Below are 45,578 nucleotides of genomic sequence, written 5' to 3' on the forward strand. Positions count from 1 at the left end.
AGGAAAACAACCTTTGGTGGTGAGTGTGCGTACTGAGGACGGCAAAGAATATAGGGTAGAAAAGGAGGTTTTACTGCTGGCTGCCACAAGCCCAAAGCTTTACCACTACAATATCTTAAACGTATATGACCACGACCCGATGGCTTATACTCAAGGATTGGAATTTGTGGGGGATACTTTGATAGAAAGTACGGGGCAATACAAAGAATCGTCTATACGAAAATGGAATCCTTTTACAGGGGAAATTTACAAGAATATTCCTTTAGAACCTACTTATTTTGGAGAAGGGGCTACAGTGTTTAGGGGCAAGGTGCTACAACTTACGTGGCGTGAGAATATTGGACTCATATATGACTTACAATTGAACCTACAGCGTACTTTTAAATACAACAATAGTAAAGAGGGTTGGGGATTGTGCCACAATGGTGGGGATAAACTATACAAGAGTGATGATACCGAAAAAATATGGTTATTACACCCTGAAACTTTTGAAGAAAAGGATTTTATACAGCTTTGTACTGATAAATCGCTTTTTACTAATGCTAATGAATTGGAATTTGCTAATGGAAAGATTTATGCGAATACTTTCTTGAAAGATGGGATTATGATTATCAATCCTGAAAGTGGTGCTATAGAGGGAGTAGTGGATGTTCGTGGGCTGAAGGAAAAAGTAGCTCAAAGTGCAAACCTTGATGTGCTAAACGGCATTGCCTACCACCCTACTCGTAATACATTCTTCATTACAGGGAAAAACTGGAATAAGATTTTTGAGGTGGTGTTTGTAGCTAATGAATAGAAAGTGATAGGCTATATACCCACCTTCGACAACCACAATGACGGCATAGATTCTTAACATATTTACTGATTAGCAAATTATTTAATATTTTTAATCCAGATAATTATGTCAGCAACAATTACAAAAACCAGTAAAAAAATTACTGAAAAAGTTACTACAAAAAAAGAGGCTTCAAAGCTTTCTTATTATCAAAAGAAAAAAGCTATTGATGAAATTGCACAATCAATCAATAGAAATGTAACACGAAGAAATCTAATGAAAATGATTTTAGAAGAATGATTTTAGAAGAATGATTTTAGAATTGATAAAAACACAATATTATGTCTTATATAATAACAATTACTAATGACTCTCCTCAAGCCCTAAGCTTTGTGAAGTATGCAAGAACACTTGATTTTGTAAAAGTTACAAAATCAAGAAAAGCTCTTGAAGTTCCTGATAATTTAGAGGAAGACGAGAATGGTATTCCTATTAAATAGAGATGAAAAGATTAATAATTTTAAACAACTTATAGTTCAGTGCCAAAAAATAGGTTCTGAACTCTATAGCAAAGGATTATTAAAACCTTATAACCCTATAAGATAATAAATAAAAAACCTGAAATTATAAAAAAAATTAAAAAAATGCTTATGCAAGGACTTAAAGAAATGAGAGACATAAGAGCTGGGAGAATGAAAGCTGGTAACTTAGACAATCTACTAAATGAACTATAACTGATAAAAATATATCTACAAAAATTATTAGTCTATTACGAGCCACTTAATTTTTCTTCCTCAAAAAGTAACTACAAGGCTGCCCTAAAAAGTTTAAACTAAACTTTTCGGACAGCCTTTGTAGTAAAAGTGAGCGAAATAGATGATGCTTTAAAGCCCCCCTAAATTTCCCAACGCCCAAAACGCTCTCACTTGTTTTCGGTACAAAGATACAAAAAAATAGAAATTAGCAATTTTTTATAAATCAAAAATTAATTAAAAATGCTAATTATTCTCCACTTCCATAGTAAAGAATTCAACTATAGGTATGATGCAACAAAAAGCAAGACAAAACGTTCGTTTTGGCAGGACATCACCGCTTTGAGGCACTCAAACGCCTCAAACATAAAACCGTACCCGTAAAGTACGCTAATGAAGATTATCCCACCGAAGCCGATGCCATACGCTACGCCAAAGAGATAAGCAACGCCAACCGAACCCTCGAAGAGCCCTACGAGCATGCCGCTATCTATCGTAAGTATCGAGAAGAAGGCTATTCTGAAAAAGATATCAACAAAAAATCAGCCCTTGAAGGCAAAAACCGCTTTTATATACTCAATTTATCGTGGCTAAATTCCAAAAGCGCAACGATGAGCAGCCTCGTACAATTTAGCCAAACACAAAGCAAAGACGATAAAGCGGTATCAAGGAAATACCTATGAAATCATTTATTAGAAATATGAATAACTTTCAAGAAGAAAAACAAAAAAGGAAGTCGCTCTAAATAACAAGCGACTTCCTTATAACAGATGTCTAAGATGACTAATAATGTCCCCTCTTGACCTAACGTCCGAAACGTTCTGCTAAACAAAAGCAAGGAAACCAATAGAACGTATATCGGTATCAGTTTTACAAGTAAGCCACTGCCTTACTCAACCTGCAAAGGCAAAACCTTCCTTTTGCAACGCAAAGATACAACATTTTTTATCAATACAAATAATTTACGAGAAAAATATGAGCACAATAGTAGTAACTAATATTGTCTCTTATCTAGTAGGATAAAAAATCATTACTTTTTCAAATAATGATTTTTTAATTTTCTCACTCTACTCTTGAAGGGAAATATCCTTCAGAAAATGTACTCTTTTCAAATTGTTGGGAAAATGTTGGGAAAAATCACACTTTCTAAAACCTAACCAATTAAATACTAAGCACTTAAAAAGCAAACTTGTACTCGGAGCGGGACTTGAATAAAAATCAAAACTCCAACAAAGTATAACTAACTGATTATAAAGGCTTATTCTTACAAGAAAAAAGAACTTTTATACTATATTTTGTCCCGAAACAGACCCGTTGCAAGGTTGCTTTTAATGATACTATTTACTTCAGATAACGCAATCACCACCCAGCAGACCCCGCACCCCTTTCCTGTCGGCTCTAAACTTTTTAAAATTGTTACAACTTTTACAACCAAACGAAAAATCAGGCGAGTTATTATATAGTTATTTTTCTTTTATATTCTTATATATCAATATATTATAAAATAAAAAAGAATAAAAAATAAAGAAAAAACAACCAAAAAAGCGGTTGTAAGTATGGTTGTAAGTTTTTGGGCAGTTGTAAGAATTCTTACAACCTTCACCTTACTAATTCTTCATTTTTTCCTCCATTAGCTGTATAATTTTATCTTTCAGGCTTGAATTTTCTTGCACCAGCCGTTTATTCTCTTCTTTCAGCTGCTGGCAGTCCTCTGTATTGTTTATGGTTTGTGTACAATCTTCAATAGGCTTATCCTTTAATATCTCTTTGAGCTCTGAAAAAGCTAAAATATTAGTGTCTAAATTTATAATATCAATTATAATTTTCTTTTGCTCTTGTGAAAAACTTTTTAAAACCTCTATATATTCTTCATTGTTTATATCCTTTAAAAGCTTCTTATTCCAATAATTTATATATCTTCTTATAGTTTCATCATCTTTTATAGATATTTTATTAGCATAATAAAGCGCAAATAAAATACTTCTTAACTTAAAAAATTCATCTTTAGTTAAGAAGGTATTATCCCTATAAAATTCAAAGCTAAGAGCAAAAAACATATCATGAATTTTTGTTATTTCAGATTTCATTTTAAGTTCTTCTTCTCTAAATTTGTCATTGACAATATTAGTTATTTCATCTTTAATTTTAATAATATTATAAATTTGCCAACCTAATAATATTGTAACTAAAATGGCTAAGACAGAAACAAGAAAGCTATTAGTATCTATTTGTGGAATAATAAAATTAGTTTTTATAATACAAAATGTGAGTACTGCAAATATGAATGCTGCTACTGAAAGTATTATTGATATATTCTTAACCATTATTTATTTAATATTTCCAAGTTATTATCGCCAAAAATAAGCTTCATCACCTGCTCCTTTTTATCTTTTTTAAGTTCAATCTGCAATACAGCTTTTACCTCATCATCGCTATTGTTCTGTTCACTATTAGGATAAGTAATAATGTCTTTTACATCTACCCCAAGAAAAATAGCAATTTGCAATAAACGTTCAATGGATAATTCTCTTCTACCCTTTTCTATAAGGCTATAACTACCCTGTTCTATCCCTAAATATTCCGCTACGTTTTGTTGTGTAAACCCTTTATTTGTACGGATTTTTAGAATATTCTTTAATATTTGTTCTTGTGTTATCATAATGTGCAAATTTAAATAATTAATAATCAACAACATATATTCTTTATGAAATAAATTATTGCAAAACAACATATTTTTTATTGCATATTGAAATATTATTTATATCTTTGCCCCCGTAAATGAGTACCAAAAGAGGCTTCCGTTTTAAGTTCCTCTTTTAGATAACAAATATACGAACTATTTACGACATTTAAAACAGAAACCTAAAAAAAAGAACGTTATGTACACAGAGAACACCCAAGAAAAAAACACAAATGACCTCAAACTTATTGCAAGGTTATCAATTAACTTGTACGACATTGATGACGAAAATGAAAGATTAACCATAGAATGCAATGATAGTATGTATAGTATAACCAGACTTACAAAAGCCCTAATCAATAATGCCGACAAAATGCAAGTGCGCACCACAGTTGCAATAATGGGTACTATAGTAAAAGTCTTTAAACAATACGTAAAACAATAGTACAAACCACAAAATTAATAAATAAGCAATGATACAATCACACACCATAACAGTAACCATAAAACCAGAGATAATAGCACAAATTGATGACACCGCTATCGCACACCTGCATATTAAAACCTCCGAAAATACCAGCACACTTAAAAAGTGGATACGCTATGGCAGCGACAAGCTCACCCATTATTCCTTCCTGATCGCCCTATCCGAAGTCTTTAGCCTACCCATTGAAGAGCTAGTACAAGTACACCGAAGCTAAAGCGAACACGTACCGAACACGCACCAATTGACATTAAAAGTTAAACATATACTGGATGTTAGTCAATGAAAGCCGTGCAACTGCGCAACCTTCACGCACGGCTTTCTTTTTATGCTAACACAACCTTTAAAAGACTACTCCAATGAACGACAATTTAGAACTCATAAAACAGCAACTTTGGGAAGCTACCAACTATGGTAGAGACTTCTTCCTCGATGAATTTGCCTCACAAATTGCAAACAATCGAGGGCGTATCAAAGGCTTTCGCGTGCGCCCCAATGACGACAATGGCTCCTGCCACCTATACCAACGCAACAGCACCTCACCCTATACTTTTACCGATTTTGGCGTATCAAACGAAGGATTAAACGCTATAGACTACCTAATGCAGCGCGACCATTGCACCGTATGGGAAGCCATAAAAAAACTATGCGCCTCCTACGGCGTATCACTCCCTGAAGGCAAAAAAATAGCCCCAAAAACCGAGTTTAGCAGCACACCCACCGAAGAAGTAGGCACTTGGAGCGTACAATTTGCCGATGATCTTAAAAATACCAAAGTAATACGCCGCCTATTCCCCTTCTACACCAAAGAACTCCTCGAACAATACAATTTTAAAGAAGTAATAAGCTATACAACCATAGGAATAAGCGACAAAGGAAAATACAAAAAAACAGTACAAGCCACCCCAGAATTCCCCATATTTGGCTACGACAAAGGCAACTATGTAAAACTATATCAGCCCTTTGCCGACAGAAAAGACATACACAACCCCAAACACCACTTCGTAGGAAATAAAACAGGAAAACGCATCATATATGGCTGGGACAGACTACAAAATTTAGTAGATATCGAAGAAATAAACGCCCTAAATGAAGAACTAAAAAACGCAAAAACCAAAGAAACACGCAACCAACTCACCTCACAAATCAACACCCTAAAGCTCGACAGCGTAATCATCGCTACAGGAGGAACCGACGGCATCAATATAGCCTCACTCGGCTACAACGTAATATGGTTCAACTCCGAAACAGAAGTAATCAATGCCGAAGAATACAACACCCTATCAATGATAGCCAAACGAATATATTACGTGCCCGATTTAGATACTACAGGCGTGCGCCAAGCCACCTATATAGCCGATACTTTCATCGACATACGACTCGTATGGCTGCCACAAGAACTCAAAAAAAATCGCAAAAAAGACTTTGCCGATTGGATACGCTCACTCCATACCGCAGGCGAAAATACAGTAAAAAACCTATTCAAACAAATGTTACAACAAGCCCTGAACTTCCGCTTTTGGAGCCTATCCGACAAAGGAACCGTACAATTTAGCCCCACCAAGGTAATACATTTTCTAAACCTGCAAGGCTATTACACCTACACCTCATCATACACCGAACTCAAAGAAGACGAATGCGATTTCGTAAGCCTCCAAAACGGCTGCATAAGCAAAGTAATATCCACCAATATAAAAAACTTCGTACTCCAATGGTTAGACAACAAAGTCTTTGTCGAAACCGTGCGAAACCGCGTATTCTCATCAGTAGCCTTTCAGCCCTCACACCTCAAAATGCTACCCCCATACACCAACGGAACGCCCCACTGCGGGCGCAATTTCCAATGGTATTTCTTCGCCAATAAAGCCGTAAAAATAGAAGCAAACACAATTGCCGAATACAACTATACCAACGCCCTACCAGTGCGCTATTGGCAAGAACAAATCATAAACCACCCCCTAAACATACAACCACCAGCCTTCCAAACCTATACAGACGAACAAGGACGCCTGCGCCTGCGCAATATCAACACCACAAGCGGATATTTTAAAGTACTTATCAATTCCAGCCGCATATATTGGGAACAAGACGCCTGCCCCAATACCGAAGAAGATTTACACCCATTCCAAATCACAAGCCCCAACCTCACCGATGAAGAAAATTACCTCCAAGAACTACACCTGCTCAACAAAATATATTGCGTAGGATACCTATTACACCAGCACAAACGCTCCTCCGAAGCCTATATCGTAATGGGTACAGACTACAAAGGAGGTGCAACCGCACGCGGTTCATACGGAGGTACTGGTAAATCATTCCTCGTCAATGGCGTACGCACAATGATAAAAAGCAAATACATTGACGGAAAAACCATAGGAAACGACAAATTCCCATTCGACAAAGTAGATGAACGCACCCGATTAGTATTCTTAGACGATATGAACTTCAACCAAGACTTCCGCGAATTTTACAACAAAGTAACTGGCGATTTTGAAGCTAATCACAAAGGAGGAAAAATACTATACATACCCTTTGAAAAAAGCCCAAAAATGGCAGCCACAACCAACTACGTACCCGATTTTGAAGAAAGCTCACTCGTACGCCGATTGCTATTTTATCAAAATTCCGACTATTACCACGCCAAAACACCCAAAAATAACTACCAATTTACACGAAAAATATCCGATAGCTTTGGCGGACGCGATATAATGGATAGCGATTGCTCTGAAGAAGAATGGAACGCCGATTATAACTTTATGCTCAATTGCCTACAATTCTTCCTCGCCTGCCCCAATAAAGTAGAAGCCCCATTACAAGCCCTCGAAAACCGAAGAGCCTTTATCAATATTGGCGACAACTTTATGGCATTTTTCAACGATTATTTTTCTAATACCGAAAACCTAAACAACTATATTAGCAGGCCCGAATTTAACCGTACCGCCTTAGAAGAAGTCGGAGGAAAATACCCTGCCAATCAAATATATAATAAGCTAAGCGAGTACTGCACAATGAAAGGCTGGGTACTCACCAAGGCACCCCGTAAAATCAACGGACAAAGCACCGTATGCTTTTATGTAGAAGCCGCCCCACAAGCCACCCCCATAGGCGCAAGCACCACACCGCACGCCCCAACACCCACAGCACCCACCTTCGACAACCTCGATGACGGCATAGATTTTTAACATTAAAAATTATAGAACAATGAATAAAACAATCCAAGAACTCGTCCCACTCATTCATCAGTGGGCAAAAGAAAGAGGAATTTTTGATAACCTCACCCCCTTTGACCAGCTCCTTAAGACCCACGAGGAGGTTGGCGAAGTTATCAAAGCGTGTTATGACGATGACCCCATCGCCATTCAGGACGCTATAGGCGATGTAATGGTAACACTCATCAACTACTGCTATTTTAAGAAAATAGACTTTGTAAAAGTCTATAAGCAAATTCAGTATGATGATAGTGAGGCTATAAACATATATTGCGCCTTAACCATAAATGATATAATTGCATTCTTTCTAAGAGATATAGCTTATAGTTCGTACAAACCACTAAAAGTAACAATATTCAGTACTGTAAGTAATATATTGAGAAACCTACAAAACATAACTATCAATAATAACACCTCCCTCGAGGTGTGCCTGAATATTGCTTACAACGAAATCAAAAACAGAACAGGAAAAATTATAAACGGCAAATTTGTAAAAGATGAAAAATAACGATTACCCCACTTGGCTTGTGTCCCCCGACATTGCCCAAGAGCTCAAAGCAATAGGCTTTCACAAATCTACAATGTTTTACCTAATAGACGCAAGCGGACAAATTCTATTAGACCTCAAAAATGGAGGTGAAAATTTATTTTGTGTTTATTCGTTAGATATTAAAGAATTTCTTATAGGTAATTACAATGAAGAAACTTTCAATGTATCAGGCTCTATATCTGCCCCCACTTGGGAACAAGTATTTGAGTGGTTTAGAGAAAAAGGTTTTAATGGTTGGATAGAATACCAAACATTGTATGAAAAATATATCCCCAAACTTGCAGTAAGAGAAGAATTTATATATATAAAAAAGAATAGAGGATATAAAACCTACGAAAAAGCCCGTGAAGCCCTCGTAAAAGCCCTCATACAAACCTATAAAAGTAAGCAATTATAAGCGAACACGCACCCCCAATTCAAAATTCAAAATTCATAATTCAAAATTCATATGATACACCCCGAAGAATTTGCCCGTGCTTTCTCCTATTGCGACAAGCACGGCATTGTAGTAGTAGGTTATGCCCTACCCAACAAAATAGACACCGTAGGTATCAAAATCACCATTAACGGACGCACACGCACCAGCGCACACACCTACACCAATAAAACCGTAGGCCCCAAGATACAAGAATTATACATCGAATTGTACCAGCGAGCCCTCAAACAAAATTCATAATTAAATATTACACTATGAAAGTCCTTAATTACGTAAAAACAAAAAAGCAACTCTATGAGCTATACCTTCATCAGTATAGCGAGAAGAAAATCCGCACCTACATCAATGATATTATTGCACAATATCGCCCCAATGAAGACAAAAGCAAGATCATAAGCCTACAAGAGTTCCTTACCTTTGTAGAGCTCTATGGCAAGCCCAAAGGCTATGCCCTATCTGACGAGCTCGAAGAAGAACTAAAAAACCAAAAATTAAAAGTATAAACCAACTATTTGCTAATTCGCAAATTATTTAGTACCTTTGCCATATACTAACAAAAAATACGGATATATTATGTCTTATACAATAACAATTACCAGTGACACCCCACAAGCCCTAAACTTTGTGAAATATGCAAAAACACTTGATTTTGTAAAAGTTACAAAATCAAAAAAAGCCCTTGCTGCACCCGATGATTTAGAGGAAGACGAAAATGGTATTCCCATTAAATATAGAGATGAAATAATGGCAATGTCCAAGCAAGCAAACCGAAATATGACAAAACGTTGGGAAGCTGCCATTGCTGCTAAAGAAACACAAAAAAAACAAAAAAAATGACCGTAATCTCCGATAGTAATATTATTTTTAGCTGTTTCTACAAACCAGAAGGAGCTATTGCTTCTATTTTGAAAGGTAAAAAGAAAAGAATACAATTTATAGCTCCTACTTATCTTTTAGAAGAAGTAAAAGAACATTTACCACAAATTATGGAAAGAAATAAGCTCACTAAAAAACAAGCTCTTTCTTTACTAAAAGAATTTACTAAAAACATTACCTTTTATGACTTAGACGATATAAAAAAGAAAAACAGAATAAAAGCAGCCAAAATAGCTAAAAACATAGATATAGATGACTATCTTTTTATCGCTTTGCACCTTGAAAAAGGGCATAAAATTTGGACTTGCGACAACGCCCTTGCCAAAGGTCTAAAAAAAGAAGGTTACGATATTTGTATTACTACCGAAGAGCTTAGAGCTCACCTCTACAAAAAGAAAAAATAACCCCCTAATCCTCAACCATTTATAAAAAACTTTTGCCCACAAGCGAAAGTTTTTTTTGCTTTTCGCTTACAACTTTCAAAAATTGTCGTACATTTGCAGCGTTCAAATCACTGCTGGACTTGTATCCAGCAAACACATATCAATAATATATATCCGTGAAGGTGTCGTATGCCCGTAATGGCATACATCTATGCGTACAGCAGTGATTTGAACAGCACCCACTCACGGATATTTTTATTTTTATATACAATGAAAACCGATAACGCAACAACCACAGCCCCAACCACCCAATTCTGCTACCCCGCCGAAGCAGTCAATCAGTACTTCCTAAGCCCTGCCTGCGTAGAAGATTTTGCCCGTACAATGCGGCTCTACAACCAAATCGTAGCCGAGTACTTTTTAGAAGAAGGTAACATACCATACGGCATAGCACGCGGGGTAAATTACCTCAATGCCTTCATCGAAGTGCTAAACCCCTATTTTACTAACCCTGAAAACAAGTAAGCCCTATGAAAGCACCAATGAAAACACTCACGATACAATATTACTTACCGAAAAATCGCACCGTAAAACACTACTTTCTTTTCGGTTGGTGTATCTACAAGCGCACCCTTAAAAAGTAATCACGAGCCCGCTAATAGCGGGCTTTTTTATGCAGTTTCCTACCCTATCTTTCCCGATACTACCCTATCCTGCCCGATCGTCCCCCTTGCCGCACCATAAGCACTATATTTGCCGAAATTTTAATTATATGACTGCTGCCGATATCAATAGTGCTTTACATCGCCAAGTGCGCACAGGTACCATTTACGATGCCTTTATGCCCCCGTCCGACTGCTCTTCAAAAAAGCTCGGCAACGGCGATACCGCTTTTGCCCTAAAACATATGGCAAAAACAGCACTCAAGTATCAGCACCAAACACGCACACTCACTACCAAGTTCTTTAGTGGCATTTCTCTACTTTCTTTGTGCAACGAGTTGCACCAATTCCTATTTTGGCATTTCCAATATGCCATAGACGGCGATAAACAGCTGCTACGCTCCCCAGCGTGCAGCTGGGTATCCCGTTTTGAAGGTATCGATTGCAAGTCGTACACCATATTTGCCAGCACCGTCCTACTCAATGCGGGCGTGCGCCATTATATGCGCCGCATAGTGCAAGCCTCCAATCCCAACGCCTTCACACACGTATATATAGTGGTGCCCAAAAACCAAACTACAGGCAGTTTAAGCAGCGGATATTACGTAATAGACGGCACTATCAACACAATGCAAGAACTACCATTTTTGCGCAAAGACGATTTGCAAGTAGGCGCAAGCTCCACCCCCAGTGCCAGCCCCATAAGCACACTGGGCGCACTCGCCGCTGCCGATACATCGCAAACAACAAGCAACGACACTGAAGTTAATGATTTAAACGATCAGCTTACTGAATTAATGAACCAAAGCTACAACTTAAGTAAAGAAGTAGCTCAAGAAACCGCTAATTATCACAACCAAGCTAATGTTGATAAAGTCAAAGCAATTGGTACAGCTACATCTACAGTTGCTTCAGCAGTTGTAGCTATCGGTACTAAAACGGCTCTTATATCCAACGCAGTGCCTGGCATTGGTACTGCAATAGGTTTATGTTTGGCTGCTGTTACATCGGTAGTAGCCCTTGCAATTATGATGTGGGGCAACCCGTGTGCAGGTGCATTCTATACTTCCAATTTTATTAATGAAAATCTGAAGCGTTTTTTCTATGACAAATTCCGAAATACAGTCAAGGAAATAGAAAACAAATTAGCACAAGGTGTAGAAGCTGCTGCTATAACATCAATAAACCACATTATTCGTGAAGTAGATTTAGGCGTGGCACACTATAGGCACGAATGCAAAATTCATAATCAAAAATGCAGTTCCGATACTCTTTTAAGTTACAAGGATTTTGTTGATAGTATAAAGTCAGCTGTAGATGAGTTGTTGCAAGTTTTGGTTTTAAAGTTAAAAGAAAATTATAATGTTCAGATAATAGAGAAACAAGCTGACACATCAGCTCGTAGCTGGTACTTTATCGTGCCCGCAAGCCGTAATGCAATACGAGCTTCATTCAGATACTTACAAGTAGAGCCTAATAAGCAACAAATAGGAGCTTATCCTTATCAATATGAAGAAACGTTTATACGCTGGTTAGATGACCAAGCAACTACGATTGCTATAAAATATGGTAGCGAAAAAGCAAATGCTTATAAATCTGAAATGCTACCTTTCAACGAAAAAATAAGTACCATAAGGGATAACGTTTGGCTGCCCGTAATTACACGATATAACCTCGAACGCCCGTTGCAATTGCAGCAACAAAAAATATATCTTAAGTACGAGCAAGAATATGCTCAACAATTAAAAGATGAAGAGCAAGAAGCGTTAAGGGCGTATCGTGAGAGTAATAAGAATTTTTGGAAAGACTTACAAAAGCTGCGAGCTCAACGCCTCAACGATGAGAGAAAATCTTTTGATAATATAAAAAAAATAGCACAAATAACCGCCGATGATAAAGCTAAGTTGCAGGATAAAAAAACAATACAACTTGCACTTGTTGGGGTTCTCGGTATAGGAGTTATCTACGCTATGAGTAACAATAATAAAAAATAAATCTTATGTTTGACAAATACGAACAACGAAGAGGAGGATATGTATTTAATACCTCTCTCAACTCACCCTGCTTAGGTTTAGGAGGGTGTGATAACCACAGAGCCCGTGCTGAACAACAGGAAGCTATAGAACGCTCGTTCCCTGCCAAAATTAGTGAGATAGAGCGACAAATAAAAGAAATAAAAACGGGGGCTCAACAAAAGGAATTTGCATTGCTTGTACAAAAACAGGAAGCGTTGCAACAAACACTTATAAAACTAACTTCACAAGCTGAAAAACTCAAACTTACAGCCGATGCTTGGGAGAATACTCCTAAAGAACAAGCTAATGCCGAAGGACTCAGCGGTTTGGGATGGTTTGGAAAGAGACTGTGGAATAAAGCCTTTTCGTGTGAGCATTATGAGGAAAGATTAAATGAAAGTATTGAGCGTACCCGCCCGTTAGAGCAAAAACTCTCTTCAGTTAGCACCACATTAGATAATTTAAAAGCACAATTTTCAGTAGAAAATCTTCAGAAACAAAAAAACGCTATACAAGTATTAGAAAAGAGTATTTCAGAGAAAAAAGAATTAATTAAAAGTTATGAAAAACGAATTTCCGATGCCCGTATCTCCTTCCAAGCTAACAAAGACGCTGAAAGGTTAGCCCTCGACCGTGAAGCACAAGAAGCAGCTGCAAAAAAGGCTGCTGAAAATGCAGCGGCAAGCAATTCTAAAACCTCTAAAACGATAATTTTAGTAGGTATTGCTTTAGTAGGAGGGTATTTCCTGCTGAAAAAAAATAAATCTTAATAACAAACATTATGGCTGCCATTGATTATGTAAATGCAGGGCTTGATATATTAGAGCAAGGAGCTAATGTATATAACTCATTCAGAGGCGAAAGTAATAGTAGCAATGAAGGAAACGTTATTCACAACGAAAATCATTACCATATTACCAAGTCTCCTGAAGAGATTGCTATTGAAAAAGAAAAGCTGGAACTACAACGACAGCGAAATAGTTTTGATTATGCAACAAAAAGAAGTCAGCACGCTGAAGACATCAGGACGCAACGAAAACTCACCGACAAAATTACTGATAAAAAAGAGGATAACACTCACTTGTATATGCTCGGAGGTATTATATTAATAGGAATGCTATTTACAATAATAAAAAAATAATTAAAAAATATGGAAAGTAAATTACCTATATACCAATTAGCAGCCCCCAGCCTCAATGGCTGCAGTACTTGCAATGCAGGTATGGGGCTAAGTTTAATAAAACGGGACACTGCACGCCAGCAAGCTCGCCAACAGCAGCGGGAGATAGTTAGGCAGGAACGCACCACACGTAGAGAGCAACGAAAAGCTGAACGTGCGGCTCGCCGTGAAAAATACGGGAGCTGGTTAGAACGTAACAATGTCAATGTAGATAGTGTAATAGGTCGAGTTAATGACTTGTTAGATGTCGCAGGGGGTGTTGCTAACGTTATTAATATGTACAAGGGAGGGCGTCCTATCTCAGTAGATGGTCGCCAGATAAGTCAGGAAGAGGCTCGACAACTCTACGAAGCTGCACAAGCTAAACAAGAAGGACGGTTGGAAGACTACGTAGAAGATAAGGTTTATTATACTGATAATAACAGTAATAACTTTATGCAACAATATTTACAAAAAAAATTACTTTCAGACGCCGATGCTCCTAAGGACAACACCGCACTTTATATCGGTTTAGGTCTCGGAGGCGTGGCAGTACTCGCCCTATTATTTATGGTAATGAATAAAAAGTCATAGTTTTCTGCCCAATACTACCCTATCCTTCCCGATAGTGCCCGATCGTCCCCCTCCTCATTTGCCCTATATGTATCTTTGCCACAGAATTACAACAATCTATAAACCTTTTAAAAATCTTAATAACAATGAAGATAGACCAAAAATCAATAACCGATAGCGGCGTATTTGCCGCAAGTGCCCTCGCAGGAGGTATGGCAGGGCGTGTAGTAGCCGACAAGCTCAAAGAGACCATAAAAAAGACTGCCATTCGTCACGGCTTGTTAGGGCTTGTTGGCGTAGCCGTTGCTGCCCTTGCTACTCCTAAAGATATGGCTGGTAAAGCAATGCAAGGCGCAGGCGTAGGCTTAGCAGCCGCACAATTTACTGACGCACTAAAAGCTATACTTACCGATGATGGTAAGAAACCTTTTAAAGACGACAGCATAATGAAGCCAGCCTTAGGAGCTCCCGAAAGCGAAACCGTGTATGTTACCGTGCCACAACACGAGTACTACCCTTATGAAGATGTACCCAGCAACACCAGTACCCAAGCCGTAGGCTTCCTATCTGCTGCCGACTATTTCGCTGAAAGCTAATCTTCAGTATTCACTAATTTGTATAACTAATAAAAATCATAAAACAATGAACGAATTTTACAACAACGAAGAACAATATACCCGTGTAGCCACCTTTTTGGCGCGCCAAGCCGCTAAATTCGGACTTACCCCCGAAGCTATGGGGCGTATGAAACCTACAGGCAGCGAATTGTACATTCGCTCTCAATTCAATGCAGGGGGCAACGTGCCTTTGCTCAATGGTAATAGTACCCAAGAAGTAGGGGTAACCAACTTTGACGGCAACCGTTTGGACAACGGACGCTTTTTCGTGGCACAAGCCGTTACTATCAAGTATGGCGAAGCAGCAGCCGGCAAAAAAGTATGGGAAGTAAATTACAACAAAGCACTTCCACCCGAGCTATTAGCTTCACACTTTGTGGCACGCCAAAACGGCGAGGTAATCATCAAGTTGCCAATTGTAAGTATTGACAATGCGAAGAATTCTGACGAATATTATCGCAAGTTAGGTTACTTGGCTATATTCGAGCCTACACAAACCATTGATGTAACCATTGAAACTCCTCAAGGTAGTGTTATCACACCAGCAGTGAGTGGCGACAAATCATTCGTTGAAGTATTGATACAAGGTTTTGAAACCTATGTAAAACGATAGTGTTTTTTTCAATGTTAGTATTTTGGCTATATGCTACCAGTTCGCTGGTAGCATTATAGCAATTATAACTCAATAATAATTTAATAATGACAAGTAGTATAATCACCAATAGGGTAAAAGTACATATCCCAGCAGGGCAAAGGGCTCAAACCGAATATGTAACGCTCGAGAAGGGTAAATGTGTAGGGGTACATTATATCCCTTTTAGCGATGAACGCCCCGCTTTTCCTGTTGAAATGAGTGTGCGTGACCCACAGAGTAATACCATTATAGAGCCTGCCGACTACCGCGATTTTCAGCACAAAGGAGGCGGTTATATTCAGGGTATGAAACAAGTAGGCTTTGAGACTAACAACAACAAGTTTCAAGTATCCTTGCTTGCCGATAATGCCCTTACACAAGATTTTACAGGTGAATTACTATTCACCATACAGCGCAATGTAACTTGTAACCAAGAATAACAATGAAAGGACTATTAAACGGCATTCGTATTACGGGCGACATCGTCTTTGATTTTTTCAACGACACCCATCAGCGTGGTGTGATTAGTTTTAGTCTGAAAAATACAGGGCAAACAACTTTGATAATTGATGATGATGTAAGGGAAGAAATAGCTCCTGGTCAATTCTTCTTTATTGAAAGCAATGTTGCGTTAGTAAATACCGCTTTTCGGATAGCCTTTAAAAATGAAGCTGGTAAAACTAACGAAGCCATTATCAGGTATATAGTGCCCTTAGAATAATACTTAAAAATATGGAATTGGTAGAAAGAATAGAGAAATTTCTAAATGAAAGCACAGAGCACGCTATAGCAGTGAGCAAAGGGGACGCTCGCCTTAGCAAGAGTACAGGGCGTAAGTTTCTGTTTAGCTTGAGCGACATTAATAGCCTATATGGTTCAGTAAATAGCTTTATTAATCAGCTACCCGTTAGTGGCTTTACTGGCGAGGTTACTATAGACCTACATAAGTTGCGCCCCGATCGTAAGTCTTACAAAATAGATACGCTAATGATAAACTTTAAACCTAAAGATTTAAGTGCTGCTGAGGGGCTGCCGCAAACCTCACAAATTGTGCCCGCCCCTACTGCTGCACTACCTGCTAATATGGCGGCTCCCGTGTCCTATCCTGCTGGTTTAGGATATACGCCCGTGCTGCATACCGATTGGATACAAAGCAAGGTTATTGAAGAGCGTTATCGTGATTTGCAGCGTGATAATGACGATTTGCGTGAGCAAAACAAAGATTTGCGTAGCCAAGTACGCACCCTGAATGAAGAAAAAGCAAGCCTACGGCTACAACTCGACACAGCTGATAAAAAACACGAATTGCAGCTAAAAGAGGAGCTTTTAAACAAAAAAGGCTTCTACGAAAGCCCCGCATTTGAAAAAATTACGGACGCTATGGGTGCTATATTGCCTATGGTAGCCGAGCGTTATATGGGAGGCTCTGCTGCCGCTGCTGCAACGCCAGCCCTTGCCGCTGCCGATTTGTCGCCCGTAAAACGAGAATTTCTCAATATTATTAGCCAGCCCAGTGTTACCGATGAACAAATTAACGCATTATATACCTATCTAAATGCCTTACAAAATGAAACAGCAATACCTCAATAAATTAGCTCAATTAGATGAGAAAGTATTAGAACGCTTATCCTCACTTGTCGATAACAAAACTGCTATCAGTTATTTCAGTAGTGATATACTTTGGATAGGTGTAAAAAAATTTCTTAAAATAAAATGAAACAACAACAATTAGGTTCGGTAGGTGAAGTCATCGCTCAATCTGCCGTCAAAAACAATCAAAAGGCTATCACTACATCAATCAACATCGGGTTTGTATTAGTAGGGGTAGCCATTGTTGGTTTAGGAATGGGCGCATTTTACAAGCTCTATTGGGAAAATCGTTTCCGAAAGCTAAAACACGATCCCAACAAAAAACCAAGCAACGTATCGCCTTCCGCTGCCAAAGCCAAAGCACAAGCCCTATACACCGCTATGAAAGGTATGGGTACTAACCTACAAGTAGTAAAAAACAATCTTACAGGCGTGAATTACAATGGCTGGGTAGATGTTTATAATGCTTTTGGCAAACGCTCTGGCAGCCTGAACTTCTCGCTGGGTAATAGCGGCGACGAAGATTTGATTGAGTTCCTGCAAGGAGATTTATCCGAAAATGAATTGAAAGACTTGCGCCGCCTTATGGGTGCTGACGCACAAAACGCTTTTTAATTGATAAAAAATGAAAGTAACTAAAAAAACAGCATACATTATAGCGGGCGTATCGCTCGTGGGGCTCGGTGCTTTAGCTTACTTCTTGTTTAAGCCCGAAAAAGGTAGCTATATACAAGAAGAAGCCGAAAAAACACCCGATAACAGCCCTTCGTTCAGGCAGGAACTAAAACAGTACCGCAATAGCAAGGAGGTCAAAGAATTGTGCCGCTCGTTGTTGCTGGTGATGAATAAAACGGGTATGATAAACAAAGAACAGGTAAAAGAGCTTATCAACCAAGTGCCGTCCGACTATCATATGAAAGAATTTAAGGAGTATTTTGCTTGCCACCTCTATCAGGGTAGTATGTTTTCAAAAAACAGACGCCTCGATTTAGCTGGCTGGTTAGAAGAAAGTCTTTCTTCCGATGACTTTAATTCTATCCTGAAAAAGTACCCTACCCTCAATTATCGTATAATTTGTAAATAACACGCTATGAATACAATCACACAAAATCCTCAAACAGGCGCAACCGTTCAGGTTGGTATGATAGACGTGTATAACCCGCAATGTCCAATGAACACGCAAAGAATACAAATATTAGACGCTAAAACGCAACAGCCCTTAGCAGGTGCGCATATCGTTAATAGAAGCATTACCCCTATAGCGGGTACTACTTCCGACAATAACGGCTATTTTTTGATGAAAAACCTAACCGTTAAAGATATTAGCAATCAAATTGAAGTAAGCTATATAGGCTACACCACACAACGCCTTACTGTTAAGGTACTGCAAGGGGTAAGCACTATAGGGCTACAACCCAACACTACCCAATTGGAAGAAGTAACCGTAACTGGCAGCCTCAATGAAAAAGTAAAAACCAGCAGTAAGTGGTTATGGGGAGGCTTATTAGTGCTGGCAGGGGGCTTAATCTATGCTTTTAGCCGCAAAGAAAAACCAAAAAAAGTAAATGTTTAACCTAAAAAACTACGCAAAATGGTAGGAAAATTTGTACAAATAATCAATAACAACAATAACAATAGCAGCGGTGGCAATAGCTCTAATGCTACATTAGGTATCCGAAACCCTATTGCTCTTAGTACTATCAACAACGAACTAAAGCCTCGTCCTGATGATTTAGAAAATGACCCACGCGGGCGCATTGTAGTAAGCGATGACCCTAGCCCCTTCGTCATAAAAATTGCTGACGATGACGCTGAATATAAAGTCTTAATCAATAAAGGACAAGCTACATTAAATACACAAGGAAAGCCTACGATAGGAAAAGCCGTGCTTCCTTATTCTGGCGATAAGTTCTTTCTTCTGCATATTATTGTTTTTGATAAAGTCGTTAATATATTCCAAGAAGAATATTCTAATTCTGTTGTTTCATTATCTCAATAATCAATAAATAAAAAACTCAATCAATGAATAAAATAACTGTTGCTATCTGTATCCTTTTCGTTTTTTATATCTTAGTGTTTCTGTTAATCTTAGCCGATTTTTGGAGTGGTACGCGTAAGGCTCGTGCCTACGGCGTTAAGCCCACCTCCTACGGCTACAGACGAACGATTAATAAAATTGCTGAATATTACAACGTACTTATTGCCCTTACTATTATAGACGGTATGCAAATGATTGCCGTATGGTACGCCGAGAAATACTATAACTATACCTTGTTTTTCTTTCCCTTTTTCACTTTTGTAATCACCATTATCATCAGTATTACCGAATTTAAATCTATCTACGAAAGAGCCAAAGATAAAGTACGGTTAGATAAAGCTGGAGTGGTTCTCGGTCAGATTATAGACCACAGAGACGATTTACAAAAAGCCTTAGACGATATTGGTGTATATATGCAAACCCCCGAAGAAAAAACTGAAGAAAAGCCCGTGAAAAAGAAAAAACATAAACCACGCAAGGCTGTAGTAGCCCTTATTTTATTACTGCCCTTGTTTTTTGTAGGCTGCAAGCTACCCAAGCAAGCCACCCAAGAGCAGCACACCATAACCATAGTGCAACACGACACCCTTGTCGTAGAGCGCACCCTCCCACTCACCGACACCCTCTATATCAACGTGCCCCAAATTCGCACCATACAGCCCCAATGCGACAGCATTTGCAACCACGAAATAAAACTACTACTACAACGCCTAAACACCACTAAAAAAGCAGGAAATAACCAATACGGCATCTATTACGATGCCTACCGCAATCAGCTTGTTTTATACCAGCACTTAGCCCAGCAACTCAACACCTATCGCAATCGTATAGCCCAGCTAAAAGAAGAAAAATCACAAGTAAAAGTTATCCAAAAAACCTATTACCCACGTTGGCTACTCATCACTGCCATAGCAGGCATTGCAACCACAATCATAGTCCTATTTTTCAAACGATAAAACAATAAACCTATGAAAGCAAAATATCTAATCATCGGAGGCATCACCATAGCTGCCATAGCTCTAATGAGTTTTACCAAAGCCAAAGTAAATCAGGCAAAAGAACTGTTTTCAAAGATACTCATTCGTACAAGTATCCCACATATACACACCCTTACGTTTAATTATTTACTTGTATATTTAGACCTTACCTTAGAAAATCCCACTGCACAAGATTTTACAGCCTCCAGCGGTGGGGCTATTCAGGCTAAAGTATTACGGGTATTTATTGGTAACAAACTATTAGCACACGCTTCGCTGCAAAGCCTTTCAAAGATAGAGATAGCAGCAGGAGGTTTGTTTGAAATCAAAGATATAGAAATTAAGCTCCCAACAATGAACCTTCTCACCACGCTCAACGACACCGCAGGAGGCGTTCAAGGGCTCACCAATTTGTTTAATAAAGACAATCGCCAGCAGCAGCTGCAAGCCCTAAAAACCAACAGCGAGCAAATATTAAAACAACTACGCTATGAAGTAGATGTAGAACTCTTAGGCTCATTATTCACAATCAGTAAAAAAGTATTCTAATGAAAGATTTTCGCAACACCCAATACGCTGCAGGCATACGCCGCAACAATCCCGGCAACATTCGCAGCACCCCCACCCAGTGGCAAGGCAAAGACACCGCCCACACAAGCCCCTTCGAGCAGTTTATCACTATCGAGCACGGTTTGCGAGCCCTAATGATCAATGCCCACACCCTTGCCACCCGCGATGGTTATAACACCATTGCCAAGCTCATCACCAAGTGGGCACCCCCACACGAAAACAACACACAAGCCTATATCAACCACGTGTGTAAGGCATTACAAACATCACCCAACGAGCCCATAGCCTTTACAATGAGTTTCTATATAGCCCTTGCCAAAGCCATAGCACAAATGGAGTGCGGCAAAGACTATTTGTTAATTCCTGAAAGCAGCTATACCGAAGCCTACGCAATGCTACCAATCAGCAAAAAAACAGACGCTATAAAAAAAAACTAATCATCAGTAGCGGCGTTTTAATACTCTTAGGTAGTGCCTATTTATTATATCGTTTTAGTCGTAAAAAGCATCTAAAAACCAAATAAAAATGCAAATCACACCACATTTCCACATCAAAGAGTTCAATTGTAAAGACGGCACACACGTCCCCAATCAGTATATGCCCAACGTAAAAGCCCTTGCACAACAGTTAGAAGTACTTAGGGCAGCATTAGGCAATAAACCAATTATCATTACCAGCGGATACCGTACCCCAGCACACAACAAAAAAGTAGGAGGCGCAGACAATTCACAACACCTCACTGCCAGTGCTGCCGACATCGTAGTCAAAGGCGTACCCCCCGAGCAAATCGCAGCCACCCTACAACAGCTTATTACAGCAGGCAAAATAAAAGAAGGAGGCGTAGGCTTGTATGACAACTTCGTACATTACGACATTCGTGGTACAGCCGCACGCTGGGACAACCGAAAAAAAAAAGTAAATACCCTACCAGCCAATACCCCGAATAGCGAAGGCAACGAAGATTTACAAAGCGAGCAACTCACCCCCGTAGATAACGGCAAAAGCCAATATTTTCCCTACCTAATAGCCGCAGGGGTAATTGTACTACTTGCAGGAGGCTATTATCTATATAAACACAAAGGTAAAAAATGAAAAAGAAAACTACCAACAAGCCCGCACCACAAGCCAAAGACGCACATTATTGGCAAATTTCTATAGCATTATCCGCTATCAACGTACTAATAATGCTCTATCAGATAAATCGAAAATAATCATTAGCAGATGAAAGGAATAATAACAGGCTATAAGAATGCAATTTTGCGCTCCGACCTCCAAGTAGAAGCCGAAGCAGCACGCCGTTTAGCCATATGCCGTCGCTGCCCGCTGCACAAAGTAACATTAGGCGTAGAACGCTGCGGGCAATGCGGCTGCCCCCTCTCCGGCCTTACACGCCAAAACAGCAAAACCTGCCCCCAGTGGCAATAATACAAAGCGAACCTTGAGCGAAGGATAAGCGAATAAACAGACACCACACAATGAAAGAATTTTTAGCATTACATAACCGCACCGTAACACGCACCGAAATAGAAGCCGTGATACAAGCAGCCAAAGAGCAGCAAAATACAGCCGTGATATACCGATTATCACGCATACTCAACGCGCACCCCAGCACCAACTCATTTGTCATCAACATACGCCAATACCCCGAAACACAAGGACTTTCAGGCGCACAACACACCGGCGATTATAAAGAAGCCCTTGACAACTGCGGACGCCTCAAAAAAGGCTGGAAATTCTCTAATGGGCAAGTCGTAAAAGTAACTCCAAAAGCAAAAAAAACTCCTGATACCCCCACAGCTACTATGGCTGTAGAGGGTAAACAACTTATACCTTACACTGCCGAAAAATTTGCGAAAGATTTAGATATCAACAAGCTCGAACGTTCTTTACACTGGTTATCATTTGACCCAAAAGGGCGTGCTAAACGCGAACAAGAAAGTTATGCCAATATCATTGCTGAACTCTATAATAGCCACTTGGAACAAGCAAAACAAACAGGCGCACTCGAATCCTATAACGCTACATTTGACAAAGGCTATAGTTATATTTTAAAAAACTACCTCGAAATGGTAGGTATTCGTGCTCGAACATTTAGCACTGCTATTACAGGAGGAGGTAATATAAGCGAACGAAAAATAGCAAACAACGAAAAACTAATGCGTAGTGAACACGAAAGATTAGAAAAACACATAGAACTACAAAAAAAATTAGAAGAAAGATTAGCTAAAGTAGCTAAAAACACCCCCGTAGACCAATATGAAGAGGGGGATGTTATCAAGAGTACAGATAACAACGCGACAACAAAGCTACAGCAGAAGCTAAAAATGTTACAAGACAGAAAAACAATGTTAAAAAACGGCGTTGTAGCAGCTAAAGAGTATCAAAAAAACAAAGATATTTCAGTATTTAAACAGTACAATATTGACAGCGAAACAACAGAACAAATAATAAACCATATAGACAAAGGTGGGAAACCAACTGAAAAAGATATGTACAGCTGGTTTACAATGCCATACCTAAATAGAGATATAAAAGAAGTAGAAAACCGTATTGCAACCCTCGAAAAAAATCAAGCCAAAGGCACAGATGAAACACTTATTGAGGGTGGAAAAATAGTATATAACGGCGAGGCACAACGCTTACAAATATTCTTTGACGGCATTCCAAGTAAAGAAGTACGCGAAGCCCTCAAAGCCCACGCTTTTAAATGGGCTCCTACAGCCAAAGCGTGGCAACGTACCCTTACCGAAAATGCCAAATATGCAGTAAATCAATACCTCATAAAAACAGGTATACTAAAATTGCGTACAGCATTATCTGTACCCTCTCAAGATGACGAAATAACCTTTCTCGCCGCTGCAGGTATCGACTACCTACCCGAAGCCCCCGATGATGAACCACAAGGGCTTGGCAAACCCGTGCCCGCTGCCGACATCTACAAAATGGTAACCGACAAAGTTATCAGTATGTTCAAAAACGCCAAAATTTCCGACTATAAACGAGCTTGGAAAGACGATCAGTTTTTTATACCCCTCAATTACGACAGCAAAAAACCATATCGAGGCGTAAACCGTCTATTATTAGAAGAAAATATAGGTATAATAGGCAGCAACCCCTACTTCCTAACATTCAAACAAATCAAAAAACACGGAGGTAAACTCAAAAAAGGCTCAAAAGGCTACGAAGTAATCTATTACACATTTATCTACAGCGTACCCGCTGCACCCAACCGCAAAGCTTTTAAAACCACTGAAGTAGCCGATGTAATAGCCCATCTACAAAAATACAACTTACCCGATAGCGTAGTAAAACGAGTACCCTTATTGCGCTATTATCGAGTGTTCAACGGAAAAGATGTAGAAGGTATCGATTTCAAACTACAAGAAGTAAAAATAGGGCGTGCCGTACCCGATAGCGCTTCTGAAAACGAAGCCGCACAACTCATAGTAGAAAACTACCCCAACCCTCCCGCTATTAAGCACGGAGGCAATAAAGCGTATTATGAGAGAATTCAAGATTTGGTAAGAATGCCAAAAGTCGAGCAATTCGATAGCGTTAATGACTATTATCGTACCCTTTTCCACGAGCTTACACACTCTACACGCCACGAAAACCGCCTAAATCGCGAAAAGATTTCGTTTAGATTTGGTGATACTGGTTATGCCAAAGAAGAGTTAGTAGCCGAATTTGGAGCCGTATTCCTTAGTGCGTGGGCAGGTATTTTATGGTACAACAATAAAAACCACGCTGCCTACCTAAAAAGTTGGAACAACGCCATAAAAGAAGCCGAAAATGATAGCAAATTTATAATGCGAGCCGCAGCAGCAGCGCAAAAAGCCACCGACCATATCCTAAATTTAGACGCCAACGGTCAGCCCGCTTTCCTATCTCAATACGAAAAACCAAAAAAGAAAGAAGAGCCCAAGAGCCCCACTCCTCCCACAGCTCCCCAGCCTACCAAAAAAGCCCCTCGTGCCGCTCAATACACGGGCGTTAAAACCATACCCCTAAGCGACCTATACACCGATGAAAAACGCTTTCAAAACCGCAAAAAGCTAAACGAAGAAATCGTTAATAACATCGTACAGAACTTCAAACCAACCGACCTCGACCCCTTAGTAGTATGGTACGACAAAAAGCAAGACAAAACCTTCGTTTTGGCAGGACATCACCGCTTTGAGGCACTCAAACGCCTCAAACATAAAACCGTACCCGTAAAGTACGCTAATGAAGACTATCCCTCCGAAGCCGATGCCATACGCTACGCCAAAGAGATAAGCAACGCCAACCGTACCCTTGAAGAGCCCTACGAGCGTGCCGCTATCTATCGCAAGTACCGAGAAGAAGGCTATTCTGAAAAAGATATCAACGAAAAAGCAGCCCTTGAAGGCAAAAACCGCTCTTATATACTCAATTTATCGTGGCTCAATTCCAAAGGTGCAACGATGAGCACCCTCGTACAATTCAGCCAAACACAAAGCAAAGCCGACAAAAACGAAGCCGAGCGCATAGCCGATTGGATAGGACAAGCACGCCGCAATGCCCCTGAACTAACAGACGCACACGAAAAAGAAATGTTCGACTTCCTTACCAATAAGGAAGCCAGCAAGCGCACTACCAATAAAGCCAAATTCCTTGAATACGTACGCGCTTGCTACAACCCCTTTGAGCCTACCGAGCCGCTAAATTTGGCACGTATCAAATACCAGTCAGAGGGAGAAAAACAATACGATGAAGAAGTAGAAGAACTAAAAAGCAACATCAATAAACTACAAGGCAATATAACCGACATCAAAGACAGATTTATAAACCCTAATAATCCACAGTATATAAAACCCACTGCCCCCGATTATTTAGCAATAAAGCAAATCGCCGACAATAAAATTGCCGAGTACAACACCCAAATACAATACTATCAGAAAAAACTATTTGAAGTATATCAAAATAAAAAGAACTACATAAAGCCCACAGGGCAAATGGCATTATTCGGCAAATACCCCGAAACCGATACACAAAGATTTAAAAAAATGAAAGTAAGCGAATTGCGTACTTTTACAATGAAATATTACAATTTATATCTAAAAGGCAAAAGTGAGACTATTGAAAAGTATTTAAAAGAAGTTGTTTTTATCAATACAGCAGGACGCAAAATAGCCTACGGAGAAGCTATGTATAGTGCCAAAGCAGCTGTAATAGCACACCTTAAAACACTCATCAAAAACTCAACCTATAACAATTGGGGTAATAGAAAACAATCAGACGGTAAAGATGTTTTAGGGTATCTTAATTTCAAAAGCAAAATAACCATAGACAATAAAAAACGTCACGTACGTATTTCGTTGGTAGTATATAAAGACAGAAGAACTGAACTCAAAAATGTAGAAGTAGGCAAAAATAAAAAAGTGTCTCATTTTGCACAAGACCCAGTAGGCACCTTGCAAGACGGGCAAAATGAAACACTTTCTGCTAATACCACTGCAAAAACCGTGCCTAATTCTTTAAATCTACCCAATACACCAAATTTGGCAGCCAAAATGGCAGCCTTGCAAACGCGCAACTGGGAAACCTTTGTTATCGCCAACCCACAAATGCAACGCTTTTTAGGCGATGTAGAACTAAAAGAAAGTGAAAGTACCGTAATAACCATAGGAGGAGGCGCAGGCAGCGGAAAAACACGCTTTGCCTTTCAGTTTATCAACGCCCTGGCACAAAACTACAAAGTAGGGCATGCCAGCCTTGAAGAGCACCCCGATAGCAAACTCTATTACGACAAAGTAAAGCAGTATTTAGACCCTACCGCCATGGCAAATGTAGAAGCCCCCGAAATCAAAAACCTACAACAGCTTGACGAACTCATACAGCGCAACGAAGTAATTGTAATCGACAGCTTTGCCAAGCTACGAGAGTTAGACTCACGCTTTATGTTAGACCGAGATTTGCGCAAAAAGTACAACAGCAAATTATTTTTGCTTATATACCAGCTTACTGGCGAGGGCAAAATGCGCGGAGGCAGCGAGTCAGAATTTGACGGCGATATAATACTCCTTACCCACGTATCACCCGATTACAGAGAGAATTATATCTACCCCAAGAAAAACCGCTACAATGCCCTGCCAGCCACCCAGCTGCGTTATAGCACCTATTATCAGCAAATGCTCCCTACCGAAGACACCCTTAGCGGTATCAAGGAAGCAAGTAACAATACCTATGAAATCGTTTATTAGAAATATGAGTACAACAGTAGTAACCAATGTAGTTTCTTATCAGGTAGGTGTAGATATATTAGGCTTCCCAGTGTATCACGAGCACCTATTTACCGAAGAGCACATCACCGAATATAGCACCAAAAAACAAGGTAAAAACATAAGCAAAAACAAAAACACGCATAAAGTAATACCTTATATTTTTAGCTATATAGTAAAACAATTTTAGTAACTTAATAATTATTCAATTTATGGCAACCAAGAAAAAAAGCAGTGCTTCACGCACTACCCGCAAAGTAACCGTACCGGTAACCATTACTGTACGACTTGCTCAAAAACCAAAATCGGTAAAGAAAAGTCGCCGCAAGTAATGCAAGCTCCAGCCCCGTAAGGTTGGAGCTTTTTTTATAAGGTTGCAAACTTTTTCATCTGAAAGTTGCAACCTTTTTTCGTAGGTTGCAAACATTCTCTCTTTATGAAAGAAACACAACATACTGAAAATCAGAATGCTAAAAATAAAAAGTTGTAAGGTTGTAAAGGTTGTACGTTTTTTCAACAACTCGGAGTGCTCTAATCAGTACTAAAAAGCAAATGAAGCATTTTTAACCATATCATCGGCAAACTTATTACGGGCGGTATAGCTCTCGGTTATCTTCAAATCGTGGTGTCTTGCTTGGTCTCTTACCTTTATAGCAGGAATACCTGTATTTAGCAGGTCAGTAATACCTGTATCTTTCAATGAATAAAATTGGAACTTACTATCCAACTTATTAGCATTACGAAATTTAGCCCACTCATCAGATATTTTTTTAGGAGGAATAGGCTTACTCCCAGCTTTATAGTTATTTTGGCTAAAGAGGTAATCGCTATTGTTAGCTTTACTTAGGTGCAGTGCAAGGTCGGGCAAAAAAGCGTCTGGGATAGTTACACTTTCGGTTTTTCGGTTCTTAGAATTTTCACCGTCAATAAGAATATATCCCTGGCGTAGATGTACATCACTTACCTTTAGTTTAGTAATCTCGGTACGCCTAATAAAGCAGTAGTAAGTCAGCATACATAATACGTAATAGTGGAAATTAGTTTCCCGAAGCAATTTAACCTTCTCTTTAGCTGTAGGAGTGAGTACTTCTCGTTTTTTTTGTGTTTTAGCTTTAGCTCTTATACTTTCTGCAGGATTTGTATTTATAAAGTTTTTAGTTTTACACCAAATAAAGAAAGTATTTAGAAAACGCAAATAATTGTTGTATGTACGTGGAGTATTGTTTTTCTCAATATAGATATAGTCTAAAAAGTTCTGTATAGTATATGTATCTAATTCTATAAGGAACTTAATTGGTAGTTTTTTATCAGTAATATATTTTTTGAAGCCAGCCAAGAAAGACTTGTAAGAGCGTACCGTGTCAGGGCGTTTAACTCCGTCAGCAATTTCTTTTTCCTGCATTTTTATAAACAAGTCAGCGCAATAGTCCAACGATTTGTATTTTACATTTGTATCTTCATAGAAAGGCGACCACCCACTATCTAACTTTTGGTTTATAGTAGCAATCATCTTCTTAGCATACTTTTCTCTTTCTCTTGTAGATGATATTGGAGGAACACGCTTGCGGAAACGTTTGAACTCATTTTTTGCAGGCACTTTAGCATAAAATACCACGCGCCACTCGTTATTTTTTCCTTTTTGTAATTCAGCGGGTTTGTAATCAACGTATATGATACGTTTAGAAGTAGATTTTTCGTTATTAGGCATTTTTTTATTTAGGGCATACTCTTTTTTTTCATTATAAGAGTATGCCCTAAATTTGCCCCACACTTTTCAGTAAATTAGGCGTAGATTATTAATTTACAATCAGTTACATTGTACTCGGAGCGGGACTTGAAACACGTATTTTCAAGGCTTCCGTAAGTATCTAATTTTTAGTGTTTAACTATATGAAAAACAAACATTTAAACAGTTGTTTAGTAGTGCGTAATGATTGTATGATATTGTATGAAATTGCATATTTTCGGCTAATTTTCGGCTAAATGTCGGCTAACTTTTTGGAGGTATATTTTTTTATTTTTATCTTTGCAGTGTTTTTAAAAATAGTGGTTGTAATATGGTTATAAAATTCATCCTTCAAAGTAAAAATGATAATGCTCCTATATACGTGCGTTTAATCATTAGTAGAGAAAAAGACTACAAATGTAAAACGGGGCTATTTATAGACCCTAAAGCGTGGAGCGTGGCAAAGCAACTGCCAAAGACTACTGCAATAGAGCATAAAAATATAGCAACAGACCTGAACGACTTGCGACAATTCATTGAAAAATGTGTAAACCTATCTGACCAACGGGGCGAGGTGATTAATACACAATGGTTAAAAGACAAAGTGGATATACACTTCAAACGAATAACAGATACCGCAACGAAGCAAAGCGACCTAATCATTGAACTAATAGACTATATAATAACAAATGCTGCTACTCGTAAAAACGGACGGGGTACTTTGGGGTTATCTGTTAGCCGTGTAAAAGCATATCACACGCTTAAAAATATCTTTATAGATTACCAAAAACATACCCGCAAATACTATAGGGCGAGGGATATTAATATGCCTTTTGAAAAGCAATTTGTAAACTGGCTAATGAATAAAAGAGGGTATAAAGATAGTTATGCCTTAAAAATCATTGATAACCTGAAAGCAGTATGTAATGAGGCGCAAACGTTGGGCATTGATACAAGCCCGCAACTGCCTAAAATAGGCAAAGGAATGGCTAACAAAGAAATGCCTATTTATCTTAATACATTGGACTTAGAACGTGTGCAGGCGTGTATAATTGAAAATGAAAGTTTGAATAACGCTCGTAAGTGGTTGCTTTTGGGGTGCTTAACAGGGCAAAGAGGAGGAGACTTATTGGATATTACAGAAAGTAATTTTGTACGGCGCATTGACGGGGTGGAATGCTTACAACTGAAACAGCAAAAGACGGGCAAGGTGGTATATATTCCAATTATTGGGGTACTTCAGGATATAAATACGATAAGGGACAGCGGGCTGCCTTACAAAATATCCGTTCAAAAATTAGATAAGTATATAAAGCAGGTATGTAAATTAGCGGGTATAAAGGAACTTATTGAGCATTCAAAAGTGTGTATGGTAGATAGTGGGGGTAATATCATAGAGCAGGACGAAAGGGGTAAATATTTGAGTAATGGGGTGAAAAGAACGATTAAGGGGGTGTTTGAGAAGTGGCAGTTGGTAAGTTCGCACACGTGTAGGCGTTCGTTTGCCACGAATTTATATGGCAAATTGGAAACGGCTTATATTATGCAAATGACGGGGCATACAAAGGAAAGTACTTTTTTGGCATACATAGGTAAAACCGCAACGGACTATATAACGCAAACGGCTAAGAGGTTGCAGGACTTGGCAGCAGTACCTACTTTACAGCCTCTACGGGTACAAGGTATTAAGTAATAATGTAAAAATACAACGATATGAAAGCAAATGATATACGGAAGGAGTGGTTGTTTAAAGAACTGAAAAAAAGCCCTTTAAGAGGTTATAATGATTTGTTAGTGGCTTATTCTGACAAATTTAAACGCTCTGAAAGGACTTTTGTACGTGATTGGAAACAGGTGCAAAAGAGGTTACAGGAGTGGCAAAGGACTATTAATGAGGCTTTGCAAAATGAGGAGGTAGAACGGGGCGTTCAGGAGGCTAAAAGTGATATTATTAGCCGTGTGGAAACGTTGCGGTTACTTGCTGATATTGCAAGGGGCAAGCCGTACGATACGGACGGGGGCAGGGTATATCCTACCTTTAGCGACCAGTTGCGGGCGATTGATACCCTTGCGAGGTTGGAGGGGTGGAATGCCCCCACAAAGCAGGAGGTTAAGGGTGATTTTAGTGTTTCAGAAGTTAAGATTGTATGGGAAGAAAGCACTGAATGATATTGAATAATGTTTTTAAAAATTGTGTAGTATGAATGAAAAAGATTTTTATCGTGATTTAGAAAAAGCAAGAGGAAAATATGAATATTTAAGAGTGATAAAGACATATTCCGATGGATATGAAAAAGATTTACTAATCGCTTTAAGAGATTCTTTGTGTAGATACTTAGAATATTATATAATAAAATTTCACTACGAAATCATTGATTATTTAACAAATAATACAGAAGTAGTTAAAAAAGAATTTGATATTCTTTTTTGGGTATCAACAAATGAGACAATTAACAACTATCTTGAGGAAAAAGATTTTTATATATTATTGTCTACACACAAGGAACTAAAAGACAGAGAACACTATTTTGATTTGAAATTATTGTTAGATAATATGTTAAGTTACTTTATAAAGCCAGAAGATGAATTTATTGCTATATCACAAATAAAAGACAAATTGGGAACAATGAACTTTGAAGCGGCTGAAACGTTTATTTCAATGATAGATAAAAAAATAAGCGAACTATATGGAAAAACAGAAATGCCAACACTGGAAACTAAAATCATAATACCTACAAGTATAAGCACAAGCACTAAGATTGAAAAGGTTACTTGGAAAGGCAACGAAAGTGATTTGTTAGAGTTATTCAGGACATTAAAAGTACTTGGTAAGGTAGAGTATAATGTAGATAATGATACAGAACTATTACCTATTTTAAAGGCTACTTTTGAGGGAATTAATAGCGGTGTTACTTGGGAAGGCTCGGAGAATGAGTTTTTTGAATTATTTAAGGCTTTGAGGGAGGGTGGTTACACTGAGACACCCAAAAAAACGGATAAGCATTTATTTGAGAGTTTGGGTAATGCTATGAAACTGCATATAAAAACACTAGGAGCAATGAAGCAAAGAAACTTAACGAAACAAAATTTATTTATTGATAAAATACTAAAAATAATAACCTCAGGAACATTGAAACAGATACTACAGGAAAGTAAAAAAGAATATAAAACCTATCTATTAAAATAGTTTGTAATTAAATAACACTTACTTTTTGAGGTGTTTAGTATACGGATACATACGTGGATATGTGTCCGTATTTTTTTTGCCGTTACTCAGACCTTTGCAGCGCAAACAAATAAAAACAATCGTTAGAAAAATGGAAGCAGTACAATTTATTCAAACTACCCCAGCGCAATTGCAGGCAATGATATTGGAGGGGGTGAAGGAGGAACTCAAAGAACTAAAAAAGGAGTTTCAGCCAAAAGAGCCTATCGAGTACCTAACACGTAAGGAGGTGCAAAAAATGCTTAATATCAATATGAGTACTTTACATCATTGGACAAAGCAAGGTAAGTTGAAGGCTTATGGTATAGGAGCACGTATATACTACAAACGGCACGAGGTGGATAGTGCTTTAATACGGCTAAAATAGTGGCTAAAAACACACAAAGGGGCACGTAGCCCCCTTGTATGTGTTTTTAAAAATTGTGGTGTGTAAATTCACACGTGGCAAAGGTAAGAATATTTTTTTGAATAGCAAAAAAAACACCCTACCCGTATTTGGGTAGGGGTGTTAATAGGTTGGCAAAAAATATTGCCGATGTGGTAGTGATACATATCCCTGGCAGCCTACTCCTGAAGGCTTTCAGGCGAGGTGCATTGAGGTTGTAAGTACAACGCCCCGCACTCCACGAAATCGCCTACTTCATTTTTGATATATAAAGGCGTTGCGGTGGTAGTTTTTTCTTTTGTAGGGGTGATTAATTCCCTTACATCTACATCAAGAACGTTTGCCAACTCAATAAGCACCTTTAATGAAGGATTACCAGTAATACGAGCGTTTAATGCTTGATATGTTATGCCAAGCATATTAGCCAAATCATTTAAAGCAATACCTTTTTCTTTTGCAATCTCTTTTATTCGTAACATAGCCTTTAAATATTAGTTATTAGGGTGCAAAGATAGTAAAATAAAATTATACTTTTATATTAATCAAAAAAAATAAAAAAATAATTTGCAAAAAACTTGCGTATATAAAAATATAGTTTTATCTTTGCACCGTAAAAATAAAACAATAATTTTAAAACTATGAAATCAGTATCATTAATAAACGGTATCAGAAGTAACATATTCAGAAGGGCACACGAACTATATAAAGACTTTCGTTGGTTGTATCCTACATTCAGCGAGTGTTTAAAGACAGCGTGGCACGAGTTAAAGATACGCAGAGATAACGGGCTAAAACACAAAGGCAAAAAGGTAAAAGCATCACAAGAACGCATTGAAAAGGTAGCACGTAACATTAATGCTTTTAATACTTGTTACGACTATATAGACGGGGGCAGTACTGCTGGCTATACTTGGGGCTTTTGGAATGACTTACGAAAAAAACTATTTAAAATACTTGAGACTTTAAACAAGGTAAGTATAAAGAAAATCGTAGCACTTTGCGAGCCTTCACAAGCAAAATACTTTGGACTAATAAACTAATACAATAACCTTTAAACATAAATAAACGATGAGAATTTTCAACAAGTACAAACACAAAGACTTTGCACAAAGAGAACTAAACGAAGACCCCCTATCAGTTGTGGTATCTGATACCAGCGACTTTTACGACCTTACAGGGCATCATATTACAGTGCCCTTGTACATCATTGACGGGCTAACAAAAGCGGGCAAATTGAATAATTTTTTGCACGATATAGGGCACGAGTTATTAGATACCACGCCTTATTATACCGTGCTAAAATCACTAATGCAAGGCATTGAACTATCATACACAGACAAAGTGCTATTTTTATCAATGGTGACTAAAATTTGGGATTGGAACGAGCGTTTTTCAAAAGTTTTTGAAGAGCCCAATTTATTCCCTAATTATTCACTGATTGGGCACGTTATGGGGCTGCAAGTGATATTATGTAAGTACGATAAAACAGAGACAGACGAATTTTTTAATTTGGTATATCACTTTCTTTGTGGTGATATAGATACCCCTACTTTTTTCACTGAATGCGATAATCTTAAAAACCAATAAGCAATGGCACACGAAATTATAATACATTCGTTTAACAAGTTGGATACCTCTGACAAATTTAAAGAGGTGAAGCATTTTGAGCGTTTTTGGATAAGTGGTAACGAGGCAAAGACACGTATTAAAGAGTGTGCTAATATATCACTACAAAGGCACTTTAACAAGTCGCAAGGTGTTTATTTTTGGTATAAAGGGGCTTCAATAAATAATGGCAAACGTGGCAAATGGAGCGACCCGATTACGGGGCTATACCCTACCAATAATAGCCTAATTTATTATGGTGATATATCAGAAAAGCAGGCAAACGGATACACCCGCAAAGTGTCGTTTTTGTTTTTCGTGTTTAAGTATGATAACAGTAGAATGGTAATTTTTGAGTACCCTAACTATTACCCACCCACTAACGAGGTAAGCGACTTTATTAGCAGGCAAATAGGGTACATAAAAAAGAAGTTAGGGCTATGATTGATTATTTTAAGGCATTTATCAATTACCGCAACGATACCCGCTTTAAAGAACTGAAAGAGGCGGGTACGTTTGCGGTTGCGGTTGAGACTACCGACACGGGCACGGGCGAGGTAAAAGAGGCGTATTTGTACAAAAATATGACTATCACCCCAACGGGCACGGGCTTTGTGCTTGCTGGTAGTTTGCACAAGTACAGAAGCATTATCAAAGGTATTGCTACCCAAAAGCAAATAGATAAGCACAAGGGCTACAATGGTGATTTATTCACCTTGCAGGATATTACGGACACGATTACATACCTTTGCGGGGTGCTTGATATTAGCCCGCATATTTGCACCTTGCAAAATATTGAAATAGGTGTTAATAACGTGGTTACCTTTGCACCCTTTGATTTTCTCAAAGGGGTACTATATCACCGCAACGATTACAGCCCTACCATAAAGCATGGGGGTAATTACATTCAGTTTGAGCACGCTCAATATTACATTAAACTTTATAACAAGGGTAGGCAGTACGAACTACCTAACGAGGTGATAAGGGTAGAAATTAAGGTAATGAAAATGCAAAAACTAATTGAGGCTGGTATAAACATTAGCACCCTTGCTGATATTAACGAAACCACCCTGAAGCAGGCATTTGATTTGCTTTATAACGAGTTTAACGAGGTGATTTATTATGACGGTAGTATAAACACAGAGGGGCTAACAGAGGCAAAGCAGCGCAAAGTGTTAGAGTACCAAAATAAAACCTTTTGGGAGGGACTAACATATAAGCAACGATATAAAGAAAGAGACCGTTTAAGCAGCCTAATTGAAAAGCGTTCGGATAACTATAAGGGGCAAATACAACGGCAAATGATAGCGGGCTACAATGCCACGATTGAGGGCAAAGCGGGTGATTATACACTACCAGCAGCACCGCAACCAACGGGGACAAATCAGGAGGCAAAAAGTACCCCTAAAAACCAAAAAGAGGGTATAAACTTACCGACCTATCAGGATACCCTTGAAAACCAAAAAGAGGGTATAAACTTACCGACCTATCACGATACCTCTGAAAACCAAAAAGAGGGTATAAACTTACCCTTTAAGTATAGTGTAAGAACGTACCCAAAAGGGGTAAAAAAAGAGGGTGAAAATTCAGACTTAAAAGTTACTGAAAAAACACCTCAAAAAGAGGGTAAAAACGAGGTAGCAAATTTGGATAAAAAATTGCCTCAAAAAACAGACCTTAAACCGTTATCAAAAGACTACCCCCGCAAGTGTGTTATAACGGGTATAAGTTTAGAGTTAGAGAAGTCAGGGGCACGTTACATACAGACAAAGACGATTAGGCGAGTAAAAGAGACGGACGGGCATTTATATTCATTGCTTTGTAGTTTGTTATTACCACGTACGGGTGTAGTCCCAGTTTTTGAAAGCAATATAATAAACCAATTAGCAAAGCAGGTACGCAACAGATATTATAACAAGTCCTACCTTACAAGGGCTATAATGCAGGGTAGTGATTTACACAATCAGTTATTTTTAGATTTATAAACATTCAAAAAACGATTAAATTTGCACCTACACAGTCAAAAGTTAGAACTTAAAAAGCACGTAACAACCCTCAAAAACAAACGGAAATGGCTCAATTTTTAACTTTCACCTGTTTGGTGATACACTTACACCTTAAAGAATAAAATAGCGAAAATTCACCTACTTATTTTCATTGTATATTTTATGTTTTATGTTTTTACCCTTGTTCAGATTTGAGCAGGGGTATTTTTTTAGCCGTATTTTGGACTTTTTCAAGGCTTCATTTATAACTTAAATAAAATGCTTGTTATTGATTGTTTTACAATTGGTTGCGGTTGCATTTACAAGGGGGTAAATAGGCAAAATCAGCAGCCTATAAACGATATTTTGGGAATTATATTAGACACAAATTAGCCTTTTGGTTGTAGTGTGCGCATATAACATCAGACAAAGTGGTGTTAAGCAAGTTACCAGCAAATTAAAATATTACTTATAATCAATCAGTTAGAAACCAAAAAGGCGTGATTTGCGATAAACCACGCAAATAAGCAAGGCGCAAACTTGCTTAACCGTGCTTAAAGCAAATGGTTTTTTTGATTTTATGCGCCTTTATAAAAAGAGGCTTCCAAAAAATTTTGGAAACCTCCTAAATGATAAACACACCTCAAAAGGTTGCAACCTATCAGGGCAAAAGGTTGTAAGTTGTAACCTAACAGCAGCCAAAAGCAAGGAACTAACATCAGGGCCACACAAAAGGTGCTTTTTATAACTTTTGATATAGTTGGATGTGATTAGCATTCAATGTTTTTCAATATACCCCGCTGGTAGGCATTTTAGCCTTTTGTCAGTAGATATGCAGCAGGTGTTAGTAATTTTCATAAAAGCGGTATTATCCGCTTTTATAAAAAGAGTGTGGTAATGATGTGGTAAAATGGGGTGAAATAATTCAGTAGATATTCAGTAAATGACAGTATTTAGAATTAAGTAAAACAATAAAAACAATATAACACAAGGCGACCACGAACCACGAAGGGCAAAATATCATTTTCGTATCACCACGAAAAAGGTAAGGGCTAACAGCAGCAACCAAAAAGATAGTTTTTTGAAAGTTTTCGGCTAAATGTCGGCTAAATTAGCCTATAAAAAAATACAACCCTTTGAATTTCAAAAGGTTGTATTTAAAAGTCGTACTCGGAGCGGGACTTGAACCCGCACAGGCATTGCTGCCCACTGGATTTTAAGTCCAGCGTGTCTACCGATTCCACCATCCGAGCCTATAGACATAAAAAAAGAGCGAAAAACGGGGTTCGAACCCGCGACCTCAACCTTGGCAAGGTTGCGCTCTACCAACTGAGCTATTTTCGCTTTTTGTATCTTCAATAAAATTGCATCTGATTTATCCCTCATTTGCGGTTGCAAAGGTACTACTTTTTTTATTTCCTGCAAATTTTTTACGAACTTTTTTTCATATTTTTTTTATCAAAAATCGTAACTTACATTCTTTCAGGAACTTGTATTCCTAACATTTTAAATGCTTCTGCTATTATTTCGCTTATTTTTCTGCATAAAGCTACCCTAAAATCTAACTTTACAGGGTCTTGTTCTCCCAAAATGGATACATTTTGATAAAATGAATTGAAATCTTTTACTAAATCATATACATAATTAGCTACTAAAGCAGGACTGTAATTATCGGCGGCATCTTGTACTACTGCAGGAAACTGACCTATACTCCTCAGTAATGTCTTTTCTTTTTCGTGTAATTCGGTAGGCAAATTTGTTACTTGGGGTTTGCCTATGGCTACTTCATTGTACTTGCGCAAAATAGACCTGATACGAGCATAGGTATATTGCACAAAAGGTCCTGTATTTCCTTGAAAATCGATAGATTCTTTAGGGTCAAATAAAATGCGTTTTTTAGGATCTACCTTTAGTATATAGTATTTCAAAGCTCCTAAGCCGATTGTGCGATACAATTCTTCTTTTTGCTCTTCAGTATAGCCATCGAGCTTGCCAAGTTCTTGCGAAATCTCTTTGGCAGTTTGTTGCATTTCACTTATCAAATCATCGGCATCTACTACAGTACCTTCACGACTTTTCATCTTGCCGCTAGGTAGGTCTACCATTCCGTAGCTGAGGTGATATAGCTTGCTTGCCCAATCATAACCTAATTTTTTCAGGATAAGGAACAATACTTTGAAGTGATAATCCTGCTCATTACCAACTGTATAAACCATTCCTTTTACATCAGGATAGTCTTTTACGCGCTGGGTAGCTGTACCCATATCTTGGGTGATGTACACTGATGTACCGTCTGAACGAAGTACTAATTTCTCATCAAGCCCATCAGCGGTGAGGTCGCACCATACAGAACCATCTTCTTTTTTGAAGAACACGCCTTTAGCTAAGCCTTGCTCTACGATGTCTTTTCCTAATAAATAGGTATTGCTCTCGTAGTAATTAGAGTCAAAATCTACGCCTAAATTCTTATATGTAACCCCAAAACCATCATATACCCAGCTATTCATCTTTTTCCAAAGTGCTAATACTTGGGCATCACCAGCTTCCCATTTGCGTAGCAATTCTTGAGCTTCAAGGAATATAGGAGCTTGCTTTTCAGCCTCTTCTTTGGTTTTTCCTTCGGCTATCAATTGCTCTATTTCGGTTTTATAAGCTTTATCAAAAGCTACATAGTAGTTTCCTACTAATTTATCGCCTTTTAGCCCTGTACTTTCGGGTGTTTCGCCGTTGCCAAAACGCTGCCAAGCAATCATCGATTTGCAGATATGTATTCCTCGGTCGTTGATAATTTGGGTTTTGTACACCTTGTGCCCAGCTGCTTTGAGTATTTCGGCTACTGAATAGCCCAAAAGGTTATTGCGTATGTGCCCCAAATGTAATGGTTTATTGGTATTGGGTGATGAATATTCTACCAAAAGTGCCTCTTTGCTATTGGGAGCAGCCAAACCATACTGAGGATTATCTTTTATATCATTCAAAAAATTGATATAATAACTATCGGCTATTACAAGGTTTAAAAATCCTTTTATTACGTTGAAATCGCACACTAAATTTGGTGCGCTCTGTTTTATATGGGCTCCTATTGCCTCCCCTATTTGCTGTGGATTGCCTTTTACTTGTCGTAACATTGGAAAAATAACAATGGTCATATCACCTACAAAATCTTTTTTTGTAAGCTGAATTTCAACATTTTCTAAAGTTACTCCGTATAGTGTTTCTACAGCTTTTACTGCATATTCTTTTAATGTATCTTGTAATTTCATCTTTTCAATTTTTAGCTAAGAAAGCGCAAAGATAATAAATTAATCTGTTATTTTGGCAGTATTATTACCTGCTGTGCGAATTTTCCCTTAATTTTTCGGCATATTCAGCTATTACTTGTTTATCAAAATAAGGTTCTTCGTCTATATGTAGTAGCACAGGCAGTTGGGTTTTGTGTAGTATAAATGACTCGGTTGAGGGATTTGGCGTACCACTGAATACTATACCGTGTATATTTAAACCTCTGTTTTTCAGTGCTTCGTAGGTAAGCAATGTATGGTTGATACTGCCTAAATAGTGTCGTGATACTAATACAATTTTATCGGTAGGCAAAAGGAGGTCAATCATTGTATCGTCTTCGTTTAGCGGCACAAAAAGTCCGCCAGCAGCTTCTATTACCAAATGGTTATCGGTTTTTGGGCGCACGATATTGGCGAGGTCTATACGAATACCATCTATGGCAGCCGATAGGTGCGGACTTGCGGGAGTATTGAGTGCGTAGCTATTGGGGTGGAAAACAGTGTGCTGATTAGAAATCAGTTTTCGCACTTTGTCGGTGTCAGAATTGTGTAAATCACCTGATTGCACAGGCTTCCAATAGTCGGCATTAAAGGCTTCGGTAAAAATAGCCGAAACAATAGTTTTTCCTACTTCGGTAGAAATACCTACTACAAAATAAGTGTCTTTCATAGTTAATGTTAGTTTTAGGCTGCAAAGATACAAAATAATGATTAATTCGCCGACTTTCTTTCGGTGCTTTATCCTTCGTCACATACTCGGCTGTGCCAGCTCGCCGACTTTCCTTCGCTCAACCTTCGCTTATCCTTCGCTTATCCTTCGCTCAACCTTCGGTGAGAGTATACAATGGGATTTGTGGTCATTAAACATTATTTTGTATCTTTGCAGTAAAAATTAAATAGGCGTATATGAAACAAATATTTACAGCTATTTTATTAAATTGCTTTTTTTTAGGGTTTTCAAATGATTTTATGATAAAAGGAAAAACTGTTCAACACGGAAACCCTGTACACAATGTAGAAGTAGTTTTATACAGCTCAAATTCCGTTGCCTTAAAGAGCACTCTTACAGATGTGAATGGCGTTTTCAGTATATATGCTCAAGAAGGTGATTATACTATTGAATTTAGGCAATTGGGTATTGTGTTTCTGAGGAAGCTTATAAAAGTAGATAAAGACATTAACTTGAGTGAGATAGAAATAAACACCACTCAGCAGCTCAAAGAAGTAGTAGTTTCAGGCAAAAAGCAAGTGTTAGAGCAAAAAACTGACCGACTGGTGTTTAACGTTGAGAACTCAGTGATGGCAAGCTCTGGCACTATGCTCGACGCCCTAAAAGCCACCCCCTCATTGGTAGTGGATAACGACAAGATAAGCGTCATCGGCAAAAGCACTATGCGGGTGATGATCAATGACCGCCTTGTGCAGATGAGCGGTTCAGAACTACAAACTTACCTCAGCAGTCTTTCCGCCACCGACATCAAAAGTATAGAGGTAATTACCACTCCACCCGCTAAATATGATGCTGAGGGCAAGGGCGGACTTGTCAATATAGTACTAAAAAAGAAGTTATCAGATTCGTGGAACGACCAACTCTGGGCGCGCTACTCGCAAGCTACCTACGCCTTACTGAGTGTAGGGAATACCTTTAATTTTAAACAGGGTAAATGGAACTTAAGTGCTTCGTTTAATGGAACTGTAGGAGATATAGGAGCTGTAATTACTTCTGAGCAGTTTTATCCTACAGAAAACTGGAGAGAACGCAAAAGAGCTAAATTAAAAAACGATAATATTTCAGGGCGTTTTGGGGTAGACTATGAGCTAACAGAGAAAGCAAGCATAGGAGGCATTTATTCAGGCTACTACCTTAAAAATAAAGAAGAGGATTGGGGGGTGACTGCTATTAGCCACAATAGTTATCCTTTAGGAACTATGAATAATAAAGGGGTAGAGGATAAAAACAATTCAAATCACGCTATGAACTTACATTATATTCAAGAATTGGATACTTTAGGAAGAAAACTCATTGTAGAAGCGGATTATTTTACCTATAACACCAACTCAGATAAGGATTTTAGTTCTTTTAGAATAGGTAATCGCATCAATTCATACCATACGCTGAACCTCAGTGAGCGCAATATTAATAATTACAGTGCAAAAGTAGATATGGAGCATCCATTTCAGTGGATTAAACTGTCATACGGAGCAAAATACGCATACACAAAAACATTCAATAGCTTGAAATACTATGATTTACTCACTACACCGCCTACTTATTTGGCTATGTCAAGTAATGCTTTTGATTATAAAGAGTCGATACAAGCACTATATATCAATGCTGAAAAGGCTCTTTCTGAGCGTTGGCAATTGCAGGCAGGATTACGCTTAGAGCGCACTATTACTGAGGGTACGCAGCAAGCTACAGGACAACACAATAAACGAGATTATACTCAGCTATTCCCTACCCTATATTTTAATTACGCAGCCAATGAGGATAATGAATTTAATTTTGGCTATAATAGAAGGTTAGAAAGACCTGCCTTTTGGGAACTTAATCCCTTTCGTATGTACATCAACGCTTATGCCTCAGAAGAAGGAAACCCTGATTTGCTCCCTGAAATTAGCAATAAGCTTGAGGTGAAGCATATTTATAAAAGGAAGTTCATAAGTGAATTTTTCTTTTCCTTAGATGAAGATGGTTCTGGACAATATGGGCGTGCCGATATTCTTACACAAGAACAACGTACACTCAGAGGCAATTATTATAAAAATTACACCTATGGTTGGAAAGAAACCCTCTTATGGCAAATAACACCTTGGTGGAATACTACTAATATGATAACTTTGTACACTTACGATGGAAGGTATTCCAATGGTTTTGATGCTTATACGGTAGGTACAGAATTTGTAAGCGGTTGGAATTTTCAGTTTTACACTCAACATAGTTTTACGCTCAATAAAGCAAAAACCTTGCGAGCAGAATTAACGACAGTGTGCAATAGTCCGCAAAATAATCTTATCTATAAAACAAATACCTACACTTTTGTAAATGCAGGCTTGAAAGCATCATTGCTTAATAATAAACTGAAACTTACACTTACCATTAGAGACATCTTTGATGATGCAACCCCTTATAAGATAGGATATTCAGGAGAAATGAAGCAAATATACCACGTTAATTTTGATAGCAGGCAATTCCAATTTGGGTTGAGTTATAATTTTGGCAATAATAAGGTACGTGTACGTCAAAAGGAGTTTAGTAACCAAGAGGAACAAGACAGGAGTTAGGTTGTATCTGTTACGTCCTAAAAAAGGTTTACAGTTATTTTGTCAGTTTGATTAACATTTTTTACTACTAATAAAGTTCAATTTTGTAAGCAAATTATTATCTTTGCAGCAAATTAGAAATTAGAAAAAGTAATTTAAACAAATGAACTACGTAGAATACGATTTCACTATTACTCCGACAAGTGAAACTGCTGCTGAAATATTGGTGGCTGAACTTGCCGAAGTGGGCTTTGAAAGTTTTGTAGATACCGAAAGGGGGCTATTGGCTTATGTGCAAGAACCTCTTTGGCATAAGGATATTCTAAATGATATATACTTACTGCAAAACTCTGATTATCACATTACTTATAGCTATAAAACTATACAGCAGGTAAATTGGAACGAGGAATGGGAAAAGAATTTTAGTCCAATTACGGTGGGCGACCTTTGTACGGTGCGGGCTACCTTCCACGAGGCTGCCAATACTCCTTACGAAATTATTATAGACCCTAAAATGAGCTTCGGCACAGGACACCACGAAACTACATATATGATGCTGCAATTTTTGCTAAAAGAAGACCTTAGCCATAAAAAAGTGCTGGATATGGGATGCGGAACGAGTGTGCTGGCTATTATGGCTGAAAAACGAGGGGCTACCGATGTTACGGCTATTGATATAGACGAATGGTGTGTGGAAAATTCTGCTGAAAATATAGCTCGCAATGCGTGTAAGCATATACAAGTGCTTTTGGGCGATGCAAGTGCGCTCGCACAATTCAATCATTTTGATTTTATTATTGCAAATATCAACCGCAATATTCTCCTTTCGGATATACCTTTGTATAGCAATGTTTTGGCTGATGAGGGCATTTTATTGCTCAGTGGTTTTTACGAAAGTGATATGCCTGCTATTGTAGAAAAAGCTAAGGAGTGTGGTTTATCGTTTGTTGAGAATATAGAACGCAACAACTGGGTGGCTGTAAAGCTGAAAAAAACAAAATAAATGGGTACTTTTGCTGATAAAATTATTGATTTTAACACTCACCTAAATTACGAAGATGCGCTTCCTGAAGGATTTGCGGTGCTAAATCCTTATGTGGATAACCCTGAAGCTGTACGGGTAATGGAGCTTTTTTACCGAAAGTTTTATAATGACAACCACAAGCGTTATTTTATTATTGGTATCAACCCCAGCAGGCACGGAGCGGGGGTTACGGGAGTACCTTTTACTGATACAAAACATTTGGCATCGGATTGTGGTATTGTGATGCAAAACGCTCATACACACGAGGTTTCTTCGGTTTTTATGTATGATATGATACAGCAATACGGAGGGACTGCTTCTTTTTACCATAAATTTTATATCAATTCGCCTTTTCCGCTGGCTATTATACGACAAACAGCACCTAACAAGTGGGTAAACGCTAATTATTACGATGATATGGCTCTTTTTGAGAGTATAAAAGGCTATATGTGTGCTATTTTACAGAAAAATATAGCAATGGGTGTATTTACCGAAAAGGTTTTTGTGTTGGGAAAGAAAAATGCTACTTTCCTTGAAAAGCTAAATAAAGAAGTAGGTTTATTTGATGAGATGGTGGTTTTGGAGCATCCGCGTTATATACAACAATATAAATCAAAAGAAAAACAACTGTATATAGATAAATTCTTAAAAAGTTTTTGCGATATATTGTAATTTGATGATTATTTAGTATCTTTGCCATTGAATTGAAAACACTTTTGAAAAACACTAATATACAATGAAAAAATATACTGATACGGGCAAGAAAGATACCCGTAGTGGTTTTGGGGCTGGGCTTGCAGAACTGGGGCGTAAAAACCCTAATGTGGTGGCATTGTGTGCTGACCTGATTGGCTCACTGAAAATGGAAAAATTTATTGAGGAGAATCCTACTCGTTTTTTCCAAGTGGGTATTGCTGAAGCTAATATGATGGGTATTGCTGCTGGACTTACTATCGGTGGAAAAATACCTTTTACTGGTACTTTTGCTGCCTTCTCTACAGGACGTGTGTATGACCAAATACGACAATCAATTGCTTATTCGAATAAAAATGTAAAAGTTTGTGCCTCACACGCAGGACTTACTTTGGGCGAAGATGGGGCTACTCATCAAATATTAGAAGATATTGGACTGATGAAAATGTTGCCTAATATGGTGGTTATCAACCCTTGCGACTACAACCAAACCAAAGCTGCTACTATAGCTGTCGCTGATTATCAGGGACCTGTATACTTGCGATTTGGTCGCCCTGCTGTTGCTAACTTTACTCCCGAAGACCAATCATTTGAGATAGGAAAAGGTTTTTTACTGAATGAAGGTAGTGATGTAACTATCGTAGCTACAGGACATTTGGTGTGGGAAGCCCTATTGGCTTGCGAAGAATTGGAGCAAAAGGGCATTTCGGCAGAGGTAATCAATATTCATACTATCAAGCCTTTAGATGAGGAAATTATCTTGAAATCGGTGCGAAAAACTAAGGCTATTGTTACTTGTGAAGAGCATAATTACTACGGTGGTTTGGGCGAAAGTGTCGCTCGTGTGCTCACTCAGCACTATCCTGTACGTCAAGAGTTTGTAGCTGTGAATGATACTTTTGGAGAAAGTGGTACTCCAGCACAATTGATGCAAAAATACGGCTTGGACAAAAATGGTATTTTAAAAGCTGTAGAAAGGGTGATGGCTAATGGCTAGTACGTTATTAGCATGTTGAAAATTATTACTGTATAATATAAAAAAGAGGCTGTCCGAAAAGTTTTGTTTAAACTTTTAAAGACAGCCTTCTTTTTTAAGATTTTATTTTATATTTTCTAAAATATTCAAGATTTTGGATTCTTAAGCAGCTTGTAAAAGGTAAGAAAATA

At 38.2% G+C, this 45,578-nt stretch carries 53 protein-coding genes and 2 tRNA genes (1 of these 55 cut by a window edge); 47 read left to right on the forward strand and 8 right to left on the reverse strand.

The window, feature by feature from the left end; genetic code table 11:
* From J4N46_RS10470 to J4N46_RS10485, 4 genes are all read left to right on the forward strand, one after another.
* Positions 1 to 796 carry the 3' portion of a glutaminyl-peptide cyclotransferase gene (locus tag J4N46_RS10470; RefSeq protein ID WP_208059237.1) on the forward strand. 260 nt of this gene lie to the left of the window's left edge, so 796 of the gene's 1,056 nt are visible here — the last part of the coding sequence; the start codon falls outside the window, past its left edge; its stop codon occupies positions 794 to 796.
* A gap of 105 nt (positions 797 to 901) precedes the next feature.
* A complete protein-coding gene (locus tag J4N46_RS10475) occupies positions 902 to 1,075 on the forward strand; it encodes a hypothetical protein (protein ID WP_208059238.1) in 174 nt (57 codons plus the stop codon).
* A gap of 41 nt (positions 1,076 to 1,116) precedes the next feature.
* The gene (locus J4N46_RS10480) at positions 1,117 to 1,275 is read left to right on the forward strand and encodes a hypothetical protein (protein ID WP_208059239.1); all 159 of its coding nucleotides are present in this window, start codon (positions 1,117 to 1,119) and stop codon (positions 1,273 to 1,275) included.
* A 575-nt stretch (positions 1,276 to 1,850) separates the two neighbouring features.
* Complete coding sequence (locus tag J4N46_RS10485) at positions 1,851 to 2,210, forward strand: hypothetical protein (protein ID WP_208059240.1); 360 nt, start codon at positions 1,851 to 1,853, stop codon at positions 2,208 to 2,210.
* 924 nt (positions 2,211 to 3,134) lie between these two features.
* On the opposite strand, the gene J4N46_RS10490 is transcribed toward J4N46_RS10485, so the two are convergent.
* Both J4N46_RS10490 and J4N46_RS10495 read right to left on the reverse strand, forming a co-directional pair.
* Positions 3,135 to 3,851: a hypothetical protein gene (locus J4N46_RS10490; RefSeq protein ID WP_208059241.1), complete on the reverse strand. Its 717-nt coding sequence runs from the start codon at positions 3,849 to 3,851 to the stop codon at positions 3,135 to 3,137.
* Positions 3,851 to 4,186: a helix-turn-helix domain-containing protein gene (locus J4N46_RS10495; RefSeq protein WP_208059242.1), complete on the reverse strand. Its 336-nt coding sequence runs from the start codon at positions 4,184 to 4,186 to the stop codon at positions 3,851 to 3,853. Before J4N46_RS10495 ends, J4N46_RS10490 begins: the two co-directional genes overlap by 1 nt.
* Positions 4,187 to 4,406: 220 nt before the next feature.
* On the opposite strand from J4N46_RS10495, the gene J4N46_RS10500 reads away from it, so the two are divergent.
* The 31 genes from J4N46_RS10500 to J4N46_RS10645 all read left to right on the forward strand — a co-directional run bounded on the left by J4N46_RS10500 (position 4,407) and on the right by J4N46_RS10645 (position 27,412).
* On the forward strand, positions 4,407 to 4,652 hold the full coding sequence (locus tag J4N46_RS10500; RefSeq protein WP_208059243.1) for a hypothetical protein: 246 nt from the start codon (positions 4,407 to 4,409) through the stop codon (positions 4,650 to 4,652).
* Positions 4,653 to 4,680: 28 nt separating this feature from the next.
* Positions 4,681 to 4,908, forward strand: coding sequence for a hypothetical protein (locus J4N46_RS10505; protein WP_208059244.1), 228 nt, complete (start codon positions 4,681 to 4,683; stop codon positions 4,906 to 4,908).
* Between the two features lie 142 nt (positions 4,909 to 5,050).
* Entirely contained in the window at positions 5,051 to 7,873 is a 2,823-nt protein-coding gene (locus J4N46_RS10510; RefSeq protein ID WP_208059245.1) for a hypothetical protein, read from the forward strand.
* A 19-nt stretch (positions 7,874 to 7,892) separates the two neighbouring features.
* The gene (locus J4N46_RS10515) at positions 7,893 to 8,408 is read left to right on the forward strand and encodes a MazG-like family protein (protein WP_208059246.1); all 516 of its coding nucleotides are present in this window, start codon (positions 7,893 to 7,895) and stop codon (positions 8,406 to 8,408) included.
* Positions 8,398 to 8,847 carry a hypothetical protein gene (locus J4N46_RS10520; protein WP_208059247.1) on the forward strand — a complete coding sequence of 150 codons (450 nt, stop codon included), beginning with the start codon at positions 8,398 to 8,400 and terminating at the stop codon, positions 8,845 to 8,847. Before J4N46_RS10515 ends, J4N46_RS10520 begins: the two co-directional genes overlap by 11 nt.
* Before the next feature lie 51 nt (positions 8,848 to 8,898).
* On the forward strand, positions 8,899 to 9,126 hold the full coding sequence (locus J4N46_RS10525) for a hypothetical protein (RefSeq protein ID WP_208059248.1): 228 nt from the start codon (positions 8,899 to 8,901) through the stop codon (positions 9,124 to 9,126).
* A 14-nt stretch (positions 9,127 to 9,140) separates the two neighbouring features.
* Complete coding sequence (locus J4N46_RS10530) at positions 9,141 to 9,389, forward strand: hypothetical protein (RefSeq protein ID WP_208059249.1); 249 nt, start codon at positions 9,141 to 9,143, stop codon at positions 9,387 to 9,389.
* 70 nt (positions 9,390 to 9,459) lie between these two features.
* Positions 9,460 to 9,723, forward strand: a complete 264-nt coding sequence (locus tag J4N46_RS10535) for a glutaredoxin-2 domain protein (protein ID WP_208059250.1) — start codon at positions 9,460 to 9,462, stop codon at positions 9,721 to 9,723.
* Positions 9,720 to 10,166 carry a PIN domain-containing protein gene (locus J4N46_RS10540; RefSeq protein ID WP_208059251.1) on the forward strand — a complete coding sequence of 149 codons (447 nt, stop codon included), beginning with the start codon at positions 9,720 to 9,722 and terminating at the stop codon, positions 10,164 to 10,166. The genes J4N46_RS10535 and J4N46_RS10540 overlap by 4 nt, the downstream gene beginning before the upstream one ends.
* A gap of 249 nt (positions 10,167 to 10,415) precedes the next feature.
* Positions 10,416 to 10,670, forward strand: a complete 255-nt coding sequence (locus J4N46_RS10545) for a hypothetical protein (RefSeq protein ID WP_208059252.1) — start codon at positions 10,416 to 10,418, stop codon at positions 10,668 to 10,670.
* A 247-nt stretch (positions 10,671 to 10,917) separates the two neighbouring features.
* Positions 10,918 to 12,801 carry a hypothetical protein gene (locus J4N46_RS10550; protein ID WP_208059253.1) on the forward strand — a complete coding sequence of 628 codons (1,884 nt, stop codon included), beginning with the start codon at positions 10,918 to 10,920 and terminating at the stop codon, positions 12,799 to 12,801.
* A gap of 5 nt (positions 12,802 to 12,806) precedes the next feature.
* On the forward strand, positions 12,807 to 13,592 hold the full coding sequence (locus J4N46_RS10555) for a hypothetical protein (protein WP_208059254.1): 786 nt from the start codon (positions 12,807 to 12,809) through the stop codon (positions 13,590 to 13,592).
* A gap of 11 nt (positions 13,593 to 13,603) precedes the next feature.
* Positions 13,604 to 13,963, forward strand: a complete 360-nt coding sequence (locus J4N46_RS10560; RefSeq protein WP_208059255.1) for a hypothetical protein — start codon at positions 13,604 to 13,606, stop codon at positions 13,961 to 13,963.
* Between the two features lie 9 nt (positions 13,964 to 13,972).
* The gene (locus tag J4N46_RS10565) at positions 13,973 to 14,575 is read left to right on the forward strand and encodes a hypothetical protein (RefSeq protein WP_208059256.1); all 603 of its coding nucleotides are present in this window, start codon (positions 13,973 to 13,975) and stop codon (positions 14,573 to 14,575) included.
* Positions 14,576 to 14,700: 125 nt separating this feature from the next.
* Positions 14,701 to 15,150, forward strand: a complete 450-nt coding sequence (locus tag J4N46_RS10570) for a hypothetical protein (RefSeq protein WP_208059257.1) — start codon at positions 14,701 to 14,703, stop codon at positions 15,148 to 15,150.
* A gap of 46 nt (positions 15,151 to 15,196) precedes the next feature.
* Positions 15,197 to 15,784: a hypothetical protein gene (locus J4N46_RS10575; protein ID WP_208059258.1), complete on the forward strand. Its 588-nt coding sequence runs from the start codon at positions 15,197 to 15,199 to the stop codon at positions 15,782 to 15,784.
* 86 nt (positions 15,785 to 15,870) lie between these two features.
* On the forward strand, positions 15,871 to 16,245 hold the full coding sequence (locus J4N46_RS10580) for a hypothetical protein (protein ID WP_208059259.1): 375 nt from the start codon (positions 15,871 to 15,873) through the stop codon (positions 16,243 to 16,245).
* Between the two features lie 2 nt (positions 16,246 to 16,247).
* Entirely contained in the window at positions 16,248 to 16,526 is a 279-nt protein-coding gene (locus tag J4N46_RS10585; RefSeq protein ID WP_208059260.1) for a hypothetical protein, read from the forward strand.
* Positions 16,527 to 16,537: 11 nt separating this feature from the next.
* Positions 16,538 to 17,395: a hypothetical protein gene (locus J4N46_RS10590; RefSeq protein WP_208059261.1), complete on the forward strand. Its 858-nt coding sequence runs from the start codon at positions 16,538 to 16,540 to the stop codon at positions 17,393 to 17,395.
* Entirely contained in the window at positions 17,373 to 17,522 is a 150-nt protein-coding gene (locus J4N46_RS10595; RefSeq protein ID WP_208059262.1) for a hypothetical protein, read from the forward strand. Before J4N46_RS10590 ends, J4N46_RS10595 begins: the two co-directional genes overlap by 23 nt.
* On the forward strand, positions 17,519 to 18,010 hold the full coding sequence (locus J4N46_RS10600) for a hypothetical protein (protein WP_208059263.1): 492 nt from the start codon (positions 17,519 to 17,521) through the stop codon (positions 18,008 to 18,010). The genes J4N46_RS10595 and J4N46_RS10600 overlap by 4 nt, the downstream gene beginning before the upstream one ends.
* A gap of 10 nt (positions 18,011 to 18,020) precedes the next feature.
* Positions 18,021 to 18,479 (forward strand): hypothetical protein, encoded by a 459-nt coding sequence (locus tag J4N46_RS10605; protein ID WP_208059264.1) that lies wholly within the window; start codon positions 18,021 to 18,023, stop codon positions 18,477 to 18,479.
* A 6-nt stretch (positions 18,480 to 18,485) separates the two neighbouring features.
* Positions 18,486 to 18,968: a carboxypeptidase-like regulatory domain-containing protein gene (locus tag J4N46_RS10610; protein WP_208059265.1), complete on the forward strand. Its 483-nt coding sequence runs from the start codon at positions 18,486 to 18,488 to the stop codon at positions 18,966 to 18,968.
* A gap of 18 nt (positions 18,969 to 18,986) precedes the next feature.
* A complete protein-coding gene (locus tag J4N46_RS10615; protein WP_208059266.1) occupies positions 18,987 to 19,394 on the forward strand; it encodes a hypothetical protein in 408 nt (135 codons plus the stop codon).
* A 23-nt stretch (positions 19,395 to 19,417) separates the two neighbouring features.
* Complete coding sequence (locus tag J4N46_RS10620) at positions 19,418 to 20,389, forward strand: hypothetical protein (protein ID WP_208059267.1); 972 nt, start codon at positions 19,418 to 19,420, stop codon at positions 20,387 to 20,389.
* Between the two features lie 12 nt (positions 20,390 to 20,401).
* Complete coding sequence (locus J4N46_RS10625; RefSeq protein WP_208059268.1) at positions 20,402 to 20,959, forward strand: hypothetical protein; 558 nt, start codon at positions 20,402 to 20,404, stop codon at positions 20,957 to 20,959.
* Positions 20,959 to 21,417, forward strand: a complete 459-nt coding sequence (locus J4N46_RS10630; protein ID WP_208059269.1) for a hypothetical protein — start codon at positions 20,959 to 20,961, stop codon at positions 21,415 to 21,417. The genes J4N46_RS10625 and J4N46_RS10630 overlap by 1 nt, the downstream gene beginning before the upstream one ends.
* A gap of 88 nt (positions 21,418 to 21,505) precedes the next feature.
* On the forward strand, positions 21,506 to 22,072 hold the full coding sequence (locus J4N46_RS10635; protein WP_208059270.1) for a YcbK family protein: 567 nt from the start codon (positions 21,506 to 21,508) through the stop codon (positions 22,070 to 22,072).
* A complete protein-coding gene (locus tag J4N46_RS12870) occupies positions 22,069 to 22,191 on the forward strand; it encodes a hypothetical protein (protein ID WP_262897144.1) in 123 nt (40 codons plus the stop codon). Before J4N46_RS10635 ends, J4N46_RS12870 begins: the two co-directional genes overlap by 4 nt.
* Positions 22,192 to 22,455: 264 nt before the next feature.
* The gene (locus J4N46_RS10640) at positions 22,456 to 27,204 is read left to right on the forward strand and encodes a zincin-like metallopeptidase domain-containing protein (protein ID WP_208059271.1); all 4,749 of its coding nucleotides are present in this window, start codon (positions 22,456 to 22,458) and stop codon (positions 27,202 to 27,204) included.
* Between the two features lie 4 nt (positions 27,205 to 27,208).
* Positions 27,209 to 27,412: a glutamyl-tRNA amidotransferase gene (locus J4N46_RS10645; RefSeq protein ID WP_208059272.1), complete on the forward strand. Its 204-nt coding sequence runs from the start codon at positions 27,209 to 27,211 to the stop codon at positions 27,410 to 27,412.
* 351 nt (positions 27,413 to 27,763) lie between these two features.
* Here the strand turns inward: J4N46_RS10645 and J4N46_RS10650 are convergent, their stop codons facing one another.
* Complete coding sequence (locus J4N46_RS10650) at positions 27,764 to 28,930, reverse strand: tyrosine-type recombinase/integrase (RefSeq protein ID WP_208059273.1); 1,167 nt, start codon at positions 28,928 to 28,930, stop codon at positions 27,764 to 27,766.
* Positions 28,931 to 29,279: 349 nt separating this feature from the next.
* On the opposite strand from J4N46_RS10650, the gene J4N46_RS10655 reads away from it, so the two are divergent.
* From J4N46_RS10655 to J4N46_RS10670, 4 genes are all read left to right on the forward strand, one after another.
* The gene (locus J4N46_RS10655) at positions 29,280 to 30,641 is read left to right on the forward strand and encodes a phage integrase SAM-like domain-containing protein (RefSeq protein WP_208059274.1); all 1,362 of its coding nucleotides are present in this window, start codon (positions 29,280 to 29,282) and stop codon (positions 30,639 to 30,641) included.
* Positions 30,642 to 30,661: 20 nt separating this feature from the next.
* Positions 30,662 to 31,117, forward strand: coding sequence for a hypothetical protein (locus J4N46_RS10660; RefSeq protein ID WP_208059275.1), 456 nt, complete (start codon positions 30,662 to 30,664; stop codon positions 31,115 to 31,117).
* A gap of 31 nt (positions 31,118 to 31,148) precedes the next feature.
* Positions 31,149 to 32,135, forward strand: a complete 987-nt coding sequence (locus J4N46_RS10665; RefSeq protein WP_208059276.1) for a hypothetical protein — start codon at positions 31,149 to 31,151, stop codon at positions 32,133 to 32,135.
* 130 nt (positions 32,136 to 32,265) lie between these two features.
* Complete coding sequence (locus J4N46_RS10670) at positions 32,266 to 32,541, forward strand: helix-turn-helix domain-containing protein (RefSeq protein ID WP_208059277.1); 276 nt, start codon at positions 32,266 to 32,268, stop codon at positions 32,539 to 32,541.
* Positions 32,542 to 32,738: 197 nt separating this feature from the next.
* Here the strand turns inward: J4N46_RS10670 and J4N46_RS10675 are convergent, their stop codons facing one another.
* Entirely contained in the window at positions 32,739 to 33,038 is a 300-nt protein-coding gene (locus tag J4N46_RS10675) for a helix-turn-helix domain-containing protein (RefSeq protein ID WP_208059278.1), read from the reverse strand.
* Between the two features lie 159 nt (positions 33,039 to 33,197).
* Here J4N46_RS10675 and J4N46_RS10680 point away from each other — a divergent pair, with 159 nt between their 5' ends.
* From J4N46_RS10680 to J4N46_RS10695, 4 genes are read left to right on the forward strand one after another with little or no spacing between them, the layout of a single operon-like run.
* Positions 33,198 to 33,599, forward strand: coding sequence for a hypothetical protein (locus J4N46_RS10680; RefSeq protein ID WP_236013951.1), 402 nt, complete (start codon positions 33,198 to 33,200; stop codon positions 33,597 to 33,599).
* Positions 33,600 to 33,627: 28 nt separating this feature from the next.
* Complete coding sequence (locus J4N46_RS10685; RefSeq protein WP_208059279.1) at positions 33,628 to 34,146, forward strand: hypothetical protein; 519 nt, start codon at positions 33,628 to 33,630, stop codon at positions 34,144 to 34,146.
* A 3-nt stretch (positions 34,147 to 34,149) separates the two neighbouring features.
* Positions 34,150 to 34,608 carry a hypothetical protein gene (locus J4N46_RS10690; protein ID WP_208059280.1) on the forward strand — a complete coding sequence of 153 codons (459 nt, stop codon included), beginning with the start codon at positions 34,150 to 34,152 and terminating at the stop codon, positions 34,606 to 34,608.
* Complete coding sequence (locus tag J4N46_RS10695; RefSeq protein WP_208059281.1) at positions 34,605 to 36,149, forward strand: hypothetical protein; 1,545 nt, start codon at positions 34,605 to 34,607, stop codon at positions 36,147 to 36,149. The genes J4N46_RS10690 and J4N46_RS10695 overlap by 4 nt, the downstream gene beginning before the upstream one ends.
* 1,167 nt (positions 36,150 to 37,316) lie before the next feature.
* On the opposite strand, the gene J4N46_RS10700 is transcribed toward J4N46_RS10695, so the two are convergent.
* From J4N46_RS10700 to bioD, 4 genes are all read right to left on the reverse strand, one after another.
* Positions 37,317 to 37,402 (reverse strand) — tRNA-Leu (locus J4N46_RS10700).
* Between the two features lie 18 nt (positions 37,403 to 37,420).
* A tRNA-Gly gene (locus tag J4N46_RS10705) sits at positions 37,421 to 37,493 on the reverse strand.
* A gap of 128 nt (positions 37,494 to 37,621) precedes the next feature.
* On the reverse strand, positions 37,622 to 39,412 hold the full coding sequence (gene argS, locus J4N46_RS10710; protein WP_208059282.1) for an arginine--tRNA ligase: 1,791 nt from the start codon (positions 39,410 to 39,412) through the stop codon (positions 37,622 to 37,624).
* A gap of 64 nt (positions 39,413 to 39,476) precedes the next feature.
* The gene (gene bioD / locus J4N46_RS10715) at positions 39,477 to 40,100 is read right to left on the reverse strand and encodes a dethiobiotin synthase (RefSeq protein ID WP_208059283.1); all 624 of its coding nucleotides are present in this window, start codon (positions 40,098 to 40,100) and stop codon (positions 39,477 to 39,479) included.
* 236 nt (positions 40,101 to 40,336) lie between these two features.
* Between bioD and J4N46_RS10720 the strand changes: the two genes are divergently transcribed.
* The 4 genes from J4N46_RS10720 to J4N46_RS10735 all read left to right on the forward strand — a co-directional run bounded on the left by J4N46_RS10720 (position 40,337) and on the right by J4N46_RS10735 (position 45,408).
* Positions 40,337 to 42,715, forward strand: a complete 2,379-nt coding sequence (locus J4N46_RS10720) for a TonB-dependent receptor domain-containing protein (RefSeq protein WP_009415566.1) — start codon at positions 40,337 to 40,339, stop codon at positions 42,713 to 42,715.
* Positions 42,716 to 42,857: 142 nt separating this feature from the next.
* Positions 42,858 to 43,697: a 50S ribosomal protein L11 methyltransferase gene (prmA, locus tag J4N46_RS10725; RefSeq protein ID WP_208059284.1), complete on the forward strand. Its 840-nt coding sequence runs from the start codon at positions 42,858 to 42,860 to the stop codon at positions 43,695 to 43,697.
* Entirely contained in the window at positions 43,698 to 44,390 is a 693-nt protein-coding gene (locus J4N46_RS10730; protein ID WP_208059285.1) for an SMUG2 DNA glycosylase family protein, read from the forward strand.
* A gap of 64 nt (positions 44,391 to 44,454) precedes the next feature.
* The gene (locus J4N46_RS10735) at positions 44,455 to 45,408 is read left to right on the forward strand and encodes a transketolase family protein (protein WP_208059286.1); all 954 of its coding nucleotides are present in this window, start codon (positions 44,455 to 44,457) and stop codon (positions 45,406 to 45,408) included.
* The last annotated feature ends 170 nt before the right edge of the window (positions 45,409 to 45,578 follow it).

Origin of the sequence: Capnocytophaga bilenii (genome assembly GCF_017565765.1) — a bacterium.
In the GTDB taxonomy this organism is placed as follows: Bacteria; Bacteroidota; Bacteroidia; order Flavobacteriales; family Flavobacteriaceae; genus Capnocytophaga; species Capnocytophaga bilenii.

Excerpts from the sequence above, each read along its gene's own strand:
- J4N46_RS10475 (WP_208059238.1), top strand. The coding sequence starts at position 902 with ATGTCAGCAACAATTACAAAAACCAGTAAAAAAATTACTGAAAAAGTT.
- J4N46_RS10480 (WP_208059239.1), top strand. The coding sequence starts at position 1,117 with ATGTCTTATATAATAACAATTACTAATGACTCTCCTCAAGCCCTAAGC.
- J4N46_RS10490 (WP_208059241.1), bottom strand. The coding sequence starts at position 3,851 with ATGGTTAAGAATATATCAATAATACTTTCAGTAGCAGCATTCATATTT.
- J4N46_RS10495 (WP_208059242.1), bottom strand. The coding sequence starts at position 4,186 with ATGATAACACAAGAACAAATATTAAAGAATATTCTAAAAATCCGTACA.
- J4N46_RS10500 (WP_208059243.1), top strand. The coding sequence starts at position 4,407 with ATGTACACAGAGAACACCCAAGAAAAAAACACAAATGACCTCAAACTT.
- J4N46_RS10505 (WP_208059244.1), top strand. The coding sequence starts at position 4,681 with ATGATACAATCACACACCATAACAGTAACCATAAAACCAGAGATAATA.
- J4N46_RS10510 (WP_208059245.1), top strand. The coding sequence starts at position 5,051 with ATGAACGACAATTTAGAACTCATAAAACAGCAACTTTGGGAAGCTACC.
- J4N46_RS10515 (WP_208059246.1), top strand. The coding sequence starts at position 7,893 with ATGAATAAAACAATCCAAGAACTCGTCCCACTCATTCATCAGTGGGCA.
- J4N46_RS10520 (WP_208059247.1), top strand. The coding sequence starts at position 8,398 with ATGAAAAATAACGATTACCCCACTTGGCTTGTGTCCCCCGACATTGCC.
- J4N46_RS10525 (WP_208059248.1), top strand. The coding sequence starts at position 8,899 with ATGATACACCCCGAAGAATTTGCCCGTGCTTTCTCCTATTGCGACAAG.
- J4N46_RS10530 (WP_208059249.1), top strand. The coding sequence starts at position 9,141 with ATGAAAGTCCTTAATTACGTAAAAACAAAAAAGCAACTCTATGAGCTA.
- J4N46_RS10535 (WP_208059250.1), top strand. The coding sequence starts at position 9,460 with ATGTCTTATACAATAACAATTACCAGTGACACCCCACAAGCCCTAAAC.
- J4N46_RS10540 (WP_208059251.1), top strand. The coding sequence starts at position 9,720 with ATGACCGTAATCTCCGATAGTAATATTATTTTTAGCTGTTTCTACAAA.
- J4N46_RS10545 (WP_208059252.1), top strand. The coding sequence starts at position 10,416 with ATGAAAACCGATAACGCAACAACCACAGCCCCAACCACCCAATTCTGC.
- J4N46_RS10550 (WP_208059253.1), top strand. The coding sequence starts at position 10,918 with ATGACTGCTGCCGATATCAATAGTGCTTTACATCGCCAAGTGCGCACA.
- J4N46_RS10555 (WP_208059254.1), top strand. The coding sequence starts at position 12,807 with ATGTTTGACAAATACGAACAACGAAGAGGAGGATATGTATTTAATACC.
- J4N46_RS10560 (WP_208059255.1), top strand. The coding sequence starts at position 13,604 with ATGGCTGCCATTGATTATGTAAATGCAGGGCTTGATATATTAGAGCAA.
- J4N46_RS10565 (WP_208059256.1), top strand. The coding sequence starts at position 13,973 with ATGGAAAGTAAATTACCTATATACCAATTAGCAGCCCCCAGCCTCAAT.
- J4N46_RS10570 (WP_208059257.1), top strand. The coding sequence starts at position 14,701 with ATGAAGATAGACCAAAAATCAATAACCGATAGCGGCGTATTTGCCGCA.
- J4N46_RS10575 (WP_208059258.1), top strand. The coding sequence starts at position 15,197 with ATGAACGAATTTTACAACAACGAAGAACAATATACCCGTGTAGCCACC.
- J4N46_RS10580 (WP_208059259.1), top strand. The coding sequence starts at position 15,871 with ATGACAAGTAGTATAATCACCAATAGGGTAAAAGTACATATCCCAGCA.
- J4N46_RS10585 (WP_208059260.1), top strand. The coding sequence starts at position 16,248 with ATGAAAGGACTATTAAACGGCATTCGTATTACGGGCGACATCGTCTTT.
- J4N46_RS10590 (WP_208059261.1), top strand. The coding sequence starts at position 16,538 with ATGGAATTGGTAGAAAGAATAGAGAAATTTCTAAATGAAAGCACAGAG.
- J4N46_RS10595 (WP_208059262.1), top strand. The coding sequence starts at position 17,373 with ATGAAACAGCAATACCTCAATAAATTAGCTCAATTAGATGAGAAAGTA.
- J4N46_RS10600 (WP_208059263.1), top strand. The coding sequence starts at position 17,519 with ATGAAACAACAACAATTAGGTTCGGTAGGTGAAGTCATCGCTCAATCT.
- J4N46_RS10605 (WP_208059264.1), top strand. The coding sequence starts at position 18,021 with ATGAAAGTAACTAAAAAAACAGCATACATTATAGCGGGCGTATCGCTC.
- J4N46_RS10610 (WP_208059265.1), top strand. The coding sequence starts at position 18,486 with ATGAATACAATCACACAAAATCCTCAAACAGGCGCAACCGTTCAGGTT.
- J4N46_RS10615 (WP_208059266.1), top strand. The coding sequence starts at position 18,987 with ATGGTAGGAAAATTTGTACAAATAATCAATAACAACAATAACAATAGC.
- J4N46_RS10620 (WP_208059267.1), top strand. The coding sequence starts at position 19,418 with ATGAATAAAATAACTGTTGCTATCTGTATCCTTTTCGTTTTTTATATC.
- J4N46_RS10625 (WP_208059268.1), top strand. The coding sequence starts at position 20,402 with ATGAAAGCAAAATATCTAATCATCGGAGGCATCACCATAGCTGCCATA.
- J4N46_RS10630 (WP_208059269.1), top strand. The coding sequence starts at position 20,959 with ATGAAAGATTTTCGCAACACCCAATACGCTGCAGGCATACGCCGCAAC.
- J4N46_RS10635 (WP_208059270.1), top strand. The coding sequence starts at position 21,506 with ATGCAAATCACACCACATTTCCACATCAAAGAGTTCAATTGTAAAGAC.
- J4N46_RS12870 (WP_262897144.1), top strand. The coding sequence starts at position 22,069 with ATGAAAAAGAAAACTACCAACAAGCCCGCACCACAAGCCAAAGACGCA.
- J4N46_RS10640 (WP_208059271.1), top strand. The coding sequence starts at position 22,456 with ATGAAAGAATTTTTAGCATTACATAACCGCACCGTAACACGCACCGAA.
- J4N46_RS10645 (WP_208059272.1), top strand. The coding sequence starts at position 27,209 with ATGAGTACAACAGTAGTAACCAATGTAGTTTCTTATCAGGTAGGTGTA.
- J4N46_RS10650 (WP_208059273.1), bottom strand. The coding sequence starts at position 28,930 with ATGCCTAATAACGAAAAATCTACTTCTAAACGTATCATATACGTTGAT.
- J4N46_RS10655 (WP_208059274.1), top strand. The coding sequence starts at position 29,280 with ATGGTTATAAAATTCATCCTTCAAAGTAAAAATGATAATGCTCCTATA.
- J4N46_RS10660 (WP_208059275.1), top strand. The coding sequence starts at position 30,662 with ATGAAAGCAAATGATATACGGAAGGAGTGGTTGTTTAAAGAACTGAAA.
- J4N46_RS10665 (WP_208059276.1), top strand. The coding sequence starts at position 31,149 with ATGAATGAAAAAGATTTTTATCGTGATTTAGAAAAAGCAAGAGGAAAA.
- J4N46_RS10670 (WP_208059277.1), top strand. The coding sequence starts at position 32,266 with ATGGAAGCAGTACAATTTATTCAAACTACCCCAGCGCAATTGCAGGCA.
- J4N46_RS10675 (WP_208059278.1), bottom strand. The coding sequence starts at position 33,038 with ATGTTACGAATAAAAGAGATTGCAAAAGAAAAAGGTATTGCTTTAAAT.
- J4N46_RS10680 (WP_236013951.1), top strand. The coding sequence starts at position 33,198 with ATGAAATCAGTATCATTAATAAACGGTATCAGAAGTAACATATTCAGA.
- J4N46_RS10685 (WP_208059279.1), top strand. The coding sequence starts at position 33,628 with ATGAGAATTTTCAACAAGTACAAACACAAAGACTTTGCACAAAGAGAA.
- J4N46_RS10690 (WP_208059280.1), top strand. The coding sequence starts at position 34,150 with ATGGCACACGAAATTATAATACATTCGTTTAACAAGTTGGATACCTCT.
- J4N46_RS10695 (WP_208059281.1), top strand. The coding sequence starts at position 34,605 with ATGATTGATTATTTTAAGGCATTTATCAATTACCGCAACGATACCCGC.
- argS (WP_208059282.1), bottom strand. The coding sequence starts at position 39,412 with ATGAAATTACAAGATACATTAAAAGAATATGCAGTAAAAGCTGTAGAA.
- bioD (WP_208059283.1), bottom strand. The coding sequence starts at position 40,100 with ATGAAAGACACTTATTTTGTAGTAGGTATTTCTACCGAAGTAGGAAAA.
- J4N46_RS10720 (WP_009415566.1), top strand. The coding sequence starts at position 40,337 with ATGAAACAAATATTTACAGCTATTTTATTAAATTGCTTTTTTTTAGGG.
- prmA (WP_208059284.1), top strand. The coding sequence starts at position 42,858 with ATGAACTACGTAGAATACGATTTCACTATTACTCCGACAAGTGAAACT.
- J4N46_RS10730 (WP_208059285.1), top strand. The coding sequence starts at position 43,698 with ATGGGTACTTTTGCTGATAAAATTATTGATTTTAACACTCACCTAAAT.
- J4N46_RS10735 (WP_208059286.1), top strand. The coding sequence starts at position 44,455 with ATGAAAAAATATACTGATACGGGCAAGAAAGATACCCGTAGTGGTTTT.